Origin of the sequence: Aquibium microcysteis (assembly GCF_014495845.1) — a bacterium.
GTDB classification, from domain to species: domain Bacteria; phylum Pseudomonadota; class Alphaproteobacteria; order Rhizobiales; family Rhizobiaceae; genus Aquibium; species Aquibium microcysteis.
This window is the reverse complement of the sequence record NZ_CP061080.1, coordinates 3,565,789-3,622,724: the sequence shown is the minus strand read 5'-3', so window position 1 is coordinate 3,622,724 and position 56,936 is coordinate 3,565,789. Positions and strand designations below refer to the sequence as shown.

At 66.4% G+C, this 56,936-nt stretch carries 52 protein-coding genes and 1 pseudogene (2 of these 53 only partly in view); 37 read left to right on the top strand and 16 right to left on the bottom strand.

Translation table 11 applies throughout. From position 1 onward, the window contains the following. Positions 1–663, bottom strand: the 5' portion of a protein-coding gene (locus tag IAI54_RS16830) for a WD40 repeat domain-containing protein (RefSeq protein WP_187968298.1). The gene continues 312 nt to the left of window position 1, outside the view; the window shows 663 of its 975 coding nt (coding positions 1–663); it begins with the start codon at positions 661–663; the stop codon falls past the left edge of the window. Positions 664–732: 69 nt separating this feature from the next. Here IAI54_RS16830 and IAI54_RS16825 point away from each other — a divergent pair, with 69 nt between their 5' ends. Beyond that, a complete protein-coding gene (locus IAI54_RS16825; RefSeq protein ID WP_187968297.1) occupies positions 733–972 on the top strand; it encodes a type II toxin-antitoxin system VapB family antitoxin in 240 nt (79 codons plus the stop codon). 5 nt (positions 973–977) lie between these two features. Then, entirely contained in the window at positions 978–1,373 is a 396-nt protein-coding gene (locus tag IAI54_RS16820; RefSeq protein ID WP_187968296.1) for a type II toxin-antitoxin system VapC family toxin, read from the top strand. A gap of 57 nt (positions 1,374–1,430) precedes the next feature. Here the strand turns inward: IAI54_RS16820 and IAI54_RS16815 are convergent, their stop codons facing one another. Then, positions 1,431–2,462 carry a CobW family GTP-binding protein gene (locus IAI54_RS16815; RefSeq protein WP_187968295.1) on the bottom strand — a complete coding sequence of 344 codons (1,032 nt, stop codon included), beginning with the start codon at positions 2,460–2,462 and terminating at the stop codon, positions 1,431–1,433. A 260-nt stretch (positions 2,463–2,722) separates the two neighbouring features. Between IAI54_RS16815 and IAI54_RS16810 the strand changes: the two genes are divergently transcribed. The 3 genes from IAI54_RS16810 (at position 2,723) to IAI54_RS16800 (ending at position 5,329) form a co-directional block, all read left to right on the top strand. Next, complete coding sequence (locus IAI54_RS16810; RefSeq protein ID WP_187968294.1) at positions 2,723–3,193, top strand: MarR family winged helix-turn-helix transcriptional regulator; 471 nt, start codon at positions 2,723–2,725, stop codon at positions 3,191–3,193. Positions 3,194–3,306: 113 nt separating this feature from the next. Next, positions 3,307–4,221 carry a DMT family transporter gene (locus tag IAI54_RS16805; protein WP_235679077.1) on the top strand — a complete coding sequence of 305 codons (915 nt, stop codon included), beginning with the start codon at positions 3,307–3,309 and terminating at the stop codon, positions 4,219–4,221. An 85-nt stretch (positions 4,222–4,306) separates the two neighbouring features. Then, the gene (locus tag IAI54_RS16800) at positions 4,307–5,329 is read left to right on the top strand and encodes a LacI family DNA-binding transcriptional regulator (protein ID WP_187973198.1); all 1,023 of its coding nucleotides are present in this window, start codon (positions 4,307–4,309) and stop codon (positions 5,327–5,329) included. A 112-nt stretch (positions 5,330–5,441) separates the two neighbouring features. Here the strand turns inward: IAI54_RS16800 and IAI54_RS16795 are convergent, their stop codons facing one another. Further along, positions 5,442–5,795, bottom strand: a complete 354-nt coding sequence (locus tag IAI54_RS16795) for a DUF2059 domain-containing protein (RefSeq protein WP_187968293.1) — start codon at positions 5,793–5,795, stop codon at positions 5,442–5,444. A gap of 235 nt (positions 5,796–6,030) precedes the next feature. Between IAI54_RS16795 and IAI54_RS16790 the strand changes: the two genes are divergently transcribed. After that, positions 6,031–7,014 (top strand): 2-hydroxyacid dehydrogenase, encoded by a 984-nt coding sequence (locus tag IAI54_RS16790; RefSeq protein ID WP_187968292.1) that lies wholly within the window; start codon positions 6,031–6,033, stop codon positions 7,012–7,014. A gap of 26 nt (positions 7,015–7,040) precedes the next feature. Here the strand turns inward: IAI54_RS16790 and IAI54_RS16785 are convergent, their stop codons facing one another. Further along, a complete protein-coding gene (locus IAI54_RS16785) occupies positions 7,041–7,814 on the bottom strand; it encodes a gamma-glutamyl-gamma-aminobutyrate hydrolase family protein (protein ID WP_187968291.1) in 774 nt (257 codons plus the stop codon). A gap of 287 nt (positions 7,815–8,101) precedes the next feature. On the opposite strand from IAI54_RS16785, the gene IAI54_RS16780 reads away from it, so the two are divergent. Both IAI54_RS16780 and IAI54_RS16775 read left to right on the top strand, forming a co-directional pair. Further along, positions 8,102–9,208: a TRAP transporter substrate-binding protein gene (locus IAI54_RS16780; protein WP_187968290.1), complete on the top strand. Its 1,107-nt coding sequence runs from the start codon at positions 8,102–8,104 to the stop codon at positions 9,206–9,208. Positions 9,209–9,492: 284 nt separating this feature from the next. After that, the gene (locus IAI54_RS16775) at positions 9,493–10,599 is read left to right on the top strand and encodes a TRAP transporter substrate-binding protein (RefSeq protein ID WP_187968289.1); all 1,107 of its coding nucleotides are present in this window, start codon (positions 9,493–9,495) and stop codon (positions 10,597–10,599) included. A gap of 239 nt (positions 10,600–10,838) precedes the next feature. Here the strand turns inward: IAI54_RS16775 and IAI54_RS16770 are convergent, their stop codons facing one another. Together IAI54_RS16770 and IAI54_RS16765 are read right to left on the bottom strand one after the other, a co-directional pair. After that, positions 10,839–12,713 carry a TRAP transporter large permease gene (locus IAI54_RS16770; RefSeq protein WP_187968288.1) on the bottom strand — a complete coding sequence of 625 codons (1,875 nt, stop codon included), beginning with the start codon at positions 12,711–12,713 and terminating at the stop codon, positions 10,839–10,841. Next, positions 12,706–13,287: a TRAP transporter small permease subunit gene (locus tag IAI54_RS16765; RefSeq protein ID WP_187968287.1), complete on the bottom strand. Its 582-nt coding sequence runs from the start codon at positions 13,285–13,287 to the stop codon at positions 12,706–12,708. Before IAI54_RS16765 ends, IAI54_RS16770 begins: the two co-directional genes overlap by 8 nt. 315 nt (positions 13,288–13,602) lie before the next feature. On the opposite strand from IAI54_RS16765, the gene IAI54_RS16760 reads away from it, so the two are divergent. From IAI54_RS16760 to IAI54_RS16715, 10 genes are all read left to right on the top strand, one after another. Next, the gene (locus tag IAI54_RS16760; protein WP_187968286.1) at positions 13,603–17,070 is read left to right on the top strand and encodes an indolepyruvate ferredoxin oxidoreductase family protein; all 3,468 of its coding nucleotides are present in this window, start codon (positions 13,603–13,605) and stop codon (positions 17,068–17,070) included. A 116-nt stretch (positions 17,071–17,186) separates the two neighbouring features. Beyond that, on the top strand, positions 17,187–19,493 hold the full coding sequence (locus IAI54_RS16755; protein ID WP_187968285.1) for a putative bifunctional diguanylate cyclase/phosphodiesterase: 2,307 nt from the start codon (positions 17,187–17,189) through the stop codon (positions 19,491–19,493). A gap of 338 nt (positions 19,494–19,831) precedes the next feature. Beyond that, the gene (locus tag IAI54_RS16750; RefSeq protein WP_235679076.1) at positions 19,832–20,608 is read left to right on the top strand and encodes an N-acyl amino acid synthase FeeM domain-containing protein; all 777 of its coding nucleotides are present in this window, start codon (positions 19,832–19,834) and stop codon (positions 20,606–20,608) included. Between the two features lie 103 nt (positions 20,609–20,711). Next, positions 20,712–21,386, top strand: coding sequence for a Crp/Fnr family transcriptional regulator (locus IAI54_RS16745; RefSeq protein ID WP_187973196.1), 675 nt, complete (start codon positions 20,712–20,714; stop codon positions 21,384–21,386). Between the two features lie 302 nt (positions 21,387–21,688). Beyond that, a complete protein-coding gene (locus IAI54_RS16740) occupies positions 21,689–23,674 on the top strand; it encodes an AMP-binding protein (RefSeq protein WP_187968284.1) in 1,986 nt (661 codons plus the stop codon). Beyond that, positions 23,671–24,495 carry an ABC transporter ATP-binding protein gene (locus IAI54_RS16735; RefSeq protein ID WP_187968283.1) on the top strand — a complete coding sequence of 275 codons (825 nt, stop codon included), beginning with the start codon at positions 23,671–23,673 and terminating at the stop codon, positions 24,493–24,495. Before IAI54_RS16740 ends, IAI54_RS16735 begins: the two co-directional genes overlap by 4 nt. A gap of 9 nt (positions 24,496–24,504) precedes the next feature. Beyond that, complete coding sequence (locus IAI54_RS16730) at positions 24,505–25,458, top strand: branched-chain amino acid ABC transporter permease (protein ID WP_187968282.1); 954 nt, start codon at positions 24,505–24,507, stop codon at positions 25,456–25,458. Between the two features lie 14 nt (positions 25,459–25,472). Further along, positions 25,473–26,552, top strand: a complete 1,080-nt coding sequence (locus tag IAI54_RS16725) for a branched-chain amino acid ABC transporter permease (RefSeq protein ID WP_187968281.1) — start codon at positions 25,473–25,475, stop codon at positions 26,550–26,552. Positions 26,553–26,682: 130 nt separating this feature from the next. Further along, positions 26,683–28,005, top strand: a complete 1,323-nt coding sequence (locus IAI54_RS16720) for an ABC transporter substrate-binding protein (RefSeq protein ID WP_187968280.1) — start codon at positions 26,683–26,685, stop codon at positions 28,003–28,005. 67 nt (positions 28,006–28,072) lie between these two features. Then, positions 28,073–28,930 carry an ABC transporter ATP-binding protein gene (locus IAI54_RS16715; RefSeq protein ID WP_187968279.1) on the top strand — a complete coding sequence of 286 codons (858 nt, stop codon included), beginning with the start codon at positions 28,073–28,075 and terminating at the stop codon, positions 28,928–28,930. A gap of 35 nt (positions 28,931–28,965) precedes the next feature. Here the strand turns inward: IAI54_RS16715 and IAI54_RS16710 are convergent, their stop codons facing one another. After that, entirely contained in the window at positions 28,966–29,544 is a 579-nt protein-coding gene (locus IAI54_RS16710; protein ID WP_187968278.1) for a Uma2 family endonuclease, read from the bottom strand. A 150-nt stretch (positions 29,545–29,694) separates the two neighbouring features. Between IAI54_RS16710 and IAI54_RS16705 the strand changes: the two genes are divergently transcribed. The 4 genes from IAI54_RS16705 to IAI54_RS16690 are packed head-to-tail and all read left to right on the top strand — an operon-like array spanning position 29,695 to position 33,074. After that, positions 29,695–29,922 carry an aa3-type cytochrome c oxidase subunit IV gene (locus IAI54_RS16705; RefSeq protein ID WP_187968277.1) on the top strand — a complete coding sequence of 76 codons (228 nt, stop codon included), beginning with the start codon at positions 29,695–29,697 and terminating at the stop codon, positions 29,920–29,922. 59 nt (positions 29,923–29,981) lie between these two features. Beyond that, the gene (locus IAI54_RS16700) at positions 29,982–31,253 is read left to right on the top strand and encodes a Re/Si-specific NAD(P)(+) transhydrogenase subunit alpha (protein WP_187968276.1); all 1,272 of its coding nucleotides are present in this window, start codon (positions 29,982–29,984) and stop codon (positions 31,251–31,253) included. Then, positions 31,253–31,672: an NAD(P) transhydrogenase subunit alpha part 2 gene (locus IAI54_RS16695; RefSeq protein ID WP_187968275.1), complete on the top strand. Its 420-nt coding sequence runs from the start codon at positions 31,253–31,255 to the stop codon at positions 31,670–31,672. Before IAI54_RS16700 ends, IAI54_RS16695 begins: the two co-directional genes overlap by 1 nt. A gap of 1 nt (position 31,673) precedes the next feature. Next, on the top strand, positions 31,674–33,074 hold the full coding sequence (locus IAI54_RS16690) for an NAD(P)(+) transhydrogenase (Re/Si-specific) subunit beta (protein ID WP_187968274.1): 1,401 nt from the start codon (positions 31,674–31,676) through the stop codon (positions 33,072–33,074). A gap of 330 nt (positions 33,075–33,404) precedes the next feature. On the opposite strand, the gene IAI54_RS16685 is transcribed toward IAI54_RS16690, so the two are convergent. The 5 genes from IAI54_RS16685 to IAI54_RS16665 form a co-directional block, all read right to left on the bottom strand. Next, positions 33,405–33,881 carry a DUF992 domain-containing protein gene (locus IAI54_RS16685; RefSeq protein WP_187968273.1) on the bottom strand — a complete coding sequence of 159 codons (477 nt, stop codon included), beginning with the start codon at positions 33,879–33,881 and terminating at the stop codon, positions 33,405–33,407. 89 nt (positions 33,882–33,970) lie between these two features. Next, on the bottom strand, positions 33,971–34,822 hold the full coding sequence (locus IAI54_RS16680; RefSeq protein ID WP_187968272.1) for a tetratricopeptide repeat protein: 852 nt from the start codon (positions 34,820–34,822) through the stop codon (positions 33,971–33,973). Positions 34,823–34,980: 158 nt separating this feature from the next. Then, positions 34,981–35,214: a 30S ribosomal protein S21 gene (gene rpsU / locus IAI54_RS16675; RefSeq protein WP_187968271.1), complete on the bottom strand. Its 234-nt coding sequence runs from the start codon at positions 35,212–35,214 to the stop codon at positions 34,981–34,983. Between the two features lie 159 nt (positions 35,215–35,373). Next, positions 35,374–36,894 carry a helicase HerA domain-containing protein gene (locus tag IAI54_RS16670; RefSeq protein ID WP_187968270.1) on the bottom strand — a complete coding sequence of 507 codons (1,521 nt, stop codon included), beginning with the start codon at positions 36,892–36,894 and terminating at the stop codon, positions 35,374–35,376. 189 nt (positions 36,895–37,083) lie between these two features. Further along, positions 37,084–37,479 (bottom strand): SET domain-containing protein, encoded by a 396-nt coding sequence (locus IAI54_RS16665; protein WP_187968269.1) that lies wholly within the window; start codon positions 37,477–37,479, stop codon positions 37,084–37,086. A 219-nt stretch (positions 37,480–37,698) separates the two neighbouring features. On the opposite strand from IAI54_RS16665, the gene IAI54_RS16660 reads away from it, so the two are divergent. The 6 genes and pseudogenes from IAI54_RS16660 (at position 37,699) to IAI54_RS16635 (ending at position 44,533) form a co-directional block, all read left to right on the top strand. Further along, a complete protein-coding gene (locus tag IAI54_RS16660; RefSeq protein WP_187968268.1) occupies positions 37,699–38,952 on the top strand; it encodes a sarcosine oxidase subunit beta in 1,254 nt (417 codons plus the stop codon). Between the two features lie 2 nt (positions 38,953–38,954). After that, on the top strand, positions 38,955–39,389 hold the full coding sequence (locus tag IAI54_RS16655; RefSeq protein ID WP_187968267.1) for a hypothetical protein: 435 nt from the start codon (positions 38,955–38,957) through the stop codon (positions 39,387–39,389). A gap of 15 nt (positions 39,390–39,404) precedes the next feature. Next, positions 39,405–39,677, top strand: a pseudogene (locus tag IAI54_RS28985) (sarcosine oxidase subunit delta); the annotation flags it as partial. A 437-nt stretch (positions 39,678–40,114) separates the two neighbouring features. Beyond that, complete coding sequence (locus IAI54_RS16645; protein WP_187968265.1) at positions 40,115–43,108, top strand: sarcosine oxidase subunit alpha; 2,994 nt, start codon at positions 40,115–40,117, stop codon at positions 43,106–43,108. After that, on the top strand, positions 43,101–43,655 hold the full coding sequence (locus IAI54_RS16640) for a sarcosine oxidase subunit gamma (protein ID WP_187968264.1): 555 nt from the start codon (positions 43,101–43,103) through the stop codon (positions 43,653–43,655). Before IAI54_RS16645 ends, IAI54_RS16640 begins: the two co-directional genes overlap by 8 nt. Before the next feature lie 89 nt (positions 43,656–43,744). After that, a complete protein-coding gene (locus IAI54_RS16635; protein ID WP_187968263.1) occupies positions 43,745–44,533 on the top strand; it encodes a GGDEF domain-containing protein in 789 nt (262 codons plus the stop codon). A 31-nt stretch (positions 44,534–44,564) separates the two neighbouring features. Here IAI54_RS16635 and IAI54_RS16630 read toward each other — a convergent pair whose 3' ends face one another. From IAI54_RS16630 to IAI54_RS16615, 4 genes are read right to left on the bottom strand one after another with little or no spacing between them, the layout of a single operon-like run. Beyond that, on the bottom strand, positions 44,565–45,341 hold the full coding sequence (locus IAI54_RS16630; protein ID WP_187968262.1) for an SDR family NAD(P)-dependent oxidoreductase: 777 nt from the start codon (positions 45,339–45,341) through the stop codon (positions 44,565–44,567). 3 nt (positions 45,342–45,344) lie between these two features. After that, positions 45,345–46,379, bottom strand: coding sequence for a phosphotransferase family protein (locus IAI54_RS16625; protein ID WP_187968261.1), 1,035 nt, complete (start codon positions 46,377–46,379; stop codon positions 45,345–45,347). Continuing rightward, positions 46,376–46,867, bottom strand: a complete 492-nt coding sequence (locus IAI54_RS16620; protein ID WP_187968260.1) for a MaoC family dehydratase — start codon at positions 46,865–46,867, stop codon at positions 46,376–46,378. The genes IAI54_RS16625 and IAI54_RS16620 overlap by 4 nt, the downstream gene beginning before the upstream one ends. Positions 46,868–46,875: 8 nt before the next feature. Continuing rightward, complete coding sequence (locus IAI54_RS16615; protein ID WP_187968259.1) at positions 46,876–47,694, bottom strand: SDR family oxidoreductase; 819 nt, start codon at positions 47,692–47,694, stop codon at positions 46,876–46,878. A 57-nt stretch (positions 47,695–47,751) separates the two neighbouring features. Here IAI54_RS16615 and IAI54_RS16610 point away from each other — a divergent pair, with 57 nt between their 5' ends. From IAI54_RS16610 to IAI54_RS16570, 9 genes are all read left to right on the top strand, one after another. Beyond that, positions 47,752–48,483, top strand: a complete 732-nt coding sequence (locus IAI54_RS16610) for a TetR/AcrR family transcriptional regulator (RefSeq protein WP_187968258.1) — start codon at positions 47,752–47,754, stop codon at positions 48,481–48,483. Beyond that, entirely contained in the window at positions 48,480–49,721 is a 1,242-nt protein-coding gene (locus IAI54_RS16605) for an acyl-CoA dehydrogenase family protein (protein WP_187968257.1), read from the top strand. Before IAI54_RS16610 ends, IAI54_RS16605 begins: the two co-directional genes overlap by 4 nt. A 2-nt stretch (positions 49,722–49,723) precedes the next feature. Continuing rightward, positions 49,724–50,692, top strand: a complete 969-nt coding sequence (locus IAI54_RS16600; RefSeq protein ID WP_187968256.1) for an NADPH:quinone oxidoreductase family protein — start codon at positions 49,724–49,726, stop codon at positions 50,690–50,692. A 14-nt stretch (positions 50,693–50,706) separates the two neighbouring features. Next, on the top strand, positions 50,707–51,747 hold the full coding sequence (locus IAI54_RS16595; protein WP_187968255.1) for a zinc-binding dehydrogenase: 1,041 nt from the start codon (positions 50,707–50,709) through the stop codon (positions 51,745–51,747). 95 nt (positions 51,748–51,842) lie between these two features. After that, positions 51,843–52,718, top strand: coding sequence for a branched-chain amino acid ABC transporter permease (locus IAI54_RS16590; RefSeq protein WP_187968254.1), 876 nt, complete (start codon positions 51,843–51,845; stop codon positions 52,716–52,718). A gap of 4 nt (positions 52,719–52,722) precedes the next feature. Then, positions 52,723–53,823, top strand: coding sequence for a branched-chain amino acid ABC transporter permease (locus IAI54_RS16585; RefSeq protein WP_187968253.1), 1,101 nt, complete (start codon positions 52,723–52,725; stop codon positions 53,821–53,823). Further along, the gene (locus IAI54_RS16580; protein ID WP_187968252.1) at positions 53,820–54,605 is read left to right on the top strand and encodes an ABC transporter ATP-binding protein; all 786 of its coding nucleotides are present in this window, start codon (positions 53,820–53,822) and stop codon (positions 54,603–54,605) included. The genes IAI54_RS16585 and IAI54_RS16580 overlap by 4 nt, the downstream gene beginning before the upstream one ends. Continuing rightward, positions 54,605–55,426 (top strand): ABC transporter ATP-binding protein, encoded by an 822-nt coding sequence (locus IAI54_RS16575; protein ID WP_187968251.1) that lies wholly within the window; start codon positions 54,605–54,607, stop codon positions 55,424–55,426. Before IAI54_RS16580 ends, IAI54_RS16575 begins: the two co-directional genes overlap by 1 nt. Positions 55,427–55,460: 34 nt before the next feature. After that, a protein-coding gene (locus tag IAI54_RS16570; protein WP_187968250.1) for an AMP-dependent synthetase/ligase crosses the window boundary here: on the top strand, positions 55,461–56,936 show its 5' portion. It continues 438 nt past the right edge of the window; 1,476 of the gene's 1,914 nt are visible here — the first part of the coding sequence; its start codon is at positions 55,461–55,463; its stop codon lies beyond the right edge, outside the window.

Here is a 56,936-nt window from a genome sequence, read left to right as displayed (position 1 = left end):
ACTGGCCAGCCAGCGACCCTTCGGGCTCCAGGACAGGCTCTTCACCTTGGCGGGGTAGCCGGTCATGCGCATGTGCTTGGCATCGACGAGCTTCCAGCCGTGCAGGGCGCCCTCCTGCATGGTGGTGACGAGAAAGTTGCCGTCGGGCGAAAAGGTGATGCCGGTATGCGCGCCGGCCCATTCGAGCTCGGTCGGCTTGCCGTCGGCGGCCGGAAAATGCAGCGTCGCGCCATTGTAGCGCGCCACGCCAATGCGCATGCCCTTGGGCGAGAAGGCGATGCCTTCCACCGTGCGCGGGTGATCGATGGCCTTGGTCCTGCCGTCGGCGAAACGAATGTAGGCCGTGCGCCCGGCGCCCCAGGCGATGGCGCCCTGCGGGCCTGATGCGATGCAGCCGATCCACTTCCGGCCGACGTCGCCGAGTTGCTCGAGCGATCCGTCGGCGCCGATCGCCATGACCTTGCCGTCCTCGCCGCCCGTCAGCAGCCGCTCGGATTTTTCGTCCGGCGTGGCGCAGGTCAGCCCGTCATGCGCCTTGACCTGCCTTTGGCCGTCGGACAGGCGGTGCACCACGCCGTCTGCCAGCGCGAAATGCGGCACGTCCGAGATGAAGGCGGCGACGACGCAATGGCCATCGAGGTCGAGGGGGGCGACGGTTGGCATGGAGCGATCCCTCATGGTATACACAGGCGACAGGACGCGGTGTACACGAAGCCTCGAATCGAACGCAACATGGCATTCCACATCAAGAACCCCGATACGGATGCGCTCGCCCGCAAGGTCGCCCGGGTCAAGGGACTCAGCCTGACGGAAGCGGTGCATCAGGCGCTCGAACGCGAGTACCGCCGGGAAACCGGACGCTCCGCCCTCATGGAAGATGCGCTCGAAATCGTCCGCCGGTTTCAGGAGAAGGGCGATCGATCGAAGGGTGCTCCCGCCGACCGGTCGTTCATCGACAGCCTCTACGAATAGCGACCGTGGTCATCGACGCCTCGGCCCTGACCGCCATCTTCGCAGACGAGGACGATGGCCACTCCCTGCTCGCGCGAATCGAAAGAGCCAGCGTGAGGGCAGTTTCGCCACTGGGGCTCTGGGAAGCCACGGTGGCGCTCGGCCGCATCTACGCCCGCCCGATCGACGAAGTCGCTGCCGATCTTCGACCCTTCATCGACCGCTTCGAGATCCGGTCGCTGCCGGTCACGGCCGATACGACCAGTCTCGCACTCAGCGCGTTCGAGCGTTTCGGCCGGGGTCGCCACAAGGCGTCGCTCAATTTCGGAGACTGCTTCGCCTATGCCGCCGCGCGGCAGCATCGCCTGCCACTGCTGTTCAAGGGGCAGGATTTTTCGCTCACGGACATCGAACCGGCATAGGCGCCGGCCCCCGGGTTGGATCGGGGCGTGGCAATTCCTTTGGTCCGCTGCGTCCGTTCACGCCGCCTGGCAGGCCTCGAACGTCCGCTTCAGCCGCTCCGGGTCGAGCTCGCGGCCGATGAAGACGAGGCGGCTGTCGCGCGGCTCGCCGTCCTTCCACGGACGCTGGTGGTCGCCCTCGATGATCATGTGGACGCCCTGAACCACGTAGCGTTCCGGATCGCCCTTGAAGGCGATGATGCCCTTCAGCCGCAGGATGTTCGGGCCTTCCAGCTGGGTGATCTTCTCGATCCAGGGGAAGAATCGCTTCGGGTCCATCTCGCCCGCACGCAGCGAGACCGACCGGACCGTCACGTCATGGATGGGTGAGGCTTCGCCGTGGTGATCGTGGTCATGGTCATGGTCATGGTCATGGTGGTGATGCTCATGGTCCTCGTGGTCGAGGAAATGGGGATCGTCGGCGAGCACACGCTTGAGATCGAAGGCGCCGCGGTCCAGCACCTCGTCGAGCGCGACGCCGGCGCGTTCGGCACGGTGGATGCGGGCGGCCGGGTTGATCGCCCTGATGGTGGCCTCCACCGCCCGCAGTTCGTCGGCCGTGACGAGGTCGGTCTTGTTGACGACCACCACGTCGGCGAAGGCGATCTGGTCCTCCGCCTCGCGGCTGTCCTTCAGGCGCAGAGGCAAGTGCTTGGCGTCGACCATGGCCACGACGGCGTCGAGCCTCGTCCTGGATCGCACGTCTTCATCCATGAAGAAGGTCTGTGCCACCGGCACCGGATCGGCGAGGCCCGTCGTCTCGACGAGGATCGCGTCGAAGCGGCCCGGCCGGCGCATCAGGCCTTCGACCACCCGGATCAGGTCGCCGCGCACGGTGCAGCAGATGCAGCCATTGTTCATCTCGTAGATCTCCTCGTCGGACTCGACGATGAGGTCGTTGTCGATGCCGATCTCGCCGAACTCGTTGACGATCACCGCGTAGCGCTTGCCGTGGTTCTCCGAGAGGATCCGGTTGAGGAGCGTGGTCTTGCCGGCACCGAGATAGCCGGTGAGCACGGTGACGGGAATCTGGGGCTGGGTGTCGGGCATGGCGCGCCTCTCAGTCGTTGGAACGGGGGTCGCGGTGATATAGGATGCTGAACGCACGATTGCACGCTCCGGATTCAGCGCCCGCGAGGCATCCTTTCGTCGGCCGGGGCATCGGCTGCCAGGGTTGTCATGCAACTGATACAGTCCTCTGCCATGCGTTCGTCGGCGAATTAGCCGGCTGGTTCCCGGAGCTTCGGGCGTCGTCTCCAGCGGCCGGACATCTACGCTCCGCGCATCCGCCGGGGCATCCAGGAGGGGCTATGGCGAAGGAAAAGGGCGCGGCGCTGAGCCGCCTTCAATCGGCGGCCCGACTGTCGCGCACGGCGCTGGCGTCGCGGCTTCTCGACCATGGCTTCTATGCCGGGCAGGACCAGATCATGCTCGCGCTGGCTCTGGAGGACGGGCAGACGCCGGGGCAGCTCGCCGCGCGGCTGGGCGTTCGTCCGCCGACCATCACCAAGACGATCAACCGCCTGCAGGCCCAGTCCTTCCTCGACAAGCGTGCATCCGAGCACGATGCCCGCCAGGCGCACGTGTTCCTCACCGAGAGCGGACGCGACGCGATCAAGGCGATCGAGAAGTCGGTCCGAAAGACGGAGAAGCAGGCCCTCAAGGGGCTGGACAAGAAGGAGCAGAAGGTCCTTGCCAAGCTGCTCGCGCGCATCGAGGGGAACCTGTCGGGCAATCCGCGTCAGATCGACGTCCTGGACGACGTCGACGACGAGGAATAGCCGTCCTTCCTCCCGGCTGCAAAAGGGCACCGAACGATGGGACCGGAAATCGCTTGCCCTCGCATACGGGATCGCTGAAACAGGTCGGATCGATTCCTCTGACGGCGGCCCCGGTGAACAAGTCTCCAGCGACCCAGGAAACGGCGACCCCCGTTCCCGCCATCCTGCTCGTCTTTTCTGCCGGGCTCCTGTTCTCCTTCCTCGACGCAAGCGCGAAGTATCTCGGCTCCGTCGGGCTCGCATCGCCGTTCATCGCCTGGACGCGCTTCGCCATCCACGTGCTCCTGGCGCTCGTGCTGCTGCGCGCGTGGTCGAGCCCGGCGGTGTTCCGGGTCAACAGCATGCCGCGGCAGTTGCTGCGCGGCATGTTTCTGTTCGGCTCCACCTTCTTCAACTTCCTGGCGCTGCAGACGCTGCAGCTGGCGGAGACGGTGTCGATCTTCTTCTTCGCTCCCATGGTGATCACCGCGATCGCCGGCCCCCTTCTCGGTGAATGGGCGGGCTGGCGGCGCTGGATCGCGATCCTCGTCGGTTTCGCCGGCGTCGTCGTCGTCACGCGGCCGGGAATGGGCGTCTTCGGCATCGGTCACGTCTACGCGCTCTGCGCCATGGCAAGCTATTGCCTCTACGTGATCATGACGCGGCACATGAGCCGCCAGGAGACCGCGGAAAGCATGATCTTCTATTCCGCCCTGGCACCGGTGGTGCTGATGGCGCCGACTTTGCCGTTCTACGCCTCGATGCCGCAGGACGGGGTGCAGTGGGCGGTGCTCCTGTCGATGGGCGTGCTCGGCGGCATCGGTCACTGGCTGCTGATCAAGGCCTATCGCATCGCCACCACCACGGCTCTGGCGCCCTATGCCTACCTGCAGCTCGTCTGGATGGTGTCGCTCGGCTATCTCATCTTCGGCGACCTGCCGGATCACTGGACCATCGGAGGCGCGCTCATCATCGTGTCGAGCGGGCTCTACATCGTCCACCGCGAGCGGCAGCTGCGACTGCGCGACGCGGCCCTTTCGAACCACTGATCGGGCAGCAAAAAGGTTTGAACCGACCGACGGCGATGGCGTATAGCTGATTTAAACAGTTTAAAGGACGTCGCGGGAGGGCGCACTGGCGCAGAAGATCAAGCTTTCGACGATCGCGGATGCGCTCGGCGTTTCCACGGCGACGGTGTCCCTCGCGCTGCGCGACAGCCCTCTCGTGGCGGACTCCACCCGCGACCGGATCAAGGAGCATGCCCGCGCCATCGGCTACATCTACAACCGTCGCGCGGCCAGCCTGCGGACCTCCCGGTCGGGGATCGTCGGGGTCGTCGTCCACGACATCATGAACCCGTTCTTCGCCGAGATCCTCCGCTCGATCGAGACGGAACTCGACCGCAGCCGGCAGACGTTCCTCCTGTCCAATCACTACGATCAGCTTGAGAAGCAGCGCAGCTTCATCGACACGCTGCTGCAACTCGGAGCCGACGGGGTGATCATGTCGCCCGCCATCGGCACGCCCCGCGAGGACATCCAGCTGATGGAGGACAACGGCCTGCCGGCTGTCCTCGTCGCTCGCTCCGTCGAAGGCGCCCAGGTGCCGGTGTTCCGCGGCGACGATTCCTACGGCATCGGCCTCGCCACCAATCACCTGATATCGCTCGGCCATCGCCGCATCGCCATGATCGGCGGCACCGACCAGACCTCGACGGGCCGGCACCGGTACCAGGGCTACGTCATCGCCATGCAGAAGGCCGGACTGGACGTCCAGCCGCACTGGCGCCTTCCGGGGCCGCGTACCAAGCAGGCCGGTTTCGAGGTGGCCGGCGAGTTCCTCGCGCTGCCCGACAGGCCGACCGCCGCAGTCTGCTGGAACGATCTCGTCGCGATCGGACTGATGAACGGCATTGCGCGCGCCGGTCTCCTCCCCGGTGTCGACGTGTCCGTCACGGGCTACGACGACCTGGAGGAGGCCGCCATCGCCACACCGGCGCTCACCACCGTCTGGAACGGCCAGCGCGACGTCGGGCGTCGCGCGGCGCGCGCGCTGCTCGATCGGCTGAACGGGGTGGTGGTGCAGGTCTCGCAGGAGCTCATCAAGCCGGAACTGCACGTTCGCCAGTCGACCAGCAAGCCGGTCGAGCGGGACTGAGCCAGGCTCGCCGGCGCAACCTTTCCAGCCTGTTCGACGAAAAAGGGCCCCGGCGGAAACCGGAGCCCTCGAAGTGGCGACCATGCTCAAGATCGCAAGGTCTTTCGGATGGTCAGTTCGTCGACGCGGTTTCGCCCACGACGCCGCACAGGCCGTTCGTCACCGTGCCATAGGAACCGGGATTGAGCGCGGCCCTCTCGCAGGCGTCCCGAACGCCGGCCTGGTCGTCAGCGCCCATGGCGTCGAAGGCGGACCGAATCTCGTCGTCGGAACGATAAGCGCTCCAGTCGTCGTTGAAGAACGGCGCGTAGCGCTCGCGGTCGTTCTCGTACATCATGCGCTCCTCGTCCGACTGCCAGGTGGCGGTGCGCTCCATGTCGTTCTTGGCCGGCGTGCCCTGGGCGAAGGCCGGGGCGGACACGGCGAATGCGAGAACCGATGCGGCGGCGATGAGTGTATGTTTCATGCTAGTCTCCTTCCGTAGGCGTGGGGTCGCCTTTTCTCTGTGTTTCGCTTTCGGTGAATGCGTCCGACGTCATGCCCGACACAGTCCTGTGGCAAACGACGCGGTCCGGCAGGCGTTCCGAAAAAGGGGTCGCGCGTGTTGACCATTCCGTGAACGCGATCTCGGAACCCGATTGCCCGAGCGCGGAAAACGTCTAGGGTCGCGCGCGATCGACACGCGTTCACAGGATTCAAGAATGCCCCAGCCGCAGATCCGCGACATCGCCGTCCTCGTTCCCGGAAGGCTGCACGGCCACGCCGTCACGCGCCTCGGCGACGGGTTCCGTCTCGTCCGGGTCGACCGCGCGGATCCTGCCCTGATCAGTCCCGAACTCGCCGCCGGCGTGCGGGCGGTCGCTTCGGCGACGGCCATCGACGCAGGCTTCATCGATGCGCTGCCGAACCTCGAAATCATCGCCAATTTCGGCGTGGGCTACGATGCGGTGGATGCGGCCCATGCGGCAGTCCGAAAGGTCATGGTGACCAACACACCCGACGTGCTGACGGACGAGGTCGCCGACACCGCCGTCGGGCTGCTGATCAACACGGTGCGCGAACTGCCGAAGGCGGAAGCCTGGCTCCGGGCCGGCCGGTGGGTGAGCGACGGCGCCTATCCGCTGTCGCGGGCGACCTTGCGCGGCCGATCGATCGGCATCTTCGGCATGGGCCGCATCGGGCTGGCGATCGCGCGGCGGCTCTCGGCGTTCGGCCTGCCGATCAGCTATCACAATCGCAGCAAGGCCGAGAGCGTCGGCTACACCTATCACGACAGCCTGGTCGGTCTCGCGCAGACAGTCGATACGCTCATCTCTGTCGCACCGGGCGGCGCGGCAACCGAAAAGGCGGTCAATGCCGAGGTGCTGTCGGCTCTCGGCGCCAACGGCGTCTTCATCAACATCGGGCGGGGCAGCACCGTGGACCACGCCGCGCTCGCTGCCGCGCTGAAGGATGGCACGATCCTCGCGGCCGGGCTCGACGTTTTCGACGACGAACCGCGCGTGCCCGAGAACCTCCTGTCGCTCGGCAATGCCTGCCTGCTGCCGCATGTCGGTTCAGCTTCGGTGCATACGCGCCAGGCGATGGCCGATCTGGTGGTCGACAACCTGATCGGCTGGTTCGACCAGGGACGGGCGCTGACGCCCGTCAACGAGACGCTGTCGGTGGTGCCGCGCGAGCGTTGACGGCGCAGCGCCCCGGGAGCCAGGCCCTATTCCGCGGCAGCCGCCAGGCCGATGCGGGCGGCTGCGTGGGCGCGCACGGCATCCCCGAAGGCCCGGAAGATCCGCGCCGACGTCTCGTCGCTGCGCACCCAGTACTCCGGATGCCACTGGACACCCACGGCAAAACCCCGGGAGTCGCGCACCGACACGGCCTCCACGGTGCCGTCCTCCGCCACCGCCTCGACCTGGAGCCGGTCGCCCAGCCGGTCGATGGCCTGGCGGTGGACCGAGTTCACGCGGATGTCGCCAGCACCGAAAATGCCGGCGAGGCAGGTGCCTGGCCGGATGGCGACGTTCTGGCGGATGGCGAAGCGAAGGTCGTGATGCTCCCCGGGCGGCGCCCGGTGATCGAGCCGGCCTTCCTGCTCCTGGATCTCGGTGGCCAGGGTTCCACCCAGCGCGACGTTCATCTCCTGGATGCCGCGGCAGATGGCCAGCAGCGGCACGCCGCGTTCGATCGCCTTGCGGATCAGCGGCAACGTGGTCGCGTCGCGCGCGGGATCGTAGGGACCGTTCGCTTCCGTCGCCTCGCCTCCATAGAGGTCGGGATGCACGTTCGTCTTCGACCCGGTGATCATCACGCCGTCCACGCAGGACAGGAGCCCGTCGAAGTCGACGCGTTCCCCGAGACTGGGCAGGACCATCGGCAGGACGCCGGCGCCGGTGATGGCGGCCTCTACGTATTGCTGCGGAACTGCGTGCCAGGTGTAGGCATCGAAGCTGCGGATATCGGAAGAGACGGCGACGAGGGGCTGGTTCATGATCGGGTTCCGGCCTTGCGGTCGTTCGGGATGAGCGGAGACGGCCCTATCTAGCCTTTTCACCACGCTTTTCCAACAGGGCACGGACCGCACTCATCGGTAGGCATCAACACGTCTTAGATCAAACAATTAACGTGGTTTTCCAGGTTCTTAGGTAAAAATACGCTATCGTCCCGAATCGGCACTCCAAATGCTGGACGGGGCTTGCGGCCTGTGCAAAGCAAACCGTTGGATGCCTGGGCCGCACCCTGAAAGCCCGGCATTTCGCCACGATCGGAGGAGAAAACATGGATCGTCGTTCATTCATCAAGCAGGCCGGCCTGACCGGCGCAGGCGCCGCCGCCGCGACCGCGCTCGCGGCCCCCGCCATCGCGCAGTCGACCCCCAAGATCACCTGGCGACTGACGTCGTCCTTCCCGAAGTCGCTCGACACGATCTACGGCGGCGCCGAGGTCTTCTCGAAGATGGTTTCGGAAGCCACCGACGGCAATTTCGAGATCCAGGTCTTCGCGGCGGGCGAAATCGTGCCGGGCCTTCAGGCGGCCGATGCCGTGACGTCCGGCACGGTGGAAGCCTGCCATACCGTTTCCTACTACTACTGGGGCAAGGATCCGGCCTGGGCGCTCGGCGCCGCCGTGCCCTTCGCGCTCAATGCGCGCGGCATGAACGCCTGGCACTACCATGGCGGCGGCATCGACCTGATGAACGAGTTCTATGCCCAGCACAACATCGTCGGTTTCCCCGGCGGCAACACCGGCGTCCAGATGGGCGGCTGGTACCGCAAGGAGATCAACACCGTCGCCGACCTGCAGGGTCTCAAGATCCGGATCGGCGGTTTCGCGGGGCGCATCATGGAGAAGCTCGGCGCGGTGCCCCAGCAGATCGCCGGCGGCGACATCTATCCGTCGCTGGAGAAGGGCACCATCGACGCGGCCGAATGGGTCGGCCCCTATGACGACGAGAAGCTCGGCTTCTACAAGGTGGCACCGTACTACTACTATCCCGGCTGGTGGGAAGGCGGCCCGACCGTCCATCTCATGTTCAACAAGGAGAAGTACGACGCGCTGCCGAAGGCGTATCAGTCGCTGCTGCGCACGGCCGCCCAGGCCGAGGACGCCAACATGCTGCAGAAGTACGACTATCTGAATCCGGAGGCGATCAAGCGCCTGGTGGCCAACGGAACGCAGCTTCGTCCGTTCACGCAGGACGTGCTGTCGGCCTGTTTCGACGCTTCGCTCGGCATCTATGACGAACTGACCTCGTCGAATGCCGCCTTCAAGAAGATCTGGGACTCGATCGCCGACTTCCGCAGCCGGCATTTCCTGTACTCGCAGATCGCCGAGTACAATTACGACACGTTCATGATGATCCAGCAGCGTTCCGGCAAGCTCTGAAGCCTGCCGATCGCGACGACCAGGCCTCGGGACGGCAACGTCCCGGGGCCTTTTTATTTGTAGACCGGGGCTTGCGAGCGGCCCGCTCCTTCAGCGCCGGGCCGGGGATGCGTATGCATGCGAACACGCTGCTCAAACCGTTCAATCCGTTGCTGAATAAAACGTCTTGGCGACGAGCGAGTCGCTGGACAGGTTCCGGCCCATATGCATTGATAACCAACAGTTGGCCGGCTTGTCATGGGAACACTAGCCAGGGCAGCTTCAATCCAAACGGGAGGAAGTACATGGATCGTCGATCATTCATCAAGAAAGCAGGCCTTGCCGGCGCCGGTGCGGCCGCGGCCACCTCGCTCGCTGCACCCGCCATCGCCCAGTCGATGCCGAAGATCACCTGGCGCTGCACGTCGTCCTTCCCGAAGGCGCTCGACACGATCTACGGCGCGGCCGAGACCATGGCGAAGTTCGTCAAGGAGACCACCGACGGCAATTTCGAGATCCAGGTCTTCGCAGCCGGCGAAATCGTGCCCGGCCTGCAGGCGGCGGACGCAGCTTCCGCCGGAACCGTGGAACTCGCCCATACCGCTTCCTACTACTACTGGGGCAAGGATCCGGTCTACGCCTTCGGCACGGCCATCCCGTTCGGTCTCAACTACCGTCAGCAGAATGCCTGGTACTACTATGGCAACGGCAACGCGCTGATGAACGAGTTCTACGCCACCCAGGGCCTCTACGGCATGCCCTGCGGCAACACCGGCGCGCAGATGGGCGGCTGGTTCCGCAAGGAGATCAACACGCTCGACGATCTCAAGGGCCTGAAGATGCGCATCGGCGGCATGGGCGGCAAGATCATCGAGAAGCTCGGCGTCGTGCCGCAGCAGATCGCCGGCGGCGACATCTATCCGGCGCTGGAGAAGGGCACGATCGACGCGACCGAGTGGGTCGGGCCGTATGACGACGAGAAGCTCGGCTTCCAGAAGGTCGCCCAGTACTACTACTATCCGGGCTGGTGGGAAGGCGGGCCGGTCCTGCACACGCTGGCTAACCTGGCCAAGTGGAACGAGCTGCCGAAGCCCTACCAGGCGATCCTGGAGACGGCCTGCCGCGCCGCCAACGCCGACATGATGGCCAACTACGACTTCAAGAACCCGGCCGCGATCAAGCGCCTGGTGCAGGCGGGCGCCCAGCTGCGCCCGTTCAACCAGGAGATCCTGTCGGCCTGCTACGAGGCGGCGATGGGAACCTATGCCGAGATCAACGCCGTGAATCCGATGTTCAAGAAGATCTACGACGACCAGCAGGCCTTCAAGCGCGACGCCTATCTGTGGGCCCAGCTGACCGAGTACAACTTCGACACGTTCATGATGATCCAGCAGCGCGCCGGCAAGCTCTGAGGCAGGCCTCCGCCGCGAATGCAGAAGGCCCCGGAGCGGCGACGCTCCGGGGCCTTTCTCTTTGCCGGGCTCGCGGCCGCGGGCACGGCCGAGGGGGCCTACATCGTCCGGCGACCCGCGGGTCTCCGGCATCGGGCGACACACGGCGGGGATGCGAGCCGCTCTGCAACGCCGGTCGCCCTGCCTGCGGGTCTGCCTGCCCCGATCGCGCGATCACCCGCGGGACCGGCGCTGCCGCGTCAGAACTTCGGCGGCTGGCTGAGGTCGTTCTGCGCCGGAGCCGGCGCGGCTGGAGCCGGCTGGCTCGCGCCCTGCGTTTGCGCCGGAGGCAAGCCGAGGGGCGGAAGGCCGAGACCGTTCCCGCCCTGGGTTCCGCTCGCAGGGCCGCTGCTGCCTGCGGGCGCTCCGATCGGCGGCAGGCCGAGCGGCGGCAGACCGAGCCCTCCGCCATTGTCCGCACCGCCGCCGAGCGGCGGCAGGCTCATGCCTCCGCCTGCTCCTCCGCCTCCCAGGGGCGGCAGCTGGATCTGGATATCGCTCTGGGGCGGGGCGGACTTGTAATGCGTCACCAGTCCCGGGAAGGCGATGACGAGCAGGATCATCAGGAACTGGATGATGATGAAGGGCAGCGCGCCCTTGTAGATCTCGATCGTCCTGATCCCCGGCATCATCCGTCCCGACACCGTGTCCTTCCACTCGCGCATCGGCGCGACGGAGCGCAGGTAGAACAGCGAGAATCCGAAGGGCGGGGTCAGGAACGAGGTCTGGAGGTTGATGCCGAGGATGATGCCGAACCAGATCAGGTCGATGCCGAGCTTTTCGGCCACCGGAGCCAGGAGCGGCACGGCAATGAAGGCGATCTCGAAGAAATCGAGGAAGCAGCCGAGGATGAAGATGACGATCGTGACGACGATGAGGAAGCCCGTCTCGCCGCCGGGCAGCGACAGCATCAGTTCCTCGATCCAGATGTTGCCGTTGATGCCGTAGAAGGTCAGGCCGAAGACGCGCGCCCCAATCAGGATGAACATCACGAAGGCGGACAGCTTGGTGGTGGAGTCCAGCGCCTGCTTCAGGACGGTCATGTTCAGACGCCCCTTCACCAGGGCCAGGATCAGCGCGCCGGTCGCGCCCATGGCGCCGCCCTCGGTCGGCGTGGCGATGCCGAGAAAGATGGTGCCGAGCACCAGGAAGATCAGCGCCAGCGGCGGGATCAGGACGATGATCACCTGCTCGGCCAGACGGGACATGATGCCGAGCCTGAAGTAGCGGTTGGCAAGACTGAACAGGTAGGCTGCCAGCGTGGCCACCGTCGCGGCCCAGACGAGGCGGATTTCGTAGCGCATCTCGGCGAAGACGGTGTGGTAGGTCAGCCAGTAGATCGCCGCCGCTGCGGCCAGCACCACGACGAGCGAGGTCACCCCGCTGCCCAGCGTGCGCGCCTCGACGGGCAGAGCGGGAACCCATTCGGGCTTCAGCAGGCTGACCGCGAGGATGTACATGCAGTAGATGCCGATGATGATCAGCGCCGGCACCAGCGCGCCGACATACATGTCGCCGACGGAGCGGCCGAGCTGGTCGGCCATGACGATCAGCACCAGCGATGGCGGAACGATCTGGGCCAGCGTGCCGGATGCGGCGATCGTGCCGGTCGCGACCGAACGGTTGTAGCCGTAGCGCATCATGATCGGGAGCGATATCAGGCCCATGGCGATCACGGAGGCGGCCACGACGCCGGTGGTGGCGGCGAGCAGCGCGCCGACGAGAACCACCGCGAAGGCCAGGCCGCCGCGGATCGGCCCGAAGAGCTGGCCGATCGTGTCGAGCAGATCCTCGGCCATGCGCGACCGCTCGAGGATCAGCCCCATGAAGGTGAAGAACGGGATCGCCAGCAGCGTGTCGTTGTACATGATCCCGTAGATTCGCTCGGGATGCGACTGGAGGAGAGGCCAGAACAGGCGGATCTCGCTCGAAATGTGCGAGAACTCGACGCCGATGACGAAGAAGATCAGTCCGCCGGCGGCCAGCGTGAAGGCGACCGGATAACCGATCAGCAGCATCGCCATCACCGTCACGAACATGATCGGGGCGAGGTTGTGGGCGACGAAATCAATCACGGCGCTCGCCCTCCATCTCGATCGCCGCCTCGGCCGCCGGTGGCAGGTCGTGCTGCGGAGACGGGTCGTCGATGACGCCCATGATGACGGCCGCACGCTTGACGATTTCCGAGACCGCCTGCGCCAGGAGAAGGATGAAGCCGAGCAGCACCATGCCCTTGGCCGGCCAGATGATCAGGCCGCCGGAGTTCGAGGACATCTCGCCGCTTTTGTAGGACAGGATGAACCAGGGCCAGCACAGATAGACGAGCAGCGCCGCGAAGGGCAGCAGCAGGAAGACGTGGCAGAGAAGATCGACCCAGTCGCGGGTCCGCTTGCTCAGCCTGTTCGAGATGATGTCGATACGGATGTGTTCGTTCTGCCGCAGGGTGTAGGCCGCGGCGAGCATGAAGACCGTGCCGTAGAGATACCACTGCAGTTCCAGCCATGCGTTCGACGAGATGTCGAAAGCCTTGCGCATGCTGGCATTGCCGGCGCTGATCAGAACCGCGACCAGGATCAGCCAGGAGACGTTCTTTCCGACGAATCCGGTAACGCCGTCGATGAGCCGCGAAAGAGCCAGAAGCCCCGCCATGAAGTCCACCTCCCGATTTGCACTGGCCGGCAGCCCCGCCGGCCGGTGGCGCTTCTTTTCTGATTCTCACGCCGTCCGGCCAAGCCACGGCTCGCCGTGGCACCCGCAGGGTGATTATCAGCTTTGCGGTCGCAATCAAAGAGATTGGCGATCAAACCGGCTCCCGGTCGGGTCGACTAGGTGTTTCTACGTAAGCGGCCCGGCCGGCGCGGTGACGTCGAATTCGTTTGACGTGACGTGCTTAGGGCGAAAGACTCCGGACCCGAAGACCAAGACCGGTTCCGCTCCGCGCGGCGAGGATCCAGGGAAAGCCCGATGACGCTGCACGACGTTTCGCTCGACGACAAGTTCGACCTCGGCAAGGATCGCATCTTCGTCTCGGGCGCCCAGGCCATCATCCGCATGCTTCTCATGCAGCGCGAGCGTGACCGGCTGGCAGGGCTCAACACCGCCGGCTTCGTGACCGGCTATCGCGGTTCGCCGCTCGGCGGTCTCGACCAGCAGCTCTGGAAGGCCAAGCGGCAGCTGGCCTCCTCCGACATCGTGTTTCAGCCGGGTCTCAACGAGGAACTCGCGGCCACGGCCTGCTGGGGCGCGCAGCAGACGGAGCTTCTGGGCGAAGGGCGCTACGACGGCGTCTTCGCGCTCTGGTACGGCAAGGGCCCCGGCGTCGATCGCGCTGGCGACGTGTTCCGCCACGCCAACCTCGCGGGCTCGTCGCGGCACGGGGGCGTGCTGGCGCTGATGGGCGACGACCATACGGCCGAATCGTCGACCAATGCGCATGCGACCGAACTGCAGTTCGTGGACACGATGATCCCGATCCTCAATCCGGCCGGGGTGCAGGAAATCGTCGACTACGGCCTGCTCGGCTATGCGATGTCGCGCTTCGCTGGCACCTGGGCGGCGATGAAGTGCGTGAAGGACAACATCGAATCGACCGCATCGGTCGACGTCTCGCTCGACCGCCTGAACATCGTGCTGCCCGAGATCGACCTGCCGCCCGGCGGGCTCAACATCCGCCATGAACTCGACCAGATGGGCCAGGAAGCGCGGCTGCACAATTTCAAGCGTGCGGCGGCCAGCGCCTTCATCCGCGCCAACGGGATCAACCGGATCGTCTACTCCGGGGGTGCGGACGCGCGGATCGGCATCATCACCATCGGCAAGAGCTATCTCGACGTGCGCCAGGCGCTGGAGGACATCGGCATCGACGAGGCGAGGGCCAACCGGATCGGCGTGCGCCTGTTCAAGCTCGGCTGCCCATGGCCGCTCGATTTCGAGCATCTGCGCGACTTCGCCCGTGGCCTCGAGATGATCGTGGTGGTGGAGGAAAAACGGTCATTGATCGAGGCGCAGGTACGCGAGCAGCTCTACGGGACCGGCATGCAGCCCGTGGTCGTAGGCAAGCGCGACGAGCACGGCCACATGCTGTTCCAGCCTCAGGGGGCGCTCGACCCGAACGAGATCGCGATCGCGCTCGGCGAGCGCGTGCTGCGCGTCGTCGGCCATGCCGACGACATCGCCGCGCGCGTGGCACAGCTCAGGCAGTTCCAGGCGATGCTGGCCGACACGAAGGACGTGGGCGTCCGCACGCCCTACTTCTGTTCCGGCTGTCCGCACAATTCCTCGACCAAGGTGCCGGATGGCTCTCTCGCCGGCGCCGGCATCGGCTGCCATTTCATGGCACTCTGGATGGACCGCAAGACGGTCGGTTTCACGGCCATGGGCGGGGAGGGCGCGCAGTGGATCGGCCAGGCGCCGTTCTCGAAGCGCGACCACCAGTTCCAGAACCTCGGCGACGGCACGTACAACCATTCCGGTTCGCTGGCGATCCGCTTCGCCGTCGCGTCCGGCGCCAACATCACCTACAAGATCCTCTACAACGACGCCGTGGCCATGACCGGCGGCCAGCCGCACGAGGGCGGGCTGTCGGCGCCGATGATCGCCGAGCAGGTGCGCGCCGAAGGCGTCGAACGGATCGCCATCGTCACCGACGAGCCGGAGAAGTACGGTGCTCTCCCGGTCCCGGCCGGCGCCACCGTCCACCACCGCGACGACCTCGATGCCGTGCAGCGCGAACTGCGCGAGGTAAAGGGCGTCTCGGTGCTGCTCTACGACCAGACCTGCGCTGCCGAGAAGCGGCGCCGGCGCAAGCGCGGCACCTTTCCGGATCCCGACAGGCGGGTGATCATCAACGAACTGGTCTGCGAAGGCTGCGGTGATTGCGGGGTGCAGTCGAACTGCGTGTCCGTGCAGCCTGTGGAGACCGAGTTCGGGCGCAAGCGACGCATCGACCAGTCGAGCTGCAACAAGGACTTCTCCTGCCTGAAAGGCTTCTGTCCGTCCTTCGTGACGGTCCATGGCGGCAGGATCCGCAAGGCCGCCGGTGCGGCCGGCGGTACCGATCCGCTGGACGGCGTGCCGGCACCGAAGGTCGCGGACGCCGCGACGGGCTGGGCGGCGATCATCGACGGCATCGGCGGAACGGGCGTCGTGACGATCGGCGCGGTGCTGGGCATGGCCGCGCACCTCGAAGGCAAGGGCTGCGGGCTCATCGACATGGCCGGCCTCGCGCAGAAGGGCGGGGCGGTGTTCAGCCACGTCCGCGTGGCCGCGACGCCGGAGGACATTCACGCCATCCGCGTCTCGGCGGGCAAGGCAGACCTCGTGCTCGGCTGCGACCTCCTCGTCTCCGGCTCGAAGAAGGTGCTGGGGGCCGTGCGGGAGAACCATACGATCTTCGTCACCAACACGGCCGAGGTGATGCCGGGCGACTTCGCGCGTTCGGCGGACTTCTCGTTGCCGACCGAGCGGCTGAAGAAGGCGATCCGAGCGGCCGCCGGTGAGCGCAACGCGCATTTCTTCGACGCCACGCGCACCGCCGCGGCACTGTTCGGAAACTCGCTCGGCGCCAACATGTTCATGCTCGGCTTCGCCAGTCAGCTCGGCGGGATCCCGGTATCCTCCGAAGCGATCGAGAGGGCGATCGAGCTCAACGGGGAGGCCGTGGCAATGAACGTCAGCGCCTTCCGCTGGGGTCGGCGCGCTGCGCACGAGCCGGAATTCGTCCGCGCACGAGTCGCTGCCGCGGCGTCCGGACAGGCCGGGCAGGCGCTTGCCGGCACCCTCGACGACATCGTGGCGAAGCGATCTGCCTTCCTCGCCGCCTATCAGAACCGCGCCTATGCCGAGCGCTACGAGCGGCAGGTGGCTTCGGTGCGGGCGGCGGAGGAGAAGGCCAGGCCCGGTTCGACGGCGCTGGCCGAGACCGTTGCCCGCAACCTGTTCAGGGCGATGGCCATCAAGGACGAGTACGAAGTCGCGCGCCTCTACACGGACGGCTCGTTCGAGAGGCAGGTGGCGGCGCAGTTCGAGAGCGTCGAGAAGCTGGAGTTCCACCTCGCGCCGCCGATCCTCGGGCGCACCGGCTCCGACGGCAGGCCGGTCAAATCCTCGTTCGGGCCATGGATGATGACCGGTTTCCGTATCCTGGCGCGGCTGAAGAGCCTGCGCGGGACGGTGTTCGACGTGTTCGGCCGCACCGAGGAGCGGCGCATGGAGCGGCGCCTCCTGGCGGAGTACGAGAACGACGTCGCCCTGCTCGTCCGGGACCTGACGGCAGAGCGGCTCGACGCGGCCTGCGCGCTGGCCGCGGTGCCGTCGCTCGTGCGCGGCTTCGGCCACGTCAAGGCGGCCAATGCGCAGAAGGCGGCGGCGGAACGTTCGCGCCTCATCGAGCGCTTCGCCCGGACACGGGATGTCCTGCAGGCCGCCGAGTAGGAGACCGTTCGGCCGGGTCGATCAGGCTTGCCGGAGTGCCCGCTCCGGCCGGACCTCGCCTAAAGCTTTTTTAATGTGAATGTGCGACTGGTTCGCATACCAATCGGTCGCCCGCAGTGAAGCACAGCAAGGACACCATTCCGGAAGACGTGTACGTCGGGTTCGTCAGGTCGCTCTTCCTCGACCCTGGCATCCTGCTGATCGGCGCCTGCTGCCATGGCATCATGGGCTTGATGGTATACCTGCGCAGCAACGAGCCGGTCTATCTCGTGCTGACGGTGCTGATGCTGTTCGCCGGCCTGTATCGCTACGTGGCGATGCGGCAGGTGCAGGCCGAGTCGATCACGGAAATCAACACTGCCGTGGCGCGCGAGCGCTACTACATCATCGCCGGCACCGTGCAGGGCGCCGTCATCGGCCTGTTCTCCTTCTGCGCCGTCTATCTCTACTCCGACGAGTTCGCCGAGCTGGCGGCCGTCTCGGTCGCGATGGGTGGCGCCATCACCATCGCCGGGCGCAACTACGGCTCCAGGAAGATGGTTGCGATTCTCTCGCTGACCACGATCGGGCCGATCGCTCTCGCGCTGATGCTGAAGGCCGATATCTACAATTTCGTGCTCGGCCTGTTCATCATCCCGTTCATGATCATCATCATGAAGCTGGCGGAGCTGGTGCGCGACGTGCTCTTCACCGCCATCAGCGAGCAGAAGAAGGCCACGAAGCTCGCGCAGCGATTCGACCGCGCCCTCAACACCATGACACACGGACTGGTGATGCTCGGCCCTGACAGCCGGGTGATCGTGGCGAATGCCGAGGCGGCCGAACTGATCGGCGTCGCGAAGACCGACAGGCTCATCGGGCGCAGCCTCAAGGCGCTGCTGCTGCGCGGTGCTGCGGGTGGCCTGATCAGCCGGCGCGACTGCAGCTTCATCGAGGCGCAGCTGACGCTGGCGCTGCGGGAAGGATGCGGCCGCAAGCTTCTCGTCACCCTCACCAACGGCCGCTGCCTCGAGTTTTCCGCGCGCGAGGGCAGCGACGAGCTCAGCGTCATCACCTTCGAGGACGTCACGTCCCGCGTGCAGGCGGAAGAGAAGATCCGCACCATGGCGCGCTACGACAGTCTCACCGGCCTGCCCAATCGCGCCTATTTCCACGAGATCGTCGCAGAATGCATGGTCACGGGCGACCGCGAAAGGCTGTGCGCGCTGGCGATCTTCGACCTCGACGACTTCAAGAGCATCAACGACACGCTCGGACATCCGGTGGGCGACGGGCTGATCTATGCCATCGCCGAGAAGCTCGCCTTCTTCGCGGACGACGACGTGAAGATCAGCCGGTTCGGCGGCGACGAATTCGTCATCTACTTCGACAGGATCGAGGACGAGAACCACCTCAGCATGCTGCTCGACGGCATCTTCGAGGGCCTTCAGGAAGAAGTCGACGTGGCAGGTCATGCACTGCGCGCCCAGTTCAGCGCCGGGGCGGTGTTCCTGCCGGTCAGCTACGACGATGCCGAGGGCATGATCGTCAAGGCCGACCTCGCGCTGTACGAGGCCAAGGAGACGGGCAAGAACAGTTGGCGGCTGTTCGAGGCGACGATGGACGCGGCCTTCCGCCAGAAGCAGATCCTCAAGGCCGACCTTCGCAATGCCGTGCAGGCCGGAGCCCTGCGCGTGGTGTTCCAGCCGATCATCGACATCAAGAACATGTCCGTGGTGACCTGCGAGGCGCTCTGCCGGTGGGATCATCCCGAACTCGGCGCCGTGTCGCCGGGCGTCTTCATCCCGCTTGCCGAGGAGATGGGCATCATCTCCGACATCAGCATCCAGGTGCTGAGGGCGGCCTGCGAGGAATGCGCCAAATGGCCGGAGCCCATCGGCGTCTCCGTCAACCTTTCGGCCCGCGACTTCCGCTCCGCCGGCATCGTCGATCACGTGCGCGACGCGCTCGCCGACAGCGGTCTGCCGCCGCACCGGCTCGAGGTCGAGGTGACCGAGACCGCGATCCTCGACGACAAGCTTTCGACGCGGACCTACCTCGAGCAGATCCGCGGTCTCGGCGTGCACATCGCCCTCGACGATTTCGGTACCGGCTACTCGAGCCTCAGCTATCTGCACACGCTGCCGCTCGACAAGGTGAAGATCGACCGGTCGTTCCTGCAGGACATCACGTCGGACGACAGGTCGCTGGAATTGCTGTGCGGCATCGTCTCGCTGTCGCGCAAGCTGGGATTGACCATCACCATCGAAGGCGTGGAGACGTTCGAGCAGCTCAAGCTCCTGTCGTCGCGCGTGAAGCCCGACCTCCTCCAGGGCTTCCTCTTCGGCGCGGCGCTCAGCGCTTCGGGTATAGAGGCGATGTCCAAGACGACAGTCCCGTTCGGGGAGGACATCTCGCGGCTGCGGTTGTTCGCGGGTCGCTAGCCGACCGTCAGGTCCGTCCGCTTCCAGCGCCTCGGGAAACCGGGTCCGCCATCCGTCGCGGCCTTTGCCGGCCCCATGATCCGAAGTCGCTCCGCCCTTGCGGAAGGCGCCGCTGCGCCGGCCTGCATCCGCCGGGAGGCCGCACCCGGCACCCCCCACTCACGACAAGGTCTCCACCGAGGCACACTCCAGGATTGAAAAGTCCGACCACCGGCATTGAAGGCGCCCCGCATTAAGGTTAACGGAAGGTAAACGAAGTCGGACGAAGTTTCAGCTTTACTGCGCGCAACCTTAGGGTACGTTTCAGGCAGGCAACACGTGTACGGGGACCAGGCGAAATGACCGTGGCAGTGGAGAGCGGCAAACTCGAACGGCCCACCGCTCTGGTGCGGAACGTCGGAGGCTCGGCCTTCGCAGACAGCGTAGCGGCACTGCTGGAGCGTGCCGAGTACAGGCGCTGCGAGAAGGGCGAGGATCTCGAGGCAGTCTACCGGCTTCGCTATAAGGCCTACAGAAACCACGGCACGGTACCCACGACGGCCGAACGCACGACGACGGACCGCTACGACGAATCGCCCAACTGCTACCGGTTCGGCGTGTGGCTCGACAACGAACTGGTGAGCACGGTCCGGCTCCATCACCTGACTCGGGAGATGCCCTATTCGTCCGTCATGGACGTGTTCGGAGACGTCATCGCACCGCGGCTGGAGCGGGGCGAGACCTTCATCAACCCGACGATGTTCGCCGCGGACCCCTACTACGCGACCGTCTATCGCGCGCTTCCCTACGTGACTCTGCGGCTTGCGGTGGTCGCCAACACCTATTTCGATACCACCAGCTGCATCTGCGTCATCCGCAACGATCATACGGCTTTCTACAAGCGCGTGTTCGGAGCCGAACAGGTCGGCGATCCGCGACCGCATCCGTCGTTCACGGTCAACGTGATGCTCTACGACTCCCCCTGCGCCACCAACATGCAGCCGACGCTGGAACGGTTTCCGTTCTTCCGGTCGACAGCGTTGGAGCGTCGCCTGCTGTTCGGGCGCGCCGCGAAAGGCGAGGTGGGATCGCTGACGATTCTGCCGACGGCGCGCTATCTGAAGAACGCCGCCTGAGCGGACCCGCCGGCGGTCATCCGTCGGCTTGTATCGCAGCGGTGGAGAGGCATAAGCTTGCCTGGCAGCGCCCCGTCCGGAACGGCGCCGGCGATGAGGCATGATGAACCCACGCGAAGAGACCGTACGCACCGCCATCTGGGCCAGCGAGCTGACCGAGGACGAGATCGAGCGCGCTGCGCGGGGCCTCACCGAGCGCAGCTTCGCGAAAGGCGCCTATGTCTGCCACCGCGGCGACAGGCTCGACTACTGGACCGGCGTGCTCGAAGGTCTCGTGAAGGTGTCGGCAATTTCGCGCGGCGGCAAGCCGATGACCTTCGCAGGCGTCACCACCGGAAGCTGGTTCGGAGAAGGGTCCGTGCTGAAGGGCGAGCCGCGCCAGTACGACGTGGTCGCCATCCGCGAGACGCGCCTGGCCATGCTCAACCGGGGCACGTTCGACTGGCTCTACGAAAACAGCAAGGGGTTCAACCGCTTCCTCGTGCGCCAGCTGAACGAGCGGGTCGGACAGTTCATCGCCACCATCGAGCATGACCGCATCCTCGGCCCTCGCGCGCGGGTGGCCCGTCACCTGTCGTGGTTCTTCAACCCGGTGCTCTATCCCCATGTCCGCACCGAGATCGCGATTTCGCAGGAGGAACTCGGGCTGCTCGCCGGCGTGTCGAGGGCGGTCGCCAACCGTTCGCTGCAGGAACTGGCCGACGAGAAGCTGATTGCCCTGGAGCACGGCCGTATCCGGGTGATCGATCTCGAAACCCTGAAACGCTACGAATCCTGATCGGCGCGGACGACCCGCCGAAGGGTCGCGCGGTGAACCGAAAACAATGATTTCAGGGTGTTGGCCGGCGCGAAGGGCGCATCGCTAGCAGAGCAAAGGCACCTGCGTCTGTCAATCGCGAAGTTGCTTCCGGGGGTGCGACATGGGAGCGTCGGTCATGGGAGATGTCCCGCCGCCCAGGGGCAGGAGCGCATCGGGCGCGGCATGGTTGCACAGCCAACTTGCATGCGGGGACATGCCGGGTCATAAACATCGGACCAACTGCCGGACAACAAGGCGGGGTCCCGGGAGGAACGCTGGAGATGCTTGCCAAGGCTAAAGCCGGCACCATGCTCGATACATTTCCGAAATACCTCGTGCTGAACGCCGAGCGTTACGCCGATCGTCCCGCCATGCGGCACAAGGACCTCGGCATCTGGCAGGGCTGGACGTGGAGGCAGCAGCTCGAGGAGGTGCGCCGCTTCGCCATCGGGCTCTCGGCGATCGGCCTGAAGCGGGGCGACAAGGTCGCGGTGGTCGGGTCGAACCGGCCGCGGCTCTACTGGAGTTTCGCCGCGATCCAGTCTCTCGGCGCCATCCCGGTCCCGGTCTATGCCGATTCGGTCGCGGAGGAGATCGCCTACGTGCTCGACCACGCCGAAGTTCGCTTCGCCGTGGTCGAGGACCAGGAGCAGGTCGACAAGCTTCTTTCGATCGCCGAGAAAGTGCCGTCCCTGAAGGAGATCGTCTACGACGAGACGCGCGGTCTGCGCGACTACGACCACACGCACCTGCACGGATTCGAGGAGGTGCAGGAAAGGGGGAAGACGGCCATCGACACGTCGCCGGACGCCCTCGCGACATGGCAGGCCTCGGTGGATCAGGGCAGCGGCGGCGATCTCGGCGTCATCCTGTATACGTCCGGGACGACGGGACGGCCGAAGGGCGTGATGCTGTCCAACGACAACCTCGTGAAGTCGGCGCTGCACGGCAACGCCTTCGACAGGCTCGGACCCGACGAGGACATCATCGCCTACCTGCCGCTGGCCTGGGTCGGCGACCACGTCTTCTCCTATACGCAATCCTATACGGCAGGCTTCTGCGTCTCCTGTCCGGAGAGCCCGGAAACCGTGACGGAAGATCGACGGGAGATCGCTCCGACCTACTTCTTCGCGCCGCCGCGTGTCTTCGAAGGTCTGCTCACCGCTCTGATGGTGCGGATGGAGGACGCCGGACGGCTGAAGAAGCGGATGTTCGACCACTATCTCGCGCATGCCCGAAAGGTGGGAGAGAAGATCCTGAACGGCGAGCCGGTGGGGCTGCTCGACCGGGTCCGGTATTTCCTCGGCGAGATTCTCGTCTATGGGCCGCTGAAGAACCGGATGGGCATGACGCGGCTGAGGGTCGCCTACACCGCCGGCGAGGCGATCGGGCCGGAGCTGTTCCGCTTCTACCGGTCGATCGGGCTCAACCTCAAACAGCTTTACGGGCAGACTGAGGCCTGCGTCTACATCACCGCGCAGCCGGACGGCAACATCCGCGCCGACACGGTGGGCGTTCCCTCTCCTGGCGTGGAACTCAGGATCGCCGATAGCGGCGAGGTGCTGTACCGGTCCGAAGGCACTTTCGTCGGATACTACAAGAACGAGGAGGCCACGCGCGCCACCAAGACGCCGGACGGCTGGGTCCACACGGGCGATGCGGGCTTCATCGACCCGGAGGGGCACCTCAAGATCATCGATCGCGCGAAGGACGTCGGCCGGCTCAGGACCGGCGGACTCTTCGCCCCCAAATACGTCGAGAACACGCTCAAGTTCTTTCCCGACATCAAGGAAGCGGTCGCCTTCGGCGACGGGCGCGACTTCTGCGCGGCCTTCATCAACATCGATCTTCAGTCGGTTGGTAGCTGGGCGGAGCGCAACAATGTCTCCTACGCCTCCTACCAGGAACTCGCCAACCATCCCGAGGTCTACCGGATCGTCGGCAGCCACGTCGAAGCGGCGAACCGCAAGCTCGCGCAGGAGCCCATGATGGCGGCCTCGCAGATCCGCCGCTTCCTCGTCCTGCACAAGGAACTCGACGCGGACGACGGCGAACTGACGCGCACGCAGAAGGTCCGGCGGTCCTTCATCGCCGAGCGCTACGGGGAACTGATCGAAGCGCTCTACGACGGCTCGACCGAGAAATACGTGGAGACGGAAATGACGTTCGAGGACGGCCGAAAGGGACGTGTCCGGGCGACGGTGCGCATCGTCGACGCTCCGGTCTTCGGCGTCGCCGCCGCACCCGTGAGGGAGGCCGCAGAATGAACAGTCACGTCGATCCCCGGGCAACGCTCCCGGACGCCGACGGCATTGCCAAGGGCGACGTCCTGCTCGACGTGCGCAACGTGTCGCTGCGCTTCGGCGGCGTGAAGGCGATCAGCGACATCTCCTTCGACATCCGCAAGGGCGAGATCCGAGCGATCATCGGTCCGAACGGCGCCGGCAAGACCTCGATGCTCAACGTCATCAACGGCTTCTACACGCCGCAGGAAGGCTCGATCGTGTTCCGCGGCAAGGAGCGCCAGAAGATCGCACCCTACGAGGCCGCCGCGTCCGGCATCGCGCGGACATTCCAGAACGTGGCGCTGTTCAAGGGCATGTCGACGCTCGACAACATCATGGCCGGCCGGACGCTCGCCATGCACCGCAATTTCTTCTGGCAGCTGATCTACTACGGGCCCGCGCTGCGGGAGGAGATCGACAACCGGCGCAAGGTGGAGGAGATCATCGATTTCCTCGAGATCCAGCACATCCGCAAGACGCCGGTGGGGCGGCTGCCCTACGGCCTGCAGAAGCGGGTGGAACTGGGACGTGCGCTGGCGGCCGAGCCATCGCTTCTGCTTCTCGACGAGCCCATGGCGGGGATGAATCTCGAGGAGAAGGAGGACATGAGCCGCTTCATCCTCGACGTCAACGCCCAGTTCGGCACGACGATCGCGTTGATCGAGCACGACATGGGCGTGGTGATGGACATCTCCGACCGGGTGGTGGTGCTGGATTACGGCCGCAAGATCGGCGACGGCACGCCCGACGAGGTCAAGTCCAGTCAGGACGTCATCGACGCCTATCTCGGCGTTTCGCACTAGGAGGGGACCGTGCTCTACCAGATCTTCGTCGACCCCTTCGTCCAGATGGCGGACATGCCGGACTTCCTGCTGCAGGTGATCTGGGAAGGCTTCGTGGCCGGCGTCCTCTACGCGCTGATCGCGCTCGGCTTCGTCCTCATCTTCAAGGCCTCGGGCGTCTTCAACTTCGCCCAGGGCATCATGGTGGTCTTCGCCGGCCTCACCCTCGTGGGCCTGCACGAGGCGGGCGTGCCGGCCTACCTGGCGCTGGTCCTGGCCATCGGCGTCATGGCGGTGCTGGCCATCGCCGTCGAGCGCTTCGTGATGCGTCCGCTGGTCAACCAGCCCGACATCATCCTGCTGATGTCGACCATCGGCATGACCTACTTCCTGATCGGTCTCGGCGAGTTCGTCTTCGGCGGCGAGCCGAAGAAGATGATCACGGAGGAACTCGGCCTGCCCACCGGCTCGACCGAGATCGAAATCGGCGAACGCGGGCTCGTCATCCTTCAGCACATCGACATCGCGGCCGCCGTCATCGCCATCATCATGGTCGCGGCGCTCGCGCTGTTCTTCAACAAGACGCGCATCGGTCGGGCGCTGCGGGCCGTGGCCGACGATCACCAGGCGGCCCAGTCGGTCGGCATCTCGCTCAACCAGATCTGGGCGATCGTCTGGTTCGCGGCCGGCATCGTGGCGCTCGCCACGGGCATCATGTGGGGCGCGCGGTCCGACGTCTCCTTTGCGCTGGAGATCGTGGCGCTGAAGGCGCTGCCGGTGCTGATCCTCGGCGGCTTCACCTCGGTCCCCGGCGCCATCGTCGGCGGGCTGATCATCGGCATCGGCGAAAAGATCGGCGAGATCTACTGGGGACCGCTGGTCGGCGGCGGCATCGAGAGCTGGCTCGCCTACATGATCGCGCTGGTCTTCCTGCTGTTCAGGCCGCAGGGCCTGTTCGGCGAACGCATCATCGAACGGGTCTGAGGGGGAGCGGCGCCATGTTCTATCGCGAGGCAGGGCAGTTCAAGACGTCCTACGCGGCCGACCAGCAGGTCTTTCCGATCCTGCAGGACCGCATCGGCGTCGCCGTCATCCTCGGCGTCGCCATCTTCGTCGTCCCGTTCGTCGCCAACGACTTCTTCCTGTCGGCGATCGCCATCCCCTTCCTCATCCTGGCGCTCGCCACGATCGGGCTCAACGTCCTGACGGGCTATGCCGGCCAGCTGTCGCTCGGGACCGGCGGCTTCATGGGGGTCGGCGCCTATGCCTGCTACAAGCTGACGACGATCTTTCCCGACGTCCCGATCGTCGTGCACGTCCTGCTGTCGGGCTTCGCCGCCGCGGGTATCGGCATGATCTTCGGCCTGCCGTCGCTGCGGATCAAGGGGCTCTATCTGGCGGTGACGACGCTGGCGGCGCAGTTCTTCCTCGAATGGTGCTTCATCCGCATCCCCTGGCTCTACAACTACAATGCCTCGGGCGCGATCGAGGTGCCCGGCCGGGACCTGTTCGGAACCATGGTCACGGGTGCGTCGGCAGGGAGCGTGCCGCGCTACTTCACGGTGCTCGCCATTGTCATCCTGCTCACCGTCCTGGTGAAGAACCTCTTACGCGGGCGCATCGGGCGGCAGTGGATGATGATCCGCGACATGGACATCGCCGCCGAACTGATGGGCGTTCGCCCGCTTTACGCCAAGCTCTCGGCCTTCGCCGTCTCGTCCTATCTCTGCGGGGTGGCGGGCGCGATGTTCGTGTTCTTCTATCTCGGCGCCGCGGAGCCGTCGGCCTTTTCCATCACCCTGTCCTTCCAGGTCCTGTTCATGGCGATCCTGGGCGGGCTGGGCTCGCTCGTCGGCTGCTTCTTCGGCGCGGCCTTCATCTGGGCGCTGCCGATCATCCTGCGCGCCGGGCCGCCGCTGATCGGAATTCCGATCGCAGCCGAGACCGCCTTTCACATCACCTCGATGATCGTGGGGGCGCTGATCGTGGCGTTCCTGATCCTGGAGCCGCATGGTCTGGCGCGGCTGTGGCAGATCGGCAAGGAGAAGCTCAGGGTGTGGCCCTTCCCCTACGCGTGAGGGCCGCGCCGGAACAATGCCTGCTCGAGCAGGACGACAGCCTACGATCCGGGTTTCGAGCCTCGACCGGATCCTGCTGGAGGAAGAGGCTCACACACGGCCTAGCGGCCAGTGCAACGGGAGGAACGACATGAGACTGAAATCGCTGATCGCCGGCGGCATCCTCGCCGCCATGGCATCGACGGCGGCGCTGCCCGTCTTCGCCGAGGACAGCGTCTACGTGCCGCTGTTCAGCTACCGGACGGGTCCCTTCGCCGGGTCGGGCATTCCGATCGCCAACGGCATGAGCGACTACCTGACGATGCTCAACGAGCGCGACGGCGGTATCAACGGCGTCAGGATCGCCATCGAGGAGTGCGAGACCGGCTACGACACGCAGAAGGGCGTGGAGTGCTACGAGCAGGTCAAGGCCAAGAACCCGCTGGTGATCTCGCCCTATTCGACGGGCATCACGCTCCAGGTCATCCCGAAGGCGGGGGTCGACAAGATTCCGGTGCTGTCGATGGCCTATGGCCTGTCGGCCGCAGCCGTCGGCAACGTCTTCCCCTGGGTGTTCAACCCGCCCGCGACCTATTGGGACGGCGCTTCGGCGATCGTCGCCGACATCGCGCGGCGCGAGGGCGGGCTGGAGAGCCTCAAGGGCAAGAAGATCGGCTACATCTACCTCGACGCCGGCTACGGCAAGGAGGCGATCCCGCTGCTGGAGGATTTCTCCAGGCAGTACGGCTTCGAGCTCACCCTCTATCCGGTTCCCGGCAAGGAGATGCAGAACCAGTCGTCGCAGTGGCTCAACGTGCGCCGGGACCGTCCGGACTACATGATCATGTGGGGCTGGGGCGCGATGAACCCGACCGCGGTCAAGGAAGCCGTCAAGATCCGCTATCCGATGGACAAGTTCTACGGCGTGTGGTGGTCGGGCGGCAATGACGATGCGGCAGCCGGCGGCGAGGATGCCAAGGGCTACCGCACGCTGAACTTCCACGGGGTGGGCAGCGACTATCCGGTCATCCAGGACATCAAGAAGTACGTCGTCGATGCGGGCAAGAGTCAGGTCGATCCGGCCAAGTTCGCCGACAACCTCTACAACCGCGGCGTCTACAATTCGATGCTGATCGCGGAAGGCATCCGCCGCGCGCAGGAACTGACGGGCAAGAAGGTGATCGACGCCACCGACATGCGCGTGGGGCTCGAGAACCTCAACGTCGACGAGGCCCGGCTGAAGGAGATGGGCATGGAAGGCTTCGCGGGCACGCTCAAACTGTCCTGCGCGGATCACTCCGGCCATCACCAGGTCTATGTCGTCGAGTGGGACGGCAAGGACTGGCAGAAGTCGGGCGACTGGTTCTCCCCGATGACCGAGGTGGTACGCCCGATGCTGGAGAAGGCGGCCGAAGAATACAAGGCCGCCAACGCGCCCTGGCCGGAGCGCACCGAGCCCTGCCTGTCGAACTGACGCAGCTGAAAACGCCCGGTCCGCCACCTCGGCGGGCCGGGCCATCCCTCCTCCAGGAACGATGCGCATGACAGCCGAAAACACGGGTGCCACCGGGCACGACCCCGCGCGCGAGACCGCGACGGACGCCATTCTGGCGGTCAACAACATCGAGGTGATCTACAACCACGTGATCCTCGTCCTGAAGGGCGTGTCGCTCACCGTTCCCCGCGGCGGCATCGTGGCGCTCCTCGGCGCCAACGGGGCTGGCAAGACGACCACCCTGAAGGCGATCTCCAACCTCCTGCATGCCGAGCGCGGGGTGGTCACCAAGGGCAACATCCAGTTCGAAGGCGACCGCGTCGAGGCGCTGTCGCCCAACGACCTCGTGCGGCGCGGCTGCATCCAGGTGATGGAGGGCCGCCACTGCTTCGGCCACCTGACGGTGGAGGAGAACCTGCTCACGGGCGCCTTTACGCGCCGCGACGGGTCGGCGGGCATCAAGCGCGACCTCGAGATGGTCTACGACTACTTTCCGCGCCTGCGCGTCAGGCGGTCGTCCCAGGCCGGCTACACGTCCGGCGGCGAACAGCAGATGACGGCGATCGGCCGGGCGCTGATGTCGCGGCCCAAGATGATCCTGCTCGACGAACCCTCGATGGGGCTCGCGCCGCAGCTCGTCGAGGAGATCTTCGAGATCGTGCGCAAGCTCAACGAGGAGCAGGGCGTGTCCTTCCTGCTGGCCGAGCAGAACACCAACATCGCGCTGCGCTATGCAAAGTACGGCTACATCCTCGAATCCGGCCGCATCGTGCTCGACGGCGACGCCAGCGCGCTGCGCGACAACGAGGACGTCAAGGAGTTCTATCTCGGCGTGGCCGGCGATGGCCGCCGCTCGTTCAAGAACGTCAAGCACTACAAGCGGCGCAAACGCTGGCTGGCGTGAGGGCATGACGTGCGGCCGACGGGACGCCCCGCCCTTCAGCCCGATGAGGCTTCGAAGGTCAGGTCCGCGTAGAGTTCCGACAGCGGCAGCGCCGCGTCGATCTCGGGCAGGTCGATGACAGCGTCGAGCCCCGTCAACTCCCCATAGGTCCATTCGCCGTCGACGCGTCGCCAGACCGTCACCTGCGGCGCCTCTGAATCGACGAGCAGGATCACCCTGATCGCCGGGTGACGCTTGTACTCCTCGAGCTTCTGGAAGCGATCGTAGCGCATGGTCGACGGCGACAGGACCTCGACGACGACGCGCGGATCGGCCGTCGACATGGACCGGTCGTCGGCCCTTCCGCAGTCGACGGTGATGTCGGGTCGGCGCGTGCCGCGGTCGGTGACCACCGATTGATCGTCGGTCGTGGCGCTGCATGGCTTGCCGCGCAAGGCGGCGTGCAGTGTCGCAAGGGCATTCACGGTTACGCGGTCGTGCCGCCGGCTCGCGCCCGTCATTGCCTTGACGGTGAGAACCGGCACGCCGTCGACGAGTTCGTAGTTCCTGTCCTGGCGCTGCTGCCAGTCGAAGAACTCCTCGACGGTCATCTTCGTCTGCTTTGATTGCGACATCGGCGATCCTCGGCAGCGCTCCGTCACCGTCGAACCTATCAGATCGGACAGCCTTGCTGAAGGGGCGGCCGGGATGCGGCTTCGCGTGCCATTGCCCTCGCCGCGGCTTTTCGATATGTGCGCACGAGGATCTTGCAACGGGGTTATCCGATGGCTGACAACACGCCGACCGGGCCGGTCGAAATGGGCGCCGAGATGGACTATTCGGAGCACGAGAAGACGTATTCGATGTTCATCGCGATGGCCAAGTACGGGACCATCCTGTGCGTCGCCCTGCTCGTGGCCATGGCTTTCGGCTTCTTCGCCGGCGGCGGCTTCATTTCGTCGACCATCCTCTTCGTCCTGCTCGTCGCCGCTGCCTCCTACCTGGCGCGCTGAGCCGGTCGGTCCTCCCGTCCGGGAGGAAAGGCGTGGGTCCAACCGGAGAGGAGCAGGCGGTGGGTCAGACAGTTTTCGTACCAAACGAAGCAGGGCAGGGGGAACCGCGCGTCGCGGCTTCCCCCGATACGGTAAAGCGCATGAAGGCCCTGGGCCTCGACGTGATCGTCGAGGCGGGCGCCGGACACGCCTCGCGGATCGCCGACGAGGACTATGCAAAGGTCGGTGCCGGCATCGGCACGGCGGGCGACGTGGCGCGGGCCGACATCGTGCTGCGCGTGCGCCGTCCCGGCGATGCGGAGCTGAAGGGCTACAAGTCCGGCGCCGCGGTCATCGCCACGATGGATCCCTATGGCAACGAAGGTTCCGTGGCCGCCATGGCTCGGGCGGGCGTCACCGCCTTCGCGATGGAATTCATGCCGCGCATCACGCGCGCCCAGGTCATGGACGTCCTGTCGAGCCAGGCGAACCTCGCCGGCTACCAGGCCGTCATCGACGCTGCCGCAGCCTATGACCGCGCGCTGCCGATGATGATGACGGCGGCCGGCACCGTTCCGGCGGCCAAGGTCTTCGTCATGGGCGCGGGCGTCGCAGGGCTGCAGGCGATCGCCACCGCGCGGCGCATGGGCGCGGTCGTCACTGCGACCGACGTGCGCGCTGCCGCGGGCGAGCAGGTCGCCTCGCTGGGCGCCAAGTTCATCATGACCGAGGCGCTCAAGGATGCGTCGGGCAGCGGCGGCTACGCGCGCGAACTGACCGACGACGAGAAGAAGGCGCAGGCCGCCCTCGTCGCGGAGCACATCGCCAAGCAGGACATCGTCATCACCACCGCGCTGATCCCCGGGCGTCCGGCGCCGCGGCTGGTCTCTGCCGACATGGTGCGGTCGATGCGGCCGGGATCGGTGATCGTCGATCTTGCCGTGGAACGCGGCGGCAACGTCGAGGGGGCGGTCGCGGGCGAAGTGGTGACCACCGCCAACGACGTGAAGATCCTCGGCCATCTGAACGTGGCGGGCCGGGTTGCAGCATCGGCCTCGCTGCTCTATGCGCGCAACCTGCAGGCCTTTCTGGAGACCCTCGTCGACAAGGCAACCGGTTCGCTTTCGATCAAGGCCGACGACGAACTCGTCAAGGCGACGATGCTCACACGGGACGGCGCCATCGTGCATCCGAATTTCGCCTCCGTCCCGGTCGGGCCGGCCGCGCCGGAAGAACTGGACGAGGCCGCTCCTGACCCGGATATGACGGCCGCTGCCGCTGGTGCCGCTCCGAAGAAGAAGGCTCCGGCCCGGCGTGCCGAGCCCAAGGGCAAGTCCGAGGGAGGGGTTTGATGGAAAAGACGGCTCTCGAACAGGCGCTCGACCAGCTCGACCAGGCATCGGCCGCGGCGCGGCTGGCGCTGGACCAGGTGCAGGACGCCGCGGACGCCGCCGGCATGGCCGCGCACGCGGTTTCCGGCGGGGCGGTCGATCCCTTCGTCTTCCGCTTCGCGATCTTCGTGCTTGCGATTTTCGTCGGCTATTACGTGGTCTGGTCCGTCACGCCGGCTCTGCACACGCCGCTGATGGCCGTCACCAACGCGATCTCGTCCGTCATCGTCGTCGGCGCGCTGCTGGCCGTCGGCATCTCGGCCTCGGGGCTGGCCACGGGCTTCGGCTTCGTGGCGCTGGTGCTGGCCGCGGTCAACATCTTCGGCGGCTTCCTCGTCACCCAGCGCATGCTGGCCATGTACAAGAAGAAGGAGAAGTGACGTGAACGCCGACTTCGCCTCCTTCCTCTACCTCGTCTCCGGCGTGCTGTTCATCATGGCGCTGCGGGGCCTGTCGCACCCGACGACCAGCCGCCAGGGCAACCTTTACGGCATGGTCGGCATGGGTATCGCCATCGTCACCACGCTGGCGCTCGCGAAGCCCTCGATGGGCGGTTTCGCGCTGATCGTGATCGGCCTTGCCATCGGCGGCGGCATCGGCGCCGTCACGGCCCGTCGCATCGCCATGACGTCGATGCCGCAGCTGGTCGCAGCCTTCCACTCGCTGGTCGGCCTCGCCGCCGTCATGGTCGCCGCCGCCGCGATGTACGCACCCGAGAGCTTCGGCATCGGCACGATCGGCGACATTCATGCGCAGGCGCTGGTGGAGATGAGCCTCGGCGTCGCGATCGGCGCGATCACTTTCACGGGTTCGGTGATCGCCTTCCTGAAGCTCGACGGGCGCATGTCGGGCAAGCCGATCATGATCGCCGGACGCCACCTGATCAACGCGGCACTCGGGCTGGCGCTGGTCGTGCTGATCGTCATGCTGGTCATGACCGAGAGCTACGCCGTGTTCTGGCTGATCGTCATCGCCTCGCTGGTGCTGGGCGTGCTGCTGATCATCCCGATCGGCGGTGCCGACATGCCGGTCGTCGTGTCGATGCTCAACTCCTATTCCGGCTGGGCCGCTGCGGCGCTGGGCTTCACGCTCGGCAACCTGGCGCTCATCATCACCGGCGCGCTGGTCGGCTCGTCTGGCGCGATCCTGTCCTACATCATGTGCAAGGGCATGAACCGCTCCTTCATTTCGGTCATCCTCGGCGGCTTCGGCGGCGAGACCACGGCGGCCGGCAGCGACGACGGGATCCAGCGCACGGTCAAGACGGGAGCGGCCGACGATGCCGCCTACCTGATGATGAATGCGCAGAAGGTGATCATCGTGCCCGGCTACGGCATGGCGGTGGCGCAGGCGCAGCATGCACTGCGGGAACTCGCCGACAAGCTCAAGGCCAACGGCGTCGAGGTGAAGTACGCGATTCATCCGGTCGCCGGCCGTATGCCTGGCCACATGAACGTGCTGCTCGCCGAGGCCAACGTTCCCTATGACGAGGTCTTCGAACTCGAAGACATCAATTCGGAGTTTGCGCAGGCCGACGTCGCCTATGTCATCGGCGCCAACGACGTGACCAACCCGTCGGCTCGCGACGACAAGTCCTCGCCGATCTACGGCATGCCGATCCTCGACGTCGACAAGGCGCGCACCTGCCTCTTCGTCAAGCGGTCGCTCGGCTCGGGCTACGCCGGTATCGACAACACGCTGTTCTACAAGGACGGCACGATGATGCTGCTGGGCGACGCCAAGAAGATGACCGAGGAGATCGTCAAGGCGATGGACCACTAGGCCGACCGCCTGCCTCCCACCCGATGGAAACGCCGCGCCGGACGACCGGGGCGGCGTTTTCGCTTTCCAGGTCCGGCAAGACCTGACGCGCCGCCCGTTATACCAGCGGTCTTTTCGATTGACCCTCGGCGCTGCCCCTCATCCGCCTGCCGGCACCTTCTCCCCGCAAGCGGGGAGAAGGGGTCACGGCCGCGACATCGGCACCAGGTAGACGACCTTTGCGACTGGCGAAGCCGTCGGTGACGGCGTTCTTCTCCCCGTGTTACGGGGAGAAGGTGCCGGCAGGCGGATGAGGGGCGGCGCGAAGGTCGAAGGTAAAGGCCAGTAGTATTACTGCGCGGAGCGGAGCTCGAAACGGCTCACGCCGACAGCGAGGTTCAGGCCGGTCTGCGCCTGGACGCTCAGCGGTTGCAGGGTGAAGCTCTGGTCTGATCCTCCGACGAGCAGGTTGGCGCCCACGCCGACGCCGGCCGTGGCCTGAGCACTTGCACCGACATAGTCTCCCGAAAGCGCGCCGGGCTCGTAGACGTCGGCGGTCGGGGCCAGGACGAGCCATTGCATGACGGAGGCGCCGGTGACGCCGACGTCCAGCCCGAACTTGGAGATGTTGCCGAAATACTGCTCGACCGGCTGGGCCTCGTCGGCGGGATCGTAGGTGCAGCTCACATCCTTGCTGGAGCCGACCACGAAGCCTGCGCCGCCCTCGACGAGACAGTCGAGGACGCCGAGTTCGACGCCTTCCTGCGCCTGGGCGGAGAGTGGCAGCGCCAGGATGACACCGGCGACGAGTAGAGTGCGTTTGAACATGGGTCGAACCTCCTGCTGGTGGCCGGGGAATGCCCCGTCCCCCGCAAAGGTTCCGACCGCAGCTGGGGGATCGCTCAGACCGCGCGGCCTCAGCCGCTGCGCGTGCGGTCGAGCCCGGAGATGGCCGGCGCGTAGTTGGGATCGAGCCTCAGCGACTGCTCGTAGGAGCGCCGCGCGCGCGCCTTGTCGCCGCGCTTCTCGTAGACGAGCGCCTGGTTGGCCCAGCCCTCGGCATTGGATTCATCGAGCTTGATGGCGGTGTTGAAGTCGGCGAATGCATTGTCCTCGTCGCCCAGGGCGAGGTAGGAGACGCCGCGGCCGTTATAGGGCTCGGCAGCATCGGGCGCCATGGAGATGGCGGTGGAGAAGTCCTCCAGCGCGAAGCTGTGCTGACCCTGCGCCTGGTAGAGCAGGCCCCGGTTGTGGTAGGCGCGCGGATCCGGAGTATCGAGCTTGATGGCACGCTCGAAGTCGGCGAAGGCTTCGGTGGGGCGCCCGGCAAGCCGATAGAGGTTGCCGCGGCCGATATAGGCCGTGTCATAGCTCGGGTTGAGCTGCAGTGCCCGGTTGTAATCCTGCAGCGATTTGGCGTTGTCGCCGGAGAAGCGCCAGATCAGGGCGCGGTTCGCGTAGGCCTGGTAGAAGTTCGGGTTGAGCTGGATTGCCGTGTCGAAGTCCTTGATCGCTTCGGGATACCGCCCGGCCTTGCCGAAGGCGGAGCCACGGACGTTGTAGGCGTTGGGGTCGCTCGGCGAGCGTTCGATGACGGCGGTCAGCGAGGCGATGTTCTCGGCCGAGCCCTGCGCGGTATCAATCGACGCGATCTGTGCGGCGGGTCCGGACGAAGTCTGGCACCCCGACAGGAGGAGACCTGCGCCCAGCAGCGCGGCTGCCGCGATTGCGCGTCGCGAAGCCGGATGGTTGCTCTTCATTCCATGCATCTCGATCTGTTTCCCGATCCGCTCGCCGCGAACGTGTCCCCGTCGCCCGAAACCCGGCCGCGGTGAAGGGAAGCCGCGGCCGAAAATAGAAAAGGTGGCGGCGATTCGCATCGCGCCACCTTCGGTATCGCCCGAAAAAGTCGAAAGCTTGACCGGTCTCAGCGTGCCGGCGCCGGGCGCGGGCCAGCGACGAGGCCTTCGCGCTGGGCGCGCTTGCGAGCGAGCTTGCGAGCGCGACGCACGGCCTCGGCCTTTTCGCGGGCACGCTTCTCCGACGGCTTCTCGTAGTGCCCGCGCATCTTCATCTCGCGGAAGATGCCCTCGCGCTGCATTTTCTTCTTCAGTGCGCGAAGCGCCTGGTCTACGTTGTTGTCGCGGACGAGTACCTGCACGGGTGTTCCTGTCGATCCAGTTCGGTTTGTCGGTCGATAATCTGCTGCAGCGCCCGGCAAAGGGGCATCCGCACGCGGCGCGCTCTGCCGCGAGTGGGCGCCAAATACCAGAATCAACCGGGTTTGTCCATCGCCAAAACCGCCGGCGCCCGCGCGATTTTATTCCGCCGCGTGAGGCAGGTCCGCCCCCGTATCCGGGGCATCGGGGTCGCCCGCGCGCGTCTCGCAGTCGAGGTCGGGAAAGGCGGCGATCCGCTTGCCGTGGAAATCCGTCCGCATCACCAGAAGCCCCCGTTCCTCGAAGAAACTCAGAAGCTTGCGGGCTCGCCGGGCCGAGTGCGTGCCGTAGGCGCGGGCGATCACCGCGTCGGGCGGACAGGGCGCTCGCTCGATCGCCGCACGCGCGACCAGCAGGAACACGCCCTGGAGGTCGTCGGGCAGGGACTTCGACAGTTCGAGCGCCGTCTGCCAGGCGGACCCGTCCTCCGGCTCGCCGTCGAGTCCCGCCCGCGCGACTGCCAGACCGCGGCGGAAGGCGCGCAGCGGGAGTGGCTCGCCCGGAATTCGGCGGATGCGGCAGCGCACGAGGAAATCCTGATACAGCACCGCGTCCGAGCGGTAGGCGGCGTCGGGATCCTCGAGGATCTCGCGCATCACCGCGCCGAGCAGCCGCTCGCGCTCGGCCTGATCCACCTCGGGCAAGGCTTCCTCAACCTTCGCCGGCTGCGGCTGAAGCTGCGGCCGCGAGGCGGTGAGCTGCGCCAGGATGTCGGCGGTCGGCGTGGGCTGGGGCGGCGCCGGCCTTCGCGGCGGGGCGCGCAGCTCCTCCGGGCCAGGCGTGAAGATCAGGTCGGCAGCGGCTTCCGGCGCGGTGTCGGGCAGCGGCATCAGCTTCGGGCTGGTCGAGCGGGCGGCGGTCTCGACCGTGCCGATCTCGATGGGCAGGGGCCGGCGCGACACCGCCGGACCGAGCGCCACGAAGCGGCCGCGGGCCAGATCGCGGAACATCTCGGCCTGGCGCCTGTCCATGCCCAGCAGGTCGGCCGCGCGCGCCATGTCGATGTCGAGAAAGGTGCGGCCCATCAGGAAGTTGGAGGCCTCGGCGGCGACGTTCTTGGCGAGCTTGGCCAGCCGCTGCGTGGCGATGACACCGGCGAGCCCGCGCTTGCGGCCGCGGCACATCAGGTTGGTCATGGCGCCGAGCGAGAGCTTGCGCGCGTCGTCGGCCACTTCGCCGGCCGCGGCCGGGGCGAAGAGCTGGGCCTCGTCGACCACCACGAGGACGGGATACCAGTGGTCGCGCTCGGCATCGAACATGCCTCCCAGGAAGGCGGCCGCAGCGCGCATCTGCTGTTCGGAATCCAGACCTTCCAGGTTGAGGACCACCGAGACGCGGTGCTGGCGGACCCGGGAAGCGATGCGCGTCAGTTCGGCCTCGGTGCGGGTGGCGTCGACCACGAGGTGGCCGAACCGGTCGGCCAGCGTGACGAAATCGCCTTCGGGATCGATGATGCACTGCTGCACCCAGGGCGCGCTCTGTTCGAGCAGGCGCCGCAGGAGATGCGACTTGCCGGAGCCCGAATTGCCCTGCACGAGCAGGCGGGTCGCCAGCAGTTCCTCGAGGTCCATCGTGGCCGGCTTGCCCGCGCCGTCCAGCCCCATGTCGATCGCGATCTTCATTCCGTTTCCCTGACCGTCCGCGCGGTCATCGCAACGTCCCTTTCGCTCGATTCCGCCATGCCAGGCGGTTCGACCGGATCGGTGGATAACATCCGCGGCCGTAAATCGCGCCCCGTCCCGGACGCGATTCACAGGCAATTCGGCCGCGCCGCCGATGGTCTGAGCGCATGGTCCGACCGGCGGACCGGATCAGCGTCTGGCCGCCTCCGCGGTGGGCATCAGCTCGAACTGCGGGTAGAAGTCGGCGTAGTTGCAGGTAAGCTCCTCACCGGCCGCGATGTCGCGGATGGTCGTCGCGCCACCGGCGTCGGAAAAATCGGTGTTGGGGTCGTCCGAATGGTTCATGAAGCGGCCGTTGTCGACTTCGTAGACGATGAAGCCGGGCCTGTCGGGGCTCGGGTAGGCGTAGCGGTCCAGGAATTCCTTCAGCCGCGGCTCGGCGTTCTCGTATTTCTCGACCGGGATCAGGCGGTCGAAGTCAGGCTCCAGCCGCCAGATCAGGGTCCCCTTTGGGATCGGGTCGGCGGCGAAGACGCCGACGCCCTCGATCGCGCTGGCTCCGACGAAGGTATTCACCAACAGCATCGACCTTGCTCCATGGTCTCGATTGCCGCCAAGCCATTCTCCAACCCCGTGGCGTTTTCAAGGTGGATTCGGCGGTCGTCCCCGATGTCGCGGGGGTGACGTCGCAAACCGCCATCGCCCGTCGCAAACAGCGCAAGGGTGGCATCGGGATTTGGCTAGTGCTACACCCGCCGTCTCGATGGTTACGGCCGCACGAACAGGATGCGAGGCTTCCCGCTGATGCGCAAGTATTCCGTTTTCGCCATCGCCCGAGAGGCGTTTCGCGGCCACACCGGCTGGGAGGAACAGTGGTCCTCTCCGGAGCCGAAGGCCGAATACGACGTCCTCATAGTGGGTGCCGGCGGCCACGGCCTGGCAACGGCCTATTACCTCGCGAAGGAGCACGGCATCACGAACGTGGCGGTGCTCGAGAAGGGCTGGCTCGGCGGCGGCAATACCGGGCGCAACACCACCATCATCCGCTCGAACTATCTGTACGACGAATCGGCCGGCATCTACGAGCATGCCGTGAAGCTGTGGGAAGGGCTCTCGCAGGAGCTCAACTACAACGTCATGTACTCGCCGCGCGGGGTGATGATGCTGGCGCACAATGTGCACGACGTGCAGGTGCTGAAGCGCCACGTGCACGCCAACCGGCTGAACGGCATCGACAACGAATGGCTGACGCCCGAACAGGCCAAGGCCTTCTGCCCGCCGCTCAACATCTCGAAGGATGCGCGCTATCCGGTGGTCGGTGCGGCGCTGCAGCGGCGCGGCGGCACGGCGCGGCACGACGCCGTCGCGTGGGGCTATGCGCGCGGCGCCTCGGCGCGCGGCGTCCACATCATCCAGAACTGCGAGGTCACCGCCATCAACCGCGGCCCCGACGGCGCGGTCACCGGCGTCGAGACGAGCCGCGGCACGATCCGCGCGAAGAAGGTCGGCGTGGTCGCCGCCGGACACACCTCGGTGCTGATGGGAATGGCGGGCGTGCGCATGCCGCTCGAGAGCTATCCGCTGCAGGCGCTGGTGTCGGAGCCGGTGAAGCCCTGCTTCCCCTGCGTGGTGATGTCGAACACCGTGCACGCCTACATCTCCCAGTCTGACAAGGGCGAACTGGTGATCGGCGCCGGCACGGACCAGTACACGTCCTATTCGCAGACCGGAGGGCTGCACATCATCAACCACACGCTCGACGCCATCTGCGAGATGTTCCCGGTGTTCACCCGCATGAAGATGCTGCGCTCCTGGGGCGGTATCGTCGACGTGACTCCGGATCGTTCGCCGATCCTCGCCAAGACGCCGGTGAGGGGTCTCTACGTCAATTGCGGCTGGGGCACCGGCGGCTTCAAGGCGACGCCCGGCTCCGGCAACGTCTTTGCCCACACCATCGCCCGCGACGAGCCGCACCCGATCAACGCGCCCTTCACGCTGGAGCGCTTCCGGACCGGGCGCCTGATCGACGAGGCGGCCGCTGCGGCCGTGGCGCACTGACCATGCTGGCGGTGCCGAATGCGGTGCTCGCATTGCCGATCGTCCTGGCGGGCGAGCAGGACTTCTTCCATCTGCCGCGAGCCGAGGACGTGCGGTTGCAGTCCATCGAGCGCGAGGCGCGGGAGACGGAGTGGCCGTTCAGCGTCGAGCGCGGAACGCTGGCCTGCGGCTGGGCGGCAGGCCAGAAGGTCGCACTGTTCCTCGAGGCGAGCGCGGAAGACGAGGACATGACCGACGGTGCCGCGGCACGGCAGCGACGGCTGGTCCTGTCGGTCAACCCCATCGACCTGGCGGTCCAGAACATCGGCTTTCGCGATCTCTTCTCGCCATTCGACAGTCTCGAAGAACTCGTCGTCCGGATCGCACCCTACGTCACGACCGCGCGCCGGCTCTGCGACCAGCCGCCCGGTACCCGTCTCGGCCATGGCGAACTCTGAAGAGCGGAAAACAGCATGCTCCTGATCCATTGCCCCTATTGCGGCGAGGACCGGCCGGAACTCGAATTCCGTCATGCCGGCGAAGCCCATATCGCGCGCGCGGCCAACATCGTCGAGACGAGCGACGAGGACTTCGAGGCTTTCCTGTTCCTGCGCGCCAACACCAAGGGCCTCGTCTACGAGCGCTGGCGGCACGTGCATGGCTGCGGCCGCTTCTTCAACGCGGTGCGCGATTCGGTGACCGACCGCTTCATCACCACCTACAAGGCCGGGCTGCCGAAACCCGATCCGGCGCGGTTCTCCAAGGCGGTGGCGGCAGTCGAGCCGCTGGTGGCGGAGCCGGCGACGCCCGCGACACCTGCCCAGCCCAAACCCGCCGCACCGGCGCGCGCGCCGCGGAAGGCAACGCAGGCGGCGGTCGAGGATACGCCACCGGCCATGCCACCGACGGCGCCCGCGACCGAGGAGACCAGGAAGCCGGTCCGACGGGCCGCGCCGGCCGCCGCACCCGCGGCCGCCGAGGAGAAACCGAAACGCCGGGCGCCGGCAGCCAAAGCCGCGGCGCCCGCAAAGGCTTCTGCTCCGAGGGGCAGGAAGGCTGCCGGTACTGCAGGCGCGCCGTCCCCCGCCGAGGCCGTCGCACCCGAAACGCCGGACGAGACCAGCGCCGCCAAGCGGGCACCGAAGCGCACGCGCACCACTCCAGCAAAGAAGGGTGAGGCCTGATGGCCGAGACGCATCGTATCGCAGGCTCCGGACGACTGGCAGGCGCGAAGCAGATCCGCTTCACCTTCGACGGCGAGCCCCATGCGGCGCGCGAGGGCGACACGCTCGCCTCCGCGCTGCTGGCAAACGGGGTGCACCTCGTCGGCCGTTCGTTCAAGTATCACCGTCCGCGCGGCATCCTTTCGGCCGGGGCCGAAGAGCCCAACGCGCTGGTGGGCATTCACCGGGATGCCGCCCGCCGGACGCCCAACGTGCGGGCTACGGTGCAGGAGGTCTATGACGGGCTGACGGCGGTGTCGCAGAACCGCTGGCCATCGCTCGCCTTCGACGTGGGGGCGATCAACGATCTCGCTTCGCCGTTCTTCTCGGCCGGCTTCTACTACAAGACCTTCATGTGGCCGAAGGCCGCCTGGGCCAAGCTCTACGAGCCGAACATCCGTCAGGCCGCGGGCCTCGGCGTCGCGCCGGACCGGCCGGATCCGGATCATTATTCGGCGCGTTTCGCCCATTGTGACGTCCTCGTCGTCGGCGGCGGCGCGGCGGGACTGGCAGCCGCGCTCGCGGCGGCCGAAGCCGGCGCCCGCGTCATCCTCTGCGACGAACAGGCTCGCTTCGGCGGCGCCATGCGTTACGAGAGCGGCGCCCGAATCGACGGGCACGACGGCTGGGACTGGACGCAGCAGGCGGCGCGGCGTCTGTCGGAGATGGATGGGGTGACGCTGCTCCCCCGCACCACCGCCTTCGGCTATTACGCGCAGAACTTCGTCGGCCTCGTCGAGCGGGTGACCGAGCACATGGCCGAACCCGGCGACCTGCCGCGCGAACGGCTGTGGCAGGTCCGGGCGAAGCGGGTGATCCTCGCCACCGGCTCGATCGAGCGGCACATGGTCTTTGCCGGCAACGACCGGCCGGGCATCATGCTGGCCTCGGCCGCGCGGACCTACCTCAACCATTACGGTGTCTCGGTCGGCCGGACGATCGGCGTCTACACGGCCAACGAATCGGCCTATCGGGCCGCAATCGACCTGAAGAAGGCCGGGATAGACGTTCGCGTCGTCGTCGACCTGCGCGACAATCCGACGGGGGCTGCGGTCGACGAGGCCAAGGGGCTCGGGATCGAGGTGCTGCCCGGCCGGGCCGTGACGTCGGTGACCGGCTCCCTGCGGGTCAAGTCGATCACGGTGCAGCCGAAGACCGGGGAAGGCACCGGGCGGCACATCCCGGTCGATGCCCTGCTGATGTCGGCCGGCTGGACTCCGAGCGTCCACCTCTTCTCGCAGTCGCGCGGAAAGGTGGCGTTCGAACCCGGCACGCAACGCTTCGTGCCAGGCACCTACGCGCAGGACTGCGCCAGCATCGGATCGTGCAACGGCACCGACGACCTTGCCGCTGCGATCCGCGAGGCCGTGGCGGCTGGCGAGCGGGCGGCGAAGGCCGCCGGCCGTTCCGGCGGCGCGCGTCCCTTCTTCAAGGTGGAGGCGAGCGAAGGCTGGTCGGCGGGCATGGTGGGGGCTGCCCCCGGCGCCGGAAAGGGCACGAAGGTCAAGGCCTTCGTCGATTTCCAGAACGACGTCACCGCCAAGGACATCCGCCAGGCGGTCAAGGAGGGCATGCGCTCGATCGAGCACGTGAAGCGCTTCACCACCAACGGCATGGCGACCGACCAGGGCAAGACCTCGAATCTGCATGGCCTCGCGATCGCGGCGGAGATGCTTGGCAAGGACATTCCGGAGGTCGGCCTCACCACATTCCGGGCGCCCTATACCCCAGTGACCTACGGCGCCATCGTCAACCACGCGCGGGGCAAGCTGTTCGACCCGACGCGCCGGACGCCGATCCATGGCTGGGAGGAGCGGCACGGGGCGGTGTTCGAGGACGTCGGCCAGTGGAAGCGGGCCTGGTATTATCCGCAGGCGGGAGAGGACATGCATGCCGCGGTGAACCGCGAATGCCGCACGGTGCGGCAGGCGGCCGGCCTGTTCGACGCCTCGACGCTCGGCAAGATCGAGGTGGTCGGGCCCGATGCCGCGACCTTCATGGAACTGCTCTACACCAATCCCTGGCAGAAGCTGGAAGCCGGCCGCTGCCGGTACGGCATCATGCTGCGCGAGGACGGCTTCATCTACGACGACGGCGTGGTGGGACGGCTTGCGCACGACCGGTTTCACGTCACGACGACGACGGGTGGCGCCGCGCGGGTGCTCAATCACATGGAAGACTACCTGCAGACGGAGTTCCCGCATCTGTCGGTCTGGCTTACTTCCGTCTCCGAACAATGGGCGGTCATCGCCGTCCAGGGCCCGAAATCGCGGGACATCCTCGCGCCGCTGGTCGAGGGAATCGACCTGTCTGATGCCGCCATGCCCCACATGTCGGTGCGCGAAGGAACGATCTGCGGCGTGCCGACGCGACTGTTCCGCATGTCGTTCACCGGCGAGCGCGGCTTCGAGGTGAACGTGCCGGCCGACTACGGCGAAGCCGTCTGGGAGGCCCTGTGGGCCGAGGGCAGGAAACACGGAGCCTGCGCCTACGGGACCGAATCGATGCACGTCCTGCGCGCGGAGAAGGGCTACATCATCGTCGGCCAGGATACCGACGGCACGGTCACGCCCGACGACGCCGGTCTCGACTGGGCGGTGGGCAAGAAGAAGACGGACTTCGTCGGCATCCGCGGCCTCAGGCGACCCGATCTCGTGGCGCCGGGCCGGCGGCAGCTCGTCGGGCTGCGCACGAAGGATCCAAGGACCGTGCTGGAGGAAGGCGCGCAGATCGTCGCCGACCCGAAGCAACCGGTGCCGATGAAGATGATCGGCCACGTCACCTCGTCCTACTGGTCCGAGAATTGCGGCCGTTCCATAGCGCTCGCCCTGATCGAGGGCGGCCGCGACCGCATGGGACAGACCCTCCACGTGCCGATGCCATCCGCGACGATCGAGGTCGAGGTCTGCGACACCGTGTTCTTCGACCAGAAGGGAGAGAGGCTCCATGGCTGAGATCGTCCTCGCCGAACGCCGGCAGAAGCAGGCCGGCCGCAAGGGGACGGCGCGTCGTGTGACGCTGACCGCCGCGATGCCGGCTGCGCGGTTCGTCCTGCGGGCTCCCGAACCGTCGCTCGAGCCCCTGTCGCATGCGCTCGGCCTGATGCTGCCGAGGGAGCCGAAGAAATCGGCGTCGTCGGACAATCGGCGCCGGCACGCCTTGTGGCTCGGCCCCGACGAGTGGCTGCTGATCGACGCGGACGGCGCGGATCTGGGGGCCATCGGCACCGGCACGGGAGCGTTGCATTCCGCGGTCGACGTGTCACACCGCAACGTCGCGATCCTCGTCGATGGTCCGGGCGCGTCGGCCTGCCTCAATGCCGGCTGCCCGCAGGATCTGTCGCTCGACGCCTTTCCCGTGGGCGCCTGCTCGCGCACCGTCCTCGGCAAGATCGAGGTGGTGCTCCTGCGAACCGGCGAGACGGCATTCCGCGTCGAGGTCTGGCGTTCCTTTTCCGACTACGCCTGGGACTTCCTGGAGGAAGCGGCACGGGACGCCTGAGCCCGCTCGATCGGGACAATCTTCATCATCCCGATAACGTGCTCTTCATGCCTGTTCGCTAATATGCTGCCTCGGGTGTGGAGGTTGCTGTGCTGGCGACGCTGAAGGACATGTCTCCGCGGGGACGGCGGGCGCTGGCCCGCTGGACCGCGTTCGGGACGCTGGGCTGCATTCTCTTCGCACAGACGGCGAACTGGCTCATGTTCCGCGACCTCGGCCAGCCGGCGCTGGGCCTGTCGATCTTCAGCGGCACCATCATCCCGATCCTGCTGGCAGGTCCGCTGTTCTTCTACCTGACACTCAAGCTGCGCGAGCTCGCGATCGCGAACCACAAGCTCATGGCGGCGGCGACGACGGATTCGCTGACCGGTTGCCTCAACCGGGGCGCCTTCGCCGCGCAGGTCGAGGCGAAGCTGGCGGCCGCGCAGGCTTCGCAGGAGAATGGATCCGGCGCCCTGATGGTGATCGACGCGGACAGCTTCAAGCGCATCAACGACCGGTTCGGGCATGGCAACGGCGACGAGGCGCTGCGCCTGATGGCGTCGGCCATCCGCGCGTCGATCCGCAACGACGATGTCGTCGGCCGGCTGGGCGGGGAGGAGTTCGCCGTGCATCTGGCAGGCCCCTGCGACGCGGGAGCCATGGCGGAGCGGATTCGCCGGGAGATCGAGACGTCCCGGTTCCGGCCCAACGGAACGTCCTGGCCGCTGACGGCCAGCATCGGCTGCGCGGTCTACGCGGCTCCCCAGGCCTTCAGCGAACTCTACCGCATCGCCGACGAACTGCTCTACCAGGCCAAGCGCACCGGCCGGAACCGCGTGGTGACCGCGGCCGTGGAGCCGGCGCTCGACGTCGAACTGCGGCTCGCCGCCGGATAGGGCCCGCGGGACCCTTTCCACCGCCAGGTGCTCAGAGCGCCGTGATGCCGCCGTCGACGGCCAGCGCGTGACCGTTCATGAAGGAGTTCCTGGGGTCCGCTGCAAAGAGGATCGCCTCGACGATCTCGTCCACTTCGGCCACCCGCTTCATCGGCACGCCGCGGGTCAGTTCGTCAAGCGCCTCGGCTTCCTCCCGTCCGGAGATCTGCACGAAGGCGTCGACCATCGCGGTGCGGGCGAAGGAGGGGCAGACGGCGTTCACGCGGATGCCGCGCGAGGCGTATTCGGCGGCGCCCGACCGCGTCAGCCCCACGACGCCGTGCTTGGCTGCGGCATAGACCGACAGCTTCGGCGCTCCCGCGAGACCGGCCACGGAGGCGATGTTGACGATCGTGCCACCCTTTCCGTCCGTCTTGTACTGGCTCTCCATCGCCTGAAGCTGGTGCTTCATGGCGAAGAAGACGCCGAGCAGATCGATGTCGAAGATGCGGCGCGCTTCCTCGCCCGACAGCTGTGCCAGCCGAACGAAGCTCTGCGCGATGCCGGCATTGTTGATGGCGATGTCGAGCCGGCCGAAACGCTCGACCGCCAGCGCCACGAGATCACGCGACAGCGCCTCGTCCGAGACGTCGCCGGCGAGGGAGGCAACCGGAACGGCCAGTTTTTCCGCCATCCGGTCGAGCCGGGTCTGGTCCATGTCGGAGAGAACCAGGCTCGCGCCTTCCTCGGCCAGCCGCTCCGCAGTCCGGCTGCCGAAGCCGCCGCAGGCGCCGGTCACGATGACGACCTGCCCCGAAAAACGTCCCATGGATCACTCTCCCGTTTCGATACGGCGGACCGCGAGCCCGGCCAGAAGCTTCACCGCCTCGCCATAGGTACGGGCCTTCTCCGGGTTGGACGCATTGCCGTCCAGTGCCCGCTTGTAGACGCCCTGACAGATGGCGGCGAGGCGGAAGAAGGAGAAGGCGAGGTAGAAGGTCCAGTCGCCGATGCCGTCGATGCCGCGGCGCCTGCAATAGGCGGCGACGTATTCCTCCTCGGTCGGCAGGCCCACCGCCTTGCGATCGATGCCGCCCAGGCCGCGGAACCCGGAGGCATGCGGCAGGCGCCACTGCATGCACTGGTAGGCGAGGTCGGCATAGGGGTGGCCGAGCGTCGAGAGCTCCCAGTCGAGCACGGCGACGACCTTCGGCTCGTCCTTCGCGAAGATCATGTTGTCGAGCCGGTAGTCGCCGTGCACCAGCGCGACGATCCCGTCGTCGGCCGGGCGGTGGGCGTCCAGCCAGCCCATCAGGGTCTCCATGTCCGCCACGGTGCCGGTCTCGGAGGCGCGGTACTGCCCGCCCCAGCGGCCGATCTGGCGTTCGAAGTAGCTGCCGGGGCGCCCGTAGTCGGACAGGCCTGCCGCCTCGACGTCGATGGCGTGGAGCCGGGCGAGCGTCGCGTTCATCGCGTCGTAGATGGCGCCGCGTTCCGCGGTGCCGGCCGCCTCCGGCAGCGCCGGATCCCAGAAGATCCGTCCGTCCACGAAGGTCATCACGTAGAACATGCGGCCGATCGGCGAGTCCTCCTGCGAGAGATGAAGCACCTCCGGCACCGGAAAACCGGTCCTGCCGAGCGCCCGGATGACGCGGTATTCGCGATCGACCTGATGCGCGGATTTCAGGAGCTGGCCAGGCGGCTTGGCGCGCAGCACGTAGTCGCCGCTGGCGGCGTTCAGGCGATAGGTCGGGTTCGACTGGCCGGACTTGAACTTCTCGATGCCGCGCAGACCCCGGAAGCCGGGAACATTGGCCTCGAGATAAGGGCCGAGCACGGCCGGATCGAGCGCGTTGGGATCGCTCATGACGTCTCCTCCTGACGCGGGAGCTGTGTCAGCGTGAGCCAGCGCGCGGTGAGCGCGGGCTTCTTCGAGCCTTCGATTTCGATCGTGACGTCGTGAGCTACTTCGATCCAGCCCGAGGGGCGGACGTTGGCCTTGACCAGCAGGAAGCGTGCGCGCACCCGCGCGCCGGACTTGACAGGGGCCTTGAAGCGGATCTCGTCGAAGCCGTAGTTGATGCCCACCGTCGCGCCCTCGAGGGGAGGGATGGTCTCGTAGGCGAGCGTGGAGAGCAGCGACAGCGACAGGAAGCCATGCGCGATGGTGCCGCCGAACGGCGTCTCGCGGGCTGCGCGCTCGGGGTCGACATGGATGAACTGATGGTCGTCGGTCGCATCGGCGAATCGATCGATCATCGTCTGGCTGACCGTGCGCCAGGGCGAGACGCCGATCTCGGTGCCGACGGCCGCGATGAGGTCGTCGGTGGTGATCGTCTGCTTGGGCGTTTCCATGGGAGGCGTCAGTCCAGGTCCTTGAACAGCGACATGCCGTGCTGGACGGACTGGCCGCCGTCGAGCGGCAGGATGGCCCCCGTCACGTAGCGGCCGGCACGGCTGCACAGATAAAGAGTCGCGCCGGCGATGTCATCGGGCCGTCCGATACGGCCGAGCGGGACGCGGCTGCCGACCTTCGCAGCCTTTTCCTCCGTACCGGTCGCAAAAGCCGTCATGCGGCTCTGGAAGGGGCCGGGGGCGAAAGCGTTCACGGTGATGTGGCGGCCGGCAAGCTCGCCGGCCAGCGTCTTCGTCAGGTGGTGCACGGCGGCCTTGGAGGCGGTGTAGGAATAGGCACCGTCCGCGATCGGCTGCGTGCCCATCACCGATCCGAGGTTGATGATGCGAGCCGGATCTTCGTGCGTGCCGGCAGCCTCGAGCAGCGGCAGCAGGTCGCGTGTCAGGTGGAACAGGCCGGTGACGTTGACGTCGAGCACGCGCGACCAGGCCTTGTAGGGGAAGGTGTCGAGCGGCTCTCCCCAGGAGAGGCCGGCATTGTTGATCAGGATGTCGAGCCTGCCGGTTCGCGCCTTCACTTCCCCGGCCAGTGCGGCGACGCCTGCCTCGGACGAAACGTCGCCTGCGAAGCCGTCGGCCCTGCCGCTTCCCAGCGCATTCAGTTCCGCCGCGATCTTCTCGCATTCGGCGCCACGCCGCGACGCGATCAGCACGCTGGCACCGGCCTTGATCAATGCCTCGGCGGCCATAAGGCCTATGCCGCTGGCGGCGCCGGTGATGAGCGCCGTCTTTCCGGCAACCGAAAACAGATCCTCGAGATAAGACATCGTTCCTCCCCGTCCGCAGCCTTTTTTCGCGGCTGCGTTGACAACATACCGGGTAGTATGTTCATCATCGGCTCGTCAGTAAAGAGGCCGTACGGCGAAAGCCGCAAAAACAGGCCAGCTGGACGACGGGAGGTTTCAACGCGCATGGCGCTGGGCGTCAGGGAGCACGTCGCCGACAGTTCGCGCATCGACATCCTGCGCGCGGCGGCCAGCTGTTTCATGGAACGCGGCTATACGGCAACGTCGATCGACGACGTTGCGCGACGGCTTGGCGCTACGAAGGGGCGCATCTACCACCATTTTCCTTCGAAGGCGGATCTGTTCGCGGAAGTCTTCCGTCACGGCATGGACATGAACTTCGAGGCACTGGCGCCGTATCGCGGCATGGCTGGACCGGCCGTGGTGCGCTGGCGTCGGATGGCCAAGGCCCACGTGCTGCAGATGATCGATACCAAGCCGTTCCAGCGGGCCGTCTGGCTCGGCGTCGAGATGCACCTGCGCGGGGCCACCACGCCGGAACAGCGCACCGTGTTCAACGAGCTCGTCGCCTATCGCGACCGCTATGGCGCACAGTTCCGGGAGACGCTTCTGCAGGGCCGCGACGAAGGCGTCTTCCGCTTCGACAGCCCGAGCATCGCGAGCCAGCTGATGTTCATGACGTTGAACTCGCCGATCTTCTGGTACTCGCCGCGCACAGGCGAGACGCGCGCCGACATCGAAGCCATCGCCGATCAGGTGGTCGACTACGCCCAGGGCGGGCTGTGCAAGGAGCAAGGGACGCTGAAATGACCGACATGAACCTCGGGATGACCGAACGCCTGAAACCGATCCACGAGAAGGTGGCGCGGATGGTGCGCGACGAGATCATCCCGCTCGACGAGGAGTTCCTGGCCGAGATCGGCAAGGCGGGCGATCGCTTCGTCTACACGCAGAAGCAGACCGACATCCTCGAAGGCCTCAAGGCGAAGGCGCGGGAACGCGGCCTTTGGAACTTCTGGCTGACGGATTCGGAGCGCGGCTACGGCCTGTCGACCGTCGAATACGCCTATCTCGCGGAAGAGATGGGCAAGTCGCATCTGGCGGCGGAGGTGTTCAACTGTTCGGCGCCCGACACGGGCAACATGGAAGTGTTCGAGCGCTACGGCACGCAGGCGCAGAAGGACGAGTGGCTGGCGCCGCTGCTGGAGGGAAAGATCCGGTCGGCCTTCCTGATGACGGAGCCGGACGTCGCCTCCTCCGACGCCACCAACATCTCGATGTCCTGCGTGCGCGACGGCGACCATTACGTCATGAACGGGGAGAAGTGGTGGTCGTCGGGTGCCGGCGATCCGCGCTGCAAGATCTACATCGTCATGGTGAAGACGGGCGGCGAGGACGATCCCAAGCACCGCCGCCATTCGATGGTGCTGGTGCCGGCTGGCACGCCGGGCGTGACCATGCTGCGCGCCATGCAGGTCTACGGCGACGACGACGCCCCGCACGGGCACATGCACGTCCGCTTCGAGAACGTGCGCGTGCCGGTCGCGAACCTGCTCCTGCGCGAAGGCGCGGGCTTCGAGATCGCGCAGGGACGGCTCGGACCCGGCCGTATCCACCATTGCATGCGCGCCGTCGGTCAGGCGGAGCGGGCGCTGGAGATGATGTGCCAGCGCGCCATGCGCCGCGAGGCTTTCGGACAGCCGCTGGCCAAGCTCGGCGCCAATTACGACATCATCGCCAACTGCCGCATGGAGATCGAGATGGCGCGGCTGCTGTGCCTCAAGGCGGCCTGGATGATGGATCAGGGTGACGCGAAGGCGGCTGCGCCGTGGATCAGCCAGATCAAGGTGGTGGCGCCGCAGGTGGCGCTCAAGGTCACCGACGAGGCGGTGCAGATGTTCGGCGCGCAGGGAATCAGCCAGGACACGCCGCTGGCGCGCAGCTGGACCCATCTGCGCACCCTGCGCTTCGCCGACGGCCCGGACGCCGTGCATCGCCGCCAGGTCGCACGTCAGGAACTCAAGAAATACACGCAGGAGAAAGTGTGAGCATGAAGGCGATCGTCGCCCGCGACTACGGTCCGCTCGAGAACCTCGCCTATGCCGACTGGCCCGAGCCGGAGGCGACCGGGCGCACGGTGGTGGTCGAAGCAGAGGCGATCGGGGTGAATTTCCCGGACGGCCTTCTGGTGCAGGGGCTCTACCAGATGAAACCCCCGGTCCCCTTCGTTCCGGGCATGGAAGTGGCCGGAACGGTGGTCGCCATCGGCGATGAGGTCCGCTCGGTCAAGGTGGGCGACCGCGTCGCCGCGCTCGGGAGCCTCGGTGGTTACGCCGAAAAGGTCGCCGCGCCGGAGGAAAGCGTCATGCCGCTTCCCGACGCGGTAACGGCAGCCGATGCCTGCGCGCTGCTGTGCGGCTACGGCACGTCCCACTACGCGCTGAAGCAGCGCGGCCAGCTGAAGTCCGGCGAGACGCTCTGCGTGCTGGGCGCGGGCGGCCTCACCGGCACGGCGGCGGTCCAGATCGGCAAGGCGATGGGCGCGCGCGTCATCGGCGTCGCCTCCTCGAAGGAGAAGCGGGCCATCGCCAGCGAGGCCGGTGCGGACGTCGTGCTCGGCTACGACAATCTCAAGGACGCGCTGAAGGAGGCGACGGGCGGCAAGGGCGTCGACGTCGGCTACGATCCGGTCGGCGGCGAGAGCTTCGACGCGCTGTCGCGCTCGATGGGGTGGGGCGGGCGGCTGCTCGTCATCGGCTTCGCCTCCGGAACGATCCCGAAATTCCCCGTCAACCTGGCGCTCGTGAAGGGCTTCAGCGTCGTCGGCGTGTTCTGGGGCGACTTCACCCGCCGCGAGCCGGCCGTGTACGCCGACAACATGCGCGAGCTGCTCGGCTGGTACGTGGCCGGCAAGGTGAAGCCCGTGATCGAGGGCGAGTACCCGCTCGCGGACGCCGCAGCCGTGCTGACGCGGGTGCTGAACCGCGGGTCCGCCGGAAAGATCATTCTCAAGCCATGAAGGGAACGACAGCCTTGAGCATCCCCGAGACGATGAAGGCGCTGCTGCTCGTCGGCGACGGCTACTCGACCGAGCGGTCGGACGCCCGGCTCGAATCCATGGATGCCTACGTGCACCTGGGCGAGATCGGCGTGCCGCGACCGGGGCCGTCGCAGGTGCTGGTGAAGGTCAGCCTCGCCTCGATCAACCCCTCCGACGTCATGTTCGTGAAAGGCCTCTACGGCCAGCCGCGCCGCAAGGGCCAGCCGGCGGGTTTCGAAGGCGTCGGCATCGTGGCGGCGGCGGGCGAAAGCCCGGAGGCGCAGCGGCTCGTCGGTCAGCGCGTGGCCTTCGCCACCGGGCTCTCCAACTGGGGATCCTGGGCCGAATATGCCATCTCCGAGGCTGCTGCCTGCATTCCGATCATGGACGGGGTGAAGGATGCCGACGCGGCTGCCATGATCGTCAACCCGCTCACCGCCCTCGCCATGTTCGGCATCGTCAAGGAAGAAGGCGAGAAGGCCTTCGTCCTGACGGCCGGCGCCAGCCAGCTCTGCAAGCTGACGATGGGGGTCGCGCGCGACGAGGGCTATCGCCCGATCGCCATCGTGCGGCGCGACGACCAGATCGAGATGCTGAAGCAGGCGGGCGCGACGCATGTGCTGAACGAGACGGCGCCGGATTTCGCCGACCGCCTGCAGGAGGTGATGCGGGCCGAGCAGCCGCGCATCTTCCTCGACGCCGTGACTGGCCCGCTCGGCGGCCAGATCTTCAACGCCATGCCCAAGGGCGCGCGCTGGATCGTCTACGGCCGTCTCGACACCGCCATTACGCCGATCCCGGAGCCGGGCCAGCTGATCTTCATGCGCAAGCGCATCGAGGGCTTCTGGCTGACGGAGTGGATGCGGAAGTCGTCGATGGAAACCAGGATCGCCACGATCCGCGAAGCGCAGATGCGCTTCGCGGACGGTCGCTGGGCGACGGACGTCAATGCCATCGTGCCGCTGGAGGAAGCGGTTGCGAAGGTGCCGGCCGAACACGCCAAGCCGAACGGGAAGGTGTTCATCCGGCCGTAGAAGAGCCGGAGGCGCTGCTTGCGGGAACGGTGGCGCCATCTGTAGAGTGGAGGAAAGCGCGGCGTCAGACCGTGCAACTGCGGGAGGAGAACGTCTTGGACGTTTTGCAGTTATTCGTCAGCGGACTGGCCAATGGATGCGTCTATGGCCTGATCGCTCTTGGCTTCGTGCTCATCTACAAGGCCACCGAGGCGGTGAACTTCGCCCAGGGCGACTTCATGATGCTCGGCGCCTTCATCACGCTCGGCCTCACCAACGAGCAGTTCTGGGGGCTGCCTTTCTGGGTCTCTGTGCCGATCGCCATCCTGTGCATGGGCGCGTTCGGCTATCTGCTCGACATGCTGGTGCTGCGCCGGATGTTCGGCCAGAGCCAGGTCGCCGTCGTCATCCTGACGATCGCGCTCGGCTTCGTGCTGCGCTTCGCGGCCGGCGTCATCTGGGGCCATCAGCCGGTTTCGCTGGAATCGCCGATCGCAGGTCGCGACGTGCGCTTCGGCGGGCTCGTGCTCGGACTGGACGAGGTGACGATCATCGTCGTGACCGTCCTTCTGACGGTTCTGCTGTACTTCTATTTCAACCGGACGAAGCTCGGCGTCGCCATGCAGGCCGCCTCGCAGAACCAGCTGGCGGCCTACTACATGGGCATCCCGGTGAAGCGCATCCATTCGCTGATCTGGGCCCTGGCGGGCGCAGTGGCGGCAGTCGCGGGCATCCTGTTCGCCTCCAAGGGCTCGATCGATCCGTCGATCGGCCTGCTCGGCATCAAGGCCTTCGCGGCGGCGGTGATCGGCGGCTTCGGCTCGCTGCCCGGTGCATTGCTCGGCGGCATCATCGTGGGGCTGATCGAGCCCTTCGCCTCCTACTACATCGCGGCCGGCTATTCGCAGATCATGCCGTACCTGCTGCTCTTCCTGATCCTCGTGTTCAGGCCGCACGGCATCCTCGCCCAGGTCCACAGGAAGAAGGTCTGAAGCCATGCGGACAGTCTTCAAGACCTCCTACGACGCCGACATCAACTACTTCCGCCACGGCGCGCAGGCGACGTGGTACATGCTGCTGCTGGCGCTCGCGCTGATCCTGCCCTTCCTGATGGGGACCTTCTGGATCGGCGAGATGACCAACATGCTGATCTGGGCCATCGCCGGCATGGGCCTGATGATCCTCGTCGGCCAGACGGGTCAGGCGAGCCTCGGCCACGCGGCGTTCCTGGCAATCGGCTGCTACGCCAACGTGCTGCTGCAGGAGCGGCTGGGACTGCCCTTCCTCCTGTCGTTTCCGCTCGCCGGCGTGATCGCGGGGCTCGCGGGAGCGCTGATCGCGATGCCGATGACCAAGCTGCACGGCATCTACCTCGCCATCGGGACGCTGGCGATCTCGATCCTGACCGACGACCTGATCGTCATCGCCGAGCCGCTGACTGCGGGCGTCGTGGGACTGTTTGCGCCCACCATCGACATCCTCGGCTTCCAGTTCGACCGCTATGCGACGCCGGACCGCTTCTACTGGCTGGTGCTGTTCGTGGCGGTCGTCATCGTGCTCGTCTACCGCAACATCCTGCGCTCGCCGCTCGGCCGCGCTTTCGCCGCCGTGCGCGATTCGGAGGTCTCGGCGCAGGCGATGGGCATCAACGTGGCCCGCACGAAAGCCCTGTCCTTCGGCATTTCCACCGCCATCACCGGACTGGCGGGAGCGCTGATGGGGCACTTCGCCGGCATCTTCAACAACGAGACCTTCAACATCATCATCTCGATCCAGCTGCTCCTGATGATCGTCATCGGCGGCCTGGGGTCGATCCACGGCGCCTTCTTCGGCGCGATCATCGTGGCGCTGCTGCCGCAGGCCATCGCCATCTCGCGCGATCTCGTCTCGGGCTTCGTGGGCGGCGGGACCGTCGCCATTCCGGGTCTCGAATCGGCGATCTTCGGTGCCCTCTTGATCGGGTTCATCCTGTTCGAACCGATGGGCATCTACGGGCGCTGGCTCAAGATCCGCACCTATTTCGAGCTGTTCCCCTTCTACCGGAAGGACATGTTCCGCCGCCAGAAGAGCTACCTGAAGACGGAGCGCATGCGATGAGCCTGCTCGAGATCGACAACGTCACACTGCGCTTCGGCGGCGTCGTGGCCGTCAACAAGGTTTCCTTTTCGGTGGAGGAGGGCGAGGTGTTCGCGCTGGTCGGCCCCAACGGCGCCGGCAAGTCGACGCTGTTCAACCTCATCAGCCGCATCTACGATCCCGTCGAGGGCGACATCCGCTTCGCTGGCGAGAGTCTGCTCAGGCATCCGCCGCACGACATCGCCAAGCTCGGCATCGCGCGCACCTTCCAGAACATCGAGCTGTTCGAGCAGGCGACGGTGCTGCAGAACCTGCTGGTTGGGCGCCACCGCCACCGCAAGTCGAACTTCCTCACCGAACTCCTGTTCACGCCGGGGGTGCGGGAGGGGGAGCGGCGCCACCGCGCGGCGGTCGAGAAGGTGATCGACTTCCTCGAACTCCAGGCCTATCGCGACAAGTACATCGCCGGTCTCCCCTACGGGGTCCGCAAGGTCGTCGAGATGGGTCGGGCACTCGCCATCGAGCCGCGGCTGCTGCTGCTCGACGAGCCGGCCTCCGGCCTGTCGGTCGAGGAGACGCAGGACGTCGCCTTCTGGATCGAGGACATCAAGAAGCAGATGGGCGTGACGGTGCTGATGGTGGAGCACGACATGCATCTCGTTTCTTCGGTCTCCGACCGCGTGCTGGCACTGGCCGACGGCAAGGTGCTGTCTCTCGGCACCGCTCAGGAGGTGCAGAGCGACCCGAAGGTCATCGAGGCCTATATCGGCGGCGCCGACGCGCAGGAAAGGGAGGTCGCCTGATGAACGTGATCGGAGCTGCCGCCACCCGCCCGTCCGCCGTGTCCGACAGGGCGGTCGTGCTCTCGGTGCGCAATCTCGAGAGCTACTACGGTCCGATCATGGCGATCCGGGGCTGCAGCCTCGAGGTGCGCGAGGGGCAGATCGTCACCGTGCTCGGCGCCAACGGCGCCGGCAAGACCACGCTGATGAAGACGATCTCCGGGGTCATGGACCCGGAGAAGGGCCAGATCATGTACGGCGGCGAGAACATCGCCGGCGCTGCGCCCGACAAGGTGGTGCGCAAGGGCATCGTCCACGTGCCGGAGGGCCGCGAGGTGTTCCCGCTGCTGACGGTGGAGGAGAACCTGCGCATGGGCGCCTTCGTGCGCAACGATGCCGACGGGGTGCGCAAGGACGAGGAGATGGTGTTCTCCTACTTCCCGATCCTCGCGGAGCGGCGGCGCCAGGCGGCCGGCACGCTGTCGGGCGGGCAGCAGCAGATGCTGGCGATCGGGCGCGGTCTTATGGCGCGGCCGAAGCTGATGCTGCTCGACGAGCCAAGCCTCGGCCTCTCGCCGCTGCTGGTGAAGGAGATCTTCCAGATCATCCGCCGGCTCAACCGCGAGCAGGGCGTGACCATGATGCTGGTCGAGCAGAACGCCAAGGTGGCGCTCGAGGTGGCCGACTACGGCTACGTCATGGAACTCGGCCGCATCGTCATGGCCGACGACGCCAAACGGCTGCTGCAATCGAAGGATATCCAGGAGTTCTACCTGGGCGTCCAGTCGGAGGAATCGCAGCGCGGCCAGAAGCGATGGAAGCAGAAGAAGACCTGGCGATAGCCGGCAACAGGCAAGGCAAGGGGAGGAGACCCGGATGACCATCGCCGAGAGACTGCCGCAGATGCAGACGGTGCGCGGCTTTTCCTTCAACGCCGATCTGGAGGGTCCGGGACCGTTCTATTTCGACGGTTGCGACACGCTGGCCAAGCTGTTCCGGCAGCGCTGCCAGGAACTGAAGACCAAGGTGGCGCACCGCGAGAAGGATTACGGCATCTGGCTGTCCTACACATGGACAGACTTCTACGATCACGCCCGGCTGATCGGGCTCGGGCTGGTCGCGCTGGGACTGAAGCGCGGCGAGGTCGTGTCGATCCTGTCGGAGGACAACAAGGAGTGGATCTACACCGACCTCGGCGTGCAGTCGGTCGGGGGCATCTCGTCGGGCGTCTACACCACCGACTCAGCCAAGCAGCTCGCCTATCTCGTCAACGATTCCGACAGCCGGTTCCTGTTCGTCGAGAACGACGAGCAGCTCGACAAGTACCTGTCGGTCAAGGACCAGATGCCGGGCCTGGCGAAGGTCATCGTCTACGACCGCGAGGGGCTGCACGACTTTTCCGACGAGAAGGTGATCTTTCTCGACGATCTATACCGGGTCGGCCGCGACTTCCTGAAGGCAAATCCGGACCGTTTCGACGAAGAGATCGCGAAGTCGGATCCGAAGGACACGGCGATCCTCGTCTACACCTCCGGCACCACCGGGCCGCCGAAGGGCGCCATGATCAGTCACCAGAACATCATCGTGTCCATCATCGGCTCGGTGCTGACCCTGCCGGTCGAGAGCACCGACGAACAGCTCTGCTTCCTGCCGCTCTGCCACATCCTCGAGCGGCTGATCAGCGTCTTCACGCCGATCGGGCTGCGTTCGACGGTGAATTTCGCGGAGAGCCCGGAGACGGTGTTCGACAACGTCCGCGAGGTCTCGCCGCATGTCTTCACGGCCGTACCGCGCGTCTGGGAGAAGATCTATTCGCGCGTTACCATCATGGCCAACGAGGCGACGGGTATCGGAAAGTGGGCCTACAGGCGCGCGCTCGCCGCCGGGCGCGCACGGGCGGAAGCGCTGGAGAACGGCGATCCGGTGCCGCCCGGAACCAGGCTCGCCTATGCCTTCTGGGATTTCATGGTGCTGAAGAACCTGCGCCGCATGCTGGGGTTCGAGCGGCTGCGCCGCGGAACCACGGGTGCAGCGCCGATCTCGCCCGACCTGCTGCGCTGGTACCGCTCGGTCGGCATCACCGTGCTCGAAGGCTACGGCATGACCGAGAGTTCCGGCGTCATCTCGGTCAACCTGATCGAGAGCTACAAGACCGGCAGCGTCGGTCCCGTCGTGCCGGGGGGGCAGGTCCGCATCGCTCCCGATGGTGAGATCCAGTACAAGGGTGGCAACGTCTTCAAGGGCTACTGGAACAAGCCGGAGAAGACCGCCGAGACGATCAGCGAGGACGGCTGGCTGAAGACGGGCGACGTCGGCAAGATCGACAATCAGGGCTTCGTCACCGTCACCGGC

Bases quoted from the DNA above. Each gene is read 5' to 3' on its own strand.
- IAI54_RS16735 (WP_187968283.1), top strand. From the start codon at position 23,671: ATGAACAGTCACGTCGATCCCCGGGCAACGCTCCCGGACGCCGACGGC.
- IAI54_RS16715 (WP_187968279.1), top strand. From the start codon at position 28,073: ATGACAGCCGAAAACACGGGTGCCACCGGGCACGACCCCGCGCGCGAG.
- IAI54_RS16790 (WP_187968292.1), top strand. From the start codon at position 6,031: ATGCCCCAGCCGCAGATCCGCGACATCGCCGTCCTCGTTCCCGGAAGG.
- IAI54_RS16825 (WP_187968297.1), top strand. From the start codon at position 733: ATGGCATTCCACATCAAGAACCCCGATACGGATGCGCTCGCCCGCAAG.
- IAI54_RS16760 (WP_187968286.1), top strand. From the start codon at position 13,603: ATGACGCTGCACGACGTTTCGCTCGACGACAAGTTCGACCTCGGCAAG.
- IAI54_RS16695 (WP_187968275.1), top strand. From the start codon at position 31,253: ATGGAAAAGACGGCTCTCGAACAGGCGCTCGACCAGCTCGACCAGGCA.
- IAI54_RS16785 (WP_187968291.1), bottom strand. From the start codon at position 7,814: ATGAACCAGCCCCTCGTCGCCGTCTCTTCCGATATCCGCAGCTTCGAT.
- IAI54_RS16750 (WP_235679076.1), top strand. From the start codon at position 19,832: ATGACCGTGGCAGTGGAGAGCGGCAAACTCGAACGGCCCACCGCTCTG.
- IAI54_RS16625 (WP_187968261.1), bottom strand. From the start codon at position 46,379: ATGAGCGATCCCAACGCGCTCGATCCGGCCGTGCTCGGCCCTTATCTC.
- IAI54_RS16605 (WP_187968257.1), top strand. From the start codon at position 48,480: ATGACCGACATGAACCTCGGGATGACCGAACGCCTGAAACCGATCCAC.
- IAI54_RS16620 (WP_187968260.1), bottom strand. From the start codon at position 46,867: ATGGAAACGCCCAAGCAGACGATCACCACCGACGACCTCATCGCGGCC.
- IAI54_RS16630 (WP_187968262.1), bottom strand. From the start codon at position 45,341: ATGGGACGTTTTTCGGGGCAGGTCGTCATCGTGACCGGCGCCTGCGGC.
- IAI54_RS16610 (WP_187968258.1), top strand. From the start codon at position 47,752: ATGTTCATCATCGGCTCGTCAGTAAAGAGGCCGTACGGCGAAAGCCGC.
- IAI54_RS16645 (WP_187968265.1), top strand. From the start codon at position 40,115: ATGGCCGAGACGCATCGTATCGCAGGCTCCGGACGACTGGCAGGCGCG.
- IAI54_RS16780 (WP_187968290.1), top strand. From the start codon at position 8,102: ATGGATCGTCGTTCATTCATCAAGCAGGCCGGCCTGACCGGCGCAGGC.
- IAI54_RS16670 (WP_187968270.1), bottom strand. From the start codon at position 36,894: ATGAAGATCGCGATCGACATGGGGCTGGACGGCGCGGGCAAGCCGGCC.
- IAI54_RS16710 (WP_187968278.1), bottom strand. From the start codon at position 29,544: ATGTCGCAATCAAAGCAGACGAAGATGACCGTCGAGGAGTTCTTCGAC.
- IAI54_RS16665 (WP_187968269.1), bottom strand. From the start codon at position 37,479: ATGCTGTTGGTGAATACCTTCGTCGGAGCCAGCGCGATCGAGGGCGTC.
- IAI54_RS16810 (WP_187968294.1), top strand. From the start codon at position 2,723: ATGGCGAAGGAAAAGGGCGCGGCGCTGAGCCGCCTTCAATCGGCGGCC.
- IAI54_RS16655 (WP_187968267.1), top strand. From the start codon at position 38,955: ATGCTGGCGGTGCCGAATGCGGTGCTCGCATTGCCGATCGTCCTGGCG.
- IAI54_RS16615 (WP_187968259.1), bottom strand. From the start codon at position 47,694: ATGTCTTATCTCGAGGATCTGTTTTCGGTTGCCGGAAAGACGGCGCTC.
- IAI54_RS16685 (WP_187968273.1), bottom strand. From the start codon at position 33,881: ATGTTCAAACGCACTCTACTCGTCGCCGGTGTCATCCTGGCGCTGCCA.
- IAI54_RS16725 (WP_187968281.1), top strand. From the start codon at position 25,473: ATGTTCTATCGCGAGGCAGGGCAGTTCAAGACGTCCTACGCGGCCGAC.
- IAI54_RS16745 (WP_187973196.1), top strand. From the start codon at position 20,712: ATGAACCCACGCGAAGAGACCGTACGCACCGCCATCTGGGCCAGCGAG.
- IAI54_RS16575 (WP_187968251.1), top strand. From the start codon at position 54,605: ATGAACGTGATCGGAGCTGCCGCCACCCGCCCGTCCGCCGTGTCCGAC.
- IAI54_RS16765 (WP_187968287.1), bottom strand. From the start codon at position 13,287: ATGGCGGGGCTTCTGGCTCTTTCGCGGCTCATCGACGGCGTTACCGGA.
- IAI54_RS16795 (WP_187968293.1), bottom strand. From the start codon at position 5,795: ATGAAACATACACTCATCGCCGCCGCATCGGTTCTCGCATTCGCCGTG.
- IAI54_RS16585 (WP_187968253.1), top strand. From the start codon at position 52,723: ATGCGGACAGTCTTCAAGACCTCCTACGACGCCGACATCAACTACTTC.
- IAI54_RS16815 (WP_187968295.1), bottom strand. From the start codon at position 2,462: ATGCCCGACACCCAGCCCCAGATTCCCGTCACCGTGCTCACCGGCTAT.
- IAI54_RS16705 (WP_187968277.1), top strand. From the start codon at position 29,695: ATGGCTGACAACACGCCGACCGGGCCGGTCGAAATGGGCGCCGAGATG.
- IAI54_RS16660 (WP_187968268.1), top strand. From the start codon at position 37,699: ATGCGCAAGTATTCCGTTTTCGCCATCGCCCGAGAGGCGTTTCGCGGC.
- IAI54_RS16775 (WP_187968289.1), top strand. From the start codon at position 9,493: ATGGATCGTCGATCATTCATCAAGAAAGCAGGCCTTGCCGGCGCCGGT.
- IAI54_RS16680 (WP_187968272.1), bottom strand. From the start codon at position 34,822: ATGCATGGAATGAAGAGCAACCATCCGGCTTCGCGACGCGCAATCGCG.
- IAI54_RS16720 (WP_187968280.1), top strand. From the start codon at position 26,683: ATGAGACTGAAATCGCTGATCGCCGGCGGCATCCTCGCCGCCATGGCA.
- IAI54_RS16740 (WP_187968284.1), top strand. From the start codon at position 21,689: ATGCTTGCCAAGGCTAAAGCCGGCACCATGCTCGATACATTTCCGAAA.
- IAI54_RS16600 (WP_187968256.1), top strand. From the start codon at position 49,724: ATGAAGGCGATCGTCGCCCGCGACTACGGTCCGCTCGAGAACCTCGCC.
- IAI54_RS16580 (WP_187968252.1), top strand. From the start codon at position 53,820: ATGAGCCTGCTCGAGATCGACAACGTCACACTGCGCTTCGGCGGCGTC.
- IAI54_RS16640 (WP_187968264.1), top strand. From the start codon at position 43,101: ATGGCTGAGATCGTCCTCGCCGAACGCCGGCAGAAGCAGGCCGGCCGC.